The following is a 57,671-nucleotide window of genomic DNA, read 5'->3' as shown; positions in this document are numbered from 1 at the left end:
CTGCGGTGTGCGAACGTGTACTATCTCCTGGTCCTAATTTTAATGACTGACAAGTTAAAACAGATTGGTCAGAAAGTGTAGGCGAACCGTAAGTTTCTCTTCCTAATTCAATTCCGGCTTTTACTAGCTCATGATTACTAGAAATTGAAGACGAATTTAATCTTAAACTTCGTGCTGTAATACTTGTACATGGCGATTTCTGAGTTAAAATATCAGCAATTTGTTGATTGGTGTATTTATCATTCACACGTACATCAACAACTAAATCCACTTCTGCAGGAACCGCATTATGTTGTTTACCAGCATTAATCTGCGTAACGGTCATTTTTACATCGCCTAAAACTGGCGATTTTCTTTCAAATTTATAGTCTTGAAACCATTTTAAAACATCAATAGTGTTATATATTGAATTGTCATTGTTTGGGTGTGCAGCATGGCTAGCAGTTCCTTTTACTTTAGCGTCAAAAACGACTAATCCTTTTTCTGCAACCGCTAAATTCATTAAAGTGGGTTCGCCAACAATAGCCACATCTATTTTTGGAATGATGGACAACATACTATTCAATCCGTTTGGTCCACTGTTTTCTTCTTCGGCAGAAGCTACAATGACTAAATTATAGTTGAGGTCTTTTTTGTTGTAGAAATATGTGAACGTAGCAATTAAAGATACCAAGCATCCACCTGCATCATTACTGCCTAAACCATATAATTTACCATCTTCTACAATGGCTTTTAATGGGTCTTTAGTGTAACCAGAATTTGGTTTTACCGTATCGTGATGCGAGTTTAATAATAGGGTTGGTTTGCTCTCGTCAAAATATTTGTTGGTAGACCAAATGTTGTGGTTGTTTCTTTTGAAAGGCACATTGTGTGTTGTAAACCAGCCTTCAATAAGCAATGCAGTGTTGTCTTCTTCTGCAGAAAATGACTGTGTTTCTATAAGTTCCTTCAGTAAAGCAATAGCTTCTGTTGTTAATTTTTCAATCATTTTGTAATGGTTGTATGTTTGTTGTTGGTATTGAAAAGCATATCTGATTTTCCGATACAAACTTTTTGAACGTTTTTATGTATTGCATGAAAACAGTTGTCTAATTTCGGCAACATGCCTTCAAATATGATATTGTTTTCTTTTAATGTTTTGTAGTTTTCTGTGTTGATGTTTTCAATAACAGAATCATCATTTTCTACATCTTCAAGAACACCATTCTTTTCGAAACAATAATATAATTCTGTATTGAAAATTGATGATAATCCGATGGCTAATTCTGAAGCAATCGTATCTGCATTCGTGTTTAATAATTGTCCATTTTCATCATGAGAGATTGCGCAAAAGACAGGTGTAATATTGTTGTTTAATAAAATCTCTAAAACATTTGTATTTACCTTTTTTACATCGCCAACAAAACCGTAATCCATAGTTTTAATAGGTCGTTTTTCCGAAACAATCGTATTTCCGTCTGCACCAGAAAATCCAATAGCATTGCAATTATTGGCTTGTAACTGAGCGACAATATTTTTGTTGATTTTGCCTGCATAAACCATAGTGATAATATCTAAAGTTTCTGGGTCTGTGATACGTCTGCCATCAGTCATTTTTACAGGAATATTCATTTGTTCGGCCAGTTTTGTTGCCAATTTGCCACCTCCATGAACCAAAACTTTTGGACCAACTATAGTCGCAAAATCTTTGAGAAATGCAGCTAGTGCTTCTTCATTATCGATGATGTTCCCACCTATTTTTATGACTTTTATTGTTTTCATTTTATAGTCTTTTGTCATTCCCTTGAAAACGGGAATCCACATTTATTAGTAATAGATTCCTGCCTGCGCAGGAATGACAATGAATTAAACCTGCTAGGTCTTAAGTTATTTATAAATCCTCTAAAATCTGCTTCAATACAACTTGAGCCGCAAAAGTTCTGTTATTTGCTTGTTGTATAACCACAGATTGCTCACTATCTAAAACAGCATCTTCCACCACAACATTCCGTCTTACAGGTAGGCAATGCATAAATTTAGCATTACCTAATTTTGCTTTAGTCATCATCCAATTGCTATCGTTATTTAGAATTTTTCCATAATCGTTATAGCTACTCCAATTTTTTACGTAAACAAAATCGGCATCTTTAAGGGCCTCTTCTTGATTGTGATTTATTGGCGAGTCTTTAGTTATTTCTGAGTTAAGCTCATAACCTTTAGGATGTGTAATTGTAAAATCTACATCTAAATCTTGCATCATCTCAACAAAAGTATTGGCAACCGCTTGTGGTAAAGCTTTTGGATGTGGTGCCCAAGATAAAACCACTTTAGGCTTCTTTTTCTCTGTTAATTCTGAAATAGTGATTGCATCCGTTAGCGCTTGTAATGGATGGGCTGTACTAGATTCCATATTAACTATTGGAACCGTTGCGTATTTTTTGAAGCTATTTAGTACAAATTCCGATTCATCCTTTGCTTTATCTTGTAATGTCGGAAACGCTCTTACCGCAATAATATCTGCATATTGAGAAATCACTTGTGCGGCTTCTTTTATATGTTCAGACCTGTCCATGTTCATAACTGTGCCATCTTCAAACTCTAAATTCCAAGCGTCATTTACGTTAAGAATCATAACGTCCATACCTAAGTTTTTTGCTGCTTTTTCAGTACTTAATCGTGTACGTAAACTTGAGTTGAAAAACAGCATAATTAAAGTCTTGTTTTTTCCTAGATGCGAATATTCAAAAGGACTCATTTTTAATAAAATGGCTTCTCTTATTGTTTCCGACAGATTAGATATGTCTTTTAACGTGGTATAATTTTTCATGTCGCTATTTTATTTTAGTAAAAGGTACTTTGTTTTCTATGGCATTAATAATAAAATTATCTTCCAAACCATTGACAATCCATGTTTCAATATTAGATTGTTTTGCTAAGGAAATGGCATCCACTTTAGATTGCATTCCACCTGTGCCATGAGACGATTTTGAATCTACCACTTCATTCATCAATACGCTAAAATCGTTGACTTCTTCTATGGTTTTTGGTGCTTTATTTTCCATAGATGCTTTAGTGTATATGCCGTTTGTGTTGGTGGCAATTATAAATAAATCTACATCTAAAAGTGATGCTGTTAATGCACCTAACTTGTCGTTGTCTCCAAATTTAATTTCGTCAGTGGCAACCGTGTCATTTTCGTTAATAATAGGAATGTAATTATTGCTAACCAATACATTAATGGTGTTTACAATATTGGTTTTACTCTCTTGTTTTTCAAAATCTGAATAAGATAATAGACATTGAGATGTCAGTAAACCGAGTTCTCTAAAAATTTCTTGATAAATCCGAATAAGATGTGGTTGGCCAATCGAAGCTAAAGCTTGTTTTACAAAGAGTTCCTTGCGTTTGCTCTCTAATTTTACAAACTGTTTGGCTACAGCAATGGCTCCAGAACTCACAATAATAAACTCATGAGAATCTTGAAGCTTCGCAATTTGATTTGCAATATCTTCAATTTTTCCTCTTGAAATATTATCGGTTTCTTTGGTTAAGGTATTAGAGCCGATTTTGAGTAAAATTCTTTTCTTTTTAGCCATTATTTATCGTGTTTGTCCATTTCCGAAAACGTACCATTTATTAGTGACTAAATGTTGTAATCCTATTGGTCCTCTTTGGTGTAATTTGTCTGTGCTTATGGCTAATTCTCCACCTAAACCTAGTTGTCCTCCATCAGTAAAACGTGTAGATGCATTGTGATAAACAGCTGCTGTATCTACATTTTCCATGAAGAGTTTCGCTGCGTCTTTATTTGTTGTTATAATAGAGGATGAATGACCTCCTGAATATGTATTTATCCAAGCAATAGCATCTTGATTTGATGCAATTTCTCCAATTACAATTTTATAATCCAAGAATTCTTCATGCCAAATAGAATCCGAATTTATCGTTTCTATAGTATCAAATTTTGAAATGTTTTCATCTCCTAAGATTTCAACATTATACGCTTTCAATTTTGAAATTAATGTTTTTATGAATGCTTCTTTATTTGGAAGATTTTTATCAATCAGAACTTTATCTACCGCATTACAAGCCGATATTTTAGCTGTTTTACCGTTGATAATAATATCTAGTGCAATTTTAAGGTCAGCTTCTTTATTCACATAAACAAAATTGTTGCCTCTACCACTGATTATAACAGGACATGTAGCGTGTTCTTTTACAAAAGCGATTAATCGTTCGCCTCCACGAGGTACAATTAAATCGACCTTTTGTGTTGGTTTTTCTAAGAATGCTTGTGTTTCTGTTCTGTTAAATTGCATATATTCTACCCAATCGGTAGAAGCATCGCATGCTATTAATGCTTGATGCCAGAGTTCAACAATTTTTAAGTTCGATTTTAAAGATTCCTTTCCACCTTTTAAAAGTATTTTGTTTCCAGATTTAAATGCAATTCCGGCTGCTTCAACAGTAACATCTGGTCGAGACTCATAAATGATTAAAACCGTTCCAAAAGATGCCGTTTTATTATACACTTGCATGCCATTATCATGCTTAAAACTAAAACGTTCTTTGCCAACAGGATCTTCTTGAGACGCTAGGTGTTTTGCAGCAGCAATCATTTCATCTACCTTAGAATCGTCAACCTTTAGTCTGTCGTACATTGAGATATCGTCGCCATTATAAGCGTCTAAATCTGTTTTATTTATGGCAATTATTTGGGCTCTTTCTTTTTCTAAAAGCGCAGCCATTTTAAGTAAAACTGAATTTCTTTTGTCTATGGATAATAAAGTATTCATAGTTATAGTGTTTTTTTTAAGGCGTCGAAAAATGTATCAACATGTTCCTTTTTTACCGTTAATGGTGGTAGAATTCTTAATAAATTAGGGTTTTTAGCGCTTCCTGTGAAAATATGTTGATCGTGAATTAAAGATTTTCTTAAGTCTGCAATTGGAAATTCAAATTCTAATCCCAACATTAACCCTCTACCTTTTATGTTTTTTATTTGTGGAGTTCCTTGTGCTTGTGCAATGAAGTATTTTGAAATTTCTTTAGCATGTTGCATTAAATTCTCTTTCTCTAATACATCTAAAACCGCTATTGATGCTGCACATGCTAAATGATTGCCACCAAAAGTGGTTCCTAACAAACCATAAGATGCTTTTATATTCGGGTGGATTAAAATGCCTCCAATTGGAAAGCCATTACCCATTCCTTTTGCTATGGAAATAATATCGGGTTCAATACCATGTTTTTGAAAAGCGAAAAAATCTCCGGTTCTTCCAAATCCGCATTGAATTTCATCTGCAATTAAAAGTGTTCCGTGTTGTTTACATGCAGCACTAATTTCTTTATAAAATTCGGTAGAAACTTCATCTAATCCACCAATACCTTGAATAGTTTCTATAATAACAGCACAAACATCTCCTTTTGATACTACTGCATTTAGGCTATCTAAATCGTCTAATTCTAAAAACTCAACCTGTTGTTGTGCATTAATTGGTGCTACTATTTTAGGATTGTCAGTTGCGGCAACTGCAGCAGACGTTCTGCCGTGAAATGAATTTTTAAATGAAACTATTTTACTTTTGTTAGTATGAAAAGAAGCTAATTTCAACGCATTTTCATTGGCTTCTGCTCCAGAGTTACATAAGAACAATTGATAATCTTCGCAACCAGATAATTTTCCTAATTTCTGAGCTAATTCAACTTGTAAAGGATTTTGAATAGAGTTACTATAAAATCCTAATTGATTGACTTGATTGCTAATGCTTTTTACATATTCTGGGTGAGAATGCCCTATGGATATTACAGCATGACCTCCATATAAGTCGAGATATTTTGTGTTATTTTCATCGTAAACATAGACATCTTTCCCTTTTACAGGTGTTATGTTGAACAAAGGATAAACATCAAATAAATTCATAACTGGTCGGTTTTAATACTGTTAATTTTGTCGAATGATGCTATCATTCCCTGAATTAAAGATGAGCTTAATCCTTTATGTTCCATTTCATTTAAGCCTTCAATGGTACAGCCCTTTGGTGTTGTTACTTTGTCTATTTCTTGTTCTGGATGATTGCCAGTTGTAATTAATAAACTTGCAGCTCCTTCGCAAGTATGCATGGCTAATTCTTGGGCTTCTTTGGCTTCAAATCCAAGTTGAATTGCCGCTTGAGTGGTTGCTCTAATTAAGCGCATCCAAAAGGCAATTCCGCTAGCGCAAATTACAGTAGCAGCTTGCATTTTAATTTCCGGAATTACAATAGAAGTCCCTAAATTATTAAATATGGCTTCTGCGACTTTTATTCTGTTTTTTCCATTTCCATTACTACACAGACACGTCATTGATTTACCAACAGCAATAGCTGTATTTGGCATAGCTCTTATTAAAATCTTATCATCTCCCACAATGTTTTCCATTTTTTCAATTGAAAATCCTGTAATGGTAGAAATCAGTACATGGTTTTCATGAAGTAAAGGTTTTATAGCGACCAATATTTTCTCCATGTGCGATGGTTGTACCGCAAAAATTAAGATGTCTGAATTTTTAACGGCTTCAATATTATCTGAAGTTAAGATAACGTCTTTATAGCCTTCAAATTCACTAATAGAATTTAAATTACGTTTGGTTAAATACAAGGATGTAATAGCATTGGTTGTAATCAATCCTTTTGCAATGGCCTTTCCTAAATTTCCGGTTCCTATGATTGCTATTTTCATCTTTATAGTTGTTAGTTTTTAGTTAGTAGTAATTAGTGCTTACTGTTGTCTAAATAATTTATTGATGTTTTGTCATTCCTTCGCAGGCAGGAATCTAATTTTTTTTACGAGTGGATTCCTGCCTGCGCAGGAATGACAGATGTTTAAAAATAATTCGCCTTTAATTGTAATCCTTCTGTTTCTTCATATCCATACATTAAATTCATGTTTTGCACTGCTGCGCCAGAAGCACCTTTTAATAAATTATCGATTGCACTTGTGATTAGTAATTTATTGCCGTGTTTTTCAAGACTAATTATACATTTATTGGTATTTACCACTTGTTTTAAAAATATACTTTCATCAGAAACAACAGTAAATACTGCGTCTTTATAATAGGTTTTGTAGAGTGTTTTAGCATCTTCTAGAGAACCTTCAAACTTTGTGTATGTTGTAGCAAAAATCCCTCTTGAAAAATCGCCTCTATTTGGCATAAAATTGATTTCGGAATTAAAGTTACTCTGTAATTGTTTTACCGTTTGGTTGATTTCTCCTAAATGTTGATGATTAAATGCTTTATAGTGCGAAAAATTGTTGTCTCTCCAAGTAAAATGCGTTGTAGCAGATAATGATGTTCCTGCGCCAGTTGCTCCAGTAACAGCATTAATATGTACGTCATTAGTTAGTAAACCTTTTGCTGCTAAAGGCAAAAGTGCAAGTTGTAAAGCTGTTGCAAAACAACCTGGATTTGCGATGTACTTAGCTGTTTTTATAGCTTCTTTATCTAATTCTGGTAAACCGTAAACAAATTCTTTTCCTTCAAAATTCTTGTCTGCAACTAACCTAAAATCATTACTTAAATCAATAATCTTAGTATCATCAGAAAATTTATTTTTTTCTAAAAATGCTGTTGAATTTCCATGACCTAGGCACAAGAATAATACATCTACATCTGAATTAATTTCACTCGTAAATTCTAAATCCGTAGAGCCAATTAAATCTTGATGCACTTTATATACTTTGTTTCCTGCATTAGATGTGCTGTAAACAAAATTAAGGTTTGTTTTAGGATGGTTAAGTAATAATCTAATCAACTCTCCAGCTGTATAACCTGCTCCTCCAATGATTCCTGTTTCTAATTTTTTCATATCTATTTCCCATGAAAATGGGAATCTTTTTAATTCAACCTGATTTTTAGTTTGAAACCTACAAGGTTTTATAAACCTGCTAGGTCTAGTCTGAATTATTTACCTGTTGATAAATTTTATTTTGGTTTCCAATAATTTTAATAAACCCTTTGGCGTCATCTGCCGTCCAAGCTTTGTTTTCTTCTCCGTAGGTACTAAATGCGCTAGACATTAAGTCGTGATCAGACACAATACCATCTAAAGAAAAATGATACGGTTTTAAAGTCACTACCACATTACCTGACACCATTTTTTGAGAACTTTGTAAAAAAGCTTCAGTATCTCGCATTACTGGATCTAAATACTGACCTTCATGCAAATGCATGCCGTAAAAACTAGATAAGTACTCTTTGTGCTGCAATTGCCATTTAGTCAACGTATGTTTTTCTAATAAATGATGTGCTTTCACTGTAATTAAAGCGGCAGCAGCTTCAAAACCAACGCGTCCTTTTGTGCCAACAATAGTATCTCCAACATGAATATCTCTTCCAATAGCATACGCAGAAGCAATGTTATTTAAGTTTTCAATATTTACTTCTGGTGCATTTTCTTGTCCGTTTAAAGCAACAAACTCTCCATTTTTAAATGTTAGTGTTACTTTTTCTTCTCCTTCTTTTACTAATTGAGATGGATAAGCTTCACTTGGTAAAGGCTTTTCAGATTTTAAAGTTTCTACACCACCAACACTTGTTCCCCAAAGTCCTTTGTTTACTGAATATTTAGATTTCTCCCAATTCATGTCAATTCCTTCAGATTTTAAATAGTCTATTTCTTCTTGTCTGGTTAATTTTTGATCTCTAATTGGTGTTATAATTTTAATACCAGGTGCTAAGGTTTGAAAAATCATGTCAAAACGTACTTGGTCGTTTCCTGCGCCTGTACTGCCGTGAGCAATGTATTCTGCATCAATACTTTTAGCATATTCAATAATTTCTATGGCTTGAATAATACGTTCTGCACTTACAGATAATGGGTATGTTGCATTTTTTAAGACATTCCCGAAAATTAAATACTTGACTACTTTATTGTAAAACGTAGCTACTGCATCAATGTTTTTATAGGTAGAAACACCCATTTTATAAGCATTACTTTCTATGTGATTAATCTCTTCAGTATTGAAGCCACCTGTGTTTACACTTACAGCATGCACATCGTATTCTTTTGATAAACTTACTGCGCAATAAGAGGTGTCTAATCCACCACTATATGCTATTACTAATTTCTTTTTCATTTTTCTACTATATTGTTTTCACTTGTAAAATGAGTTCGCATTTAATTGCTAGGTTCATCTTTTTTATCTTTTTTTAGGAACATAGTTTGTTTTAGATTTTTCAATCTTATCCATGCCTTTTTATCGTAATTGTGTTCTTTTGGTTTTGTTTCTTCAGTTTTTTTAGGGTCGTATAGCATGCCTGTACATAAGCACATCTTTTGTTCTGTTCTTGTTAAAACATCAAAATTCTTGCAGGTTTGGCAACCTTTCCAAAAGGATTGGTCGTCTGTTAATTCTGAAAACGTAACAGGTTTGTAACCTAATTCACTATTCATTTTCATAACTGCTAAACCAGTTGTGATACTAAATACCTTAGAGTCTGGGAATTTTGTTCTAGAATGTTCGAAGATGACTTTTTTAATTTTCTTAGCTAGCCCTTGATTTCTGAAATCTGGATGAACAATTAAGCCAGAATTAGCAACAAATTTGCCGTGTCCCCAAGCTTCTATGTAGCAAAAACCAGCAAATTTGTCGTCATCTAATGCGATAACCGCATTGCCATTTTCCATTTTAGAAATAATATATTCTGGTTTTCGCTTTGCAATACCAGTACCTCTAACTTGAGCAGCATCTGCAATAGTGTTGCATATCGTTTCTGCGTATATGCTATGTGATTTATCAGCAATGACAATTTTCATTGTTATTGAGTTTTAGTATTAAAATTGTAATTTTTTGTTTTGAGATTCCTTTCGTCAGGAATTTGGCTTTATAAGCAGAACTGGACACACCTAAGTTCTATAAATAGAAGTACACCCTAAGGGCGACGTCGAAAATTGCGACGTACTAATACATTGTTATATTTTTCAATAACTGTACCTAAAAAGAAAAATGTATTTGGAAAATGATTCATGATTAATAAATATAAAAACGGATTAACTAATTGGCTTTTGAAGTAATAGCATTAGCGACGTCGTCTGCGTATTGGCAAACTAATGGGTCTTTCGTTTTTATTTGTCGTTGTAATCATTACGTAAAATTATAAATTAATATTGAATAAAGGTCTTAGTGTCTATTGTTATTTGAAAAGAATTAGGAATTTCGCAATATTTTTAAATTAAATTGTGAATATTATATAAATCATTAATTCTTAGTACTATAAATTATAGAATATAATCAGTGCTCACAAAATTTGAAGCTTTTGAATCCATTAAATCTTTTAAAATATCATTATTGTAGTCGTTGTCTTTTGATGCTACAAAAGTTCTAATTGAAAAAGAACGTAAGGCGTCATGAACACTTAAAGTGGCAACTGCTGAATCTTTTCGTCCTGTAAATGGATAAACATCTGGTCCGCGCTGACAAGAACTGTTTAAATTCACTCTACATACTAAATTTACAAGTGTATCAATCAATGGTGCTAAGGTGTTTACATCTTTACCAAATAAACTTACTTGTTGTCCGTAGTTTGACTCTGCCATATCATCTAAAGGTTCTTCAATATCTGAAAATGGTACTATTGGAATAACTGGCCCAAATTGTTCTTCTTGAAACACTCTCATTTCTTTAGTTACAGGATATAAAACGGCAGGAAAAATATAATTTTCTGTAGTTTCTCCTCCTTTGGTGTTAATGACTGAAGCTCCTTTTTCTAAAGCATCATCAATTAAACTTTGAATATATAATGGTTTATCTGGTTCTGGTAATGGTGTTAGTTTAGCGCCATCTTCCCATGGATTTGCAAATTTAAGTGCATCTACTTTTGCTGCAAATCGTTTGTTAAATTCTTCCACAACAGCTTCATGTACGTATAGCACTTTTAAAGCAGTACATCGCTGACCATTAAATGAAGTTGAACCTGCAATACATTCGTCTATGGCTAAATCTAAATCTGCATCTGGTAAGACAATTGCAGGGTTTTTTGCTTCTAAACCTAAAACTAAACGTAACCGATTACTTTTAGGATGCTGATTTTGTAAAGCATTTGCGGATTTGCTATTTCCTATTAAAGCTAAAACATCAACTTTTCCGGATTGCATAATTGGTGCAGCAACGGTTCTTCCGCGTCCATAAATAATATTGACAGCTCCTTTAGGAAAACTATCTCTAAAGGCTTCTAGTAAAGGTGATATTAATAAAACACCATGCTTTGCTGGCTTAAAAACAACTGTGTTTCCCAAAATTAAGGCGGGAATCAATAAAGCAAATGTTTCATTTAATGGGTAATTATAAGGGCCTAAACAAAGTACAACACCTAAAGGCCCTCTTCGGATATGTGCATTTACACCAGAGCTCTTAACAAATTTAGCACTATCACGATCCATTTGTTTATAATCTTCAATGGTGTCGTATATGTACTCCACAGTTCTGTCAAACTCTTTTTCAGAGTCTGGAAGGTTTTTACCAATTTCCCACATTAGTAATTTTACAACTTCAGCGCGCTTGGTTTTCATTTGTTCCACAAACTTCTCCATGCAAACAATGCGGTCTTCAACCTTCATTGTTGGCCATAAACCTTGTCCTTTCTTGTATGCAGATTCTGCAGAATCTAATGCTCTTAAAGCTTCTTTTTTGCCTAGCGTAGGAATTGTACCTAGTAGTGTTGGTGCATAGTCCGTAGTAGAAGATATAGTTGAATACACCTTTGAAGTTTCTCCTCTCCAAGGTATTAAGCCACCTTCAGCTAAATAGGTGTTTTGGTTAATTAAGGATTTAATTTGAAACTCTTCTGGAATATTCATGATTGTTGTTTTAAACTAAGAATTGAAATAAATCGGGTTTATCGTTGAGGTAATCTCCAAAGAACTTATGAAGTTTCATTTTTGATATTAATGGTTCTAAATCTTCGGGCGATTTTAATTGTATACCAACGACTGCAACGTCATTTTCGCGATTTGCTTTTTTTGTGTATTCGAAGTGCGTGATATCATCGTTTGGTCCTAATATATCTACAACAAAATCACGCAAAGCACCTGTACGTTGTGGGAATTTAACAATGAAGTAATGTTTAAGATTAGCGTAGAGTAGTGCACGTTCTTTGATTTCGGCAGTACGTGTAATATCATTGTTACTTCCACTAATAACACAAACGATATTTTTTCCTTTAATCTCGTCTTTAAACTGTTCTAAAGCAGAGAGACTTAATGCACCAGCTGGTTCAGCAACAATGGCATCTTTGTTATATAATTCTAATATCGTTTGGCATATTTTACCTTCATCTACAGTAACAACACGATGTAAATTTTCTTTGCAAATCGCAAAATTTAAATCGCCCACTCGCTTTACAGCTGCTCCATCTACAAAGCTATCTATAGATTCTAATTTAATATTTTTATTAGCTCTAATTGAAGTGAGCATTGCAGCAGCACCTTTTGGTTCTACACTAATAATTTTTGTTTGAGGCGATAATAATTTAAAAACCGAAGATAAACCAGAAGCTAATCCACCACCACCAACAGGAACAAAAACATAATCAATAGGATGCTCTTTTGCTTGGTCAATTATTTCTAAACCAACGGTTGCTTGTCCTTCAATGACTTTTTCATCATCAAAAGGATGAACAAAAGTTTTACTCATCTCTTCGCTTTGCTGCATAGCTGCATGGTAAGCATCGTCAAAAGTGTCGCCAACTAAAACAACATCAATAAATTCTTCGCCAAACATTTTTACTTGTTCAATTTTTTGACCAGGTGTAGGCGACGGCATAAATATGGTACCTTGTATTTTTAGAAGTTTACAAGAAATAGCAACACCTTGTGCATGATTTCCTGCGCTAGCACATACAATTCCGTTTTCTATTTGAGCAGCATCAAGAGAAGAGATTTTATTATAAGCACCTCTAATTTTATAAGATCGGACTTCTTGCAAATCCTCTCGTTTAAAATAAATGTTGGCTCCAAATTTTTTAGAATACCTAGCATTTTTAACTAAAGGTGTTACAGAAGCAATACCTCTAAGTTTTTCTGCTGCAGCCTCAATAGCTTCTAATGTTGGTCTGTATGTGGTTTTTGTTTCTTCCATGTTTTCTTCCCACGAAAGTGGAAATTTTATATTTAAATTACAGTTTCATAATGCTCAACATTAGGGAAAGGATCATAGTAATGATGTAATAATGCCTTCCATTTTAAATAAGCTTCAGAGGTTCTAAATCCTATATTATGATCTTCAATTGTTTCCCAATCTACAAGCAGAATGTATTTGTTTTTTTGCTCAATACATTTTTTTAATGAATGACTTTTGTAGCCTTTAATTGAACTGATATACTGTCCTGCTTTTAAAAAGTCGATTTCAAATTGCTTTTCTAAATTGTCTTTAACGTATAAAATAGCAACTTCTAATATCATGATTCATTTTGCATTTTAGAAAAACACCTGTCAGATTAATTAAACCTGACAGGATGATTATAATTTATGCTAAAACAGAATCACTTGCTTCAACATCAGATTTAATAACTTTCATAGCTGTCATTGCTGAACGTAAACGTTGACCAACAGCTTCAATTGGATGATTTCTAATAGCATCATTAACGGCAATTAATTCTCCGTTATCTACTCCGTTTGAACTAGAAAATGGCTTGCCAATAATACTTGTATCTACTGTTTTCATAAAATCAGTCAATAATGGCTTACAGGCATGGTCGAATAAATAACAACCGTATTCTGCAGTATCAGAAATTACGCGATTCATTTCAAATAATTTCTTTCTTGCAATTGTATTCGCTATTAATGGTAACTCATGTAACGATTCGTAATAAGCAGAATCTTCAATAATACCTGCGCTTGTCATGGCTTCAAAAGCTAATTCTACTCCAGATTTTACAAAAGCTACTAATAATACGCCATTGTCAAAATATTCTTGTTCTGAGATATGATCTGTAGTTAATGCTGTTTTTTCAAAAGCAGTTTCTCCAGTTGCAGCTCTCCATGATAATAAGTTAACATCATCATTTGCCCAATCTTCCATCATTGTTTTAGAGAAATGACCTGAGATAATATCGTCCATATGCTTTTCAAATAAAGGACGCATAATATCTTTTAATTCTTCTGATAATTGGTGCGCTTTAATTTTAGCTGGATTAGATAAACGATCCATCATGTTGGTAATTCCACCATGTTTTAAAGCTTCAGTGATGGTTTCCCAACCAAACTGAATTAATTTCCCAGCATAACCTGGTTCAATTCCTTCTTCAACCATTTTATCAAAAGATAAAATTGCGCCTGTTTGTAATAGTCCACAAAGAATAGTTTGCTCTCCCATTAAATCAGATTTAACTTCAGCAACAAACGACGATTCTAAAACACCAGCTCTGTGTCCACCTGTAGCAACAGCATAGGCTTTTGCTTGTGCCCAACCTTTTCCTTCTGGATCATTTTCTGGGTGTACAGCGGTAAGCGTTGGTACACCAAATCCACGCTTGTACTCTTCACGAACTTCACTACCAGGACATTTTGGTGCGACCATAATTACGGTTAAATCCTCACGGATTTGTGTACCTTCTTCAACAATATTAAAACCATGAGAATAACTTAAAGTTGCACCTTTTTTCATTAAAGGCATTACTGTATTTACTACATTGGTATGCTGTTTATCTGGCGTTAAGTTTAACACTAAATCTGCAGTTGGTATTAACTCTTCGTAAGTACCAACAGTGAAACCATTTGATGTTGCGTTTTTGTAAGATTCACGTTGCTGATCAATTGCAGCCTGACGTAATGCATAAGAAATATCTAAGCCAGAATCTCTCATATTTAAACCTTGGTTTAGACCTTGCGCGCCACAACCTACGATTACGATTTTCTTTCCTTTTAAAGCGTTCACACCATCTTCAAATTCTGAAGCGTCCATAAAACGACACTTTCCTAATTGCTCTAATTGTTCTCTTAATGGTAATGTGTTAAAATAATTTGACATTGTTTCTAGTTGTTTTTAAACCTATTTTAGTCTATTAATTTGTATTAATGTTGAAATGTTTCTAGTAATGTTGAGATTTTCATTTCGTCTTTAGTAACAGCTACTCGTCCAGAGCGCGTAAATTGCATAATTCCGAAAACATTTAATTCTCGGTAGAGTAAATCAATTTCTTCTTTTCTTCCTGATTTTTCAAGAACAAAGAATTGTTTGTTTACAGTGACAATTCTGGCATTACTTTCTTTTATAATATTTTGAATTTGACGTTCATCAAATAATAATTCTGATTTTATTTTAAATAAACACGATTCTTGATAAATGATTTCATCGTCGGTATGATAAAAAGCTTTGATGACTTCAACCTGCTTTTCAATTTGGCCAATGATTTTTTTCATTTGAGACTCTGTAATATTCACAACAATTGTAAATCTTGAAACACTCTCAATCTCTGAAGGCGATGTGTTAAGACTTTCAATATTCATGTGTCTTCTTTGAAATATTGCAGAAATTCTATTTAGTAATCCTATATTGTTTTCCGTATATATTGAAACGGTATATTGTTTGTTTTCCATAATTAAGATAATCTGATGTCTGAAACGCTTGCACCTGTTGGTATCATTGGGAATACATTGCCTTCCTTTTCAACTCTTACTTCTAAGAAATATGGACCATCACAATCTATCATTTCTTTTACAGCCGCTTTTAAATCTTGTCTTTCTGAAACTTTCTTTGCATCTATGTGATAACCTTTAGCAATAGCAACAAAATCTGGATTTACCATTTCTGTTGACGCATAGCGCTTGTCAAAAAATAATTGTTGCCACTGACGTACCATACCAAGGAATTCGTTATTCAATACCACAATTTTAACGGGTACTTTTTGCTGAAAAATGGTTCCTAATTCTTGAATATTCATTTGGTAACCACCATCTCCAGCAATCATTACAACCTCACGGTCTGGTGCTGCCATTTTTGCTCCAATCGCAGCAGGTAAAGCAAATCCCATTGTTCCTAGGCCACCAGAAGTAATGTTGCTTTTTGAAATATTAAATTCGGCATAACGACAAGCAATCATTTGGTGTTGACCAACATCACTGACAATAGCGGCTTTTCCTTCTGTTTGAATGTTGATTTCTTTCAACACTTCTCCCATCGTTAATCCTTCTTTTGTAGGATGTAAGTCATTTTTAATAACCTTATCGTATTCAATTTGGTATAAATCTTTAAACTCTTGATGCCAATCTGTATGTGAATTAGTATTCAATAGTGGCAAAAGCTTTTTTAAGCTGTCTTTAGAGTTACCAAGAACAGCAATATCAGTTTTTACGTTTTTATCTATTTCAGCAGGATCTATTTCAAAATGAACGATTTTAGCCTGCTTTGCATAAGTTGCTAAATTACCAGTAACACGATCATCAAATCGCATTCCGATAGCAATCAAAACATCGCACTGGTTTGTTAAAACATTTGGCGCGTAATTTCCATGCATACCAACCATTCCAACATTTAGTGGATGAGACGTTGGTATTGCAGAAGCTCCCAAAATAGTCCATGCAGAAGGAATTCCCGCTTTTTCAATAACCGCTTTAAATTCTTCTTCGGCTTTACCTAAAATGACACCTTGTCCCCAAACTATTAATGGCTTTTTTGCGCTATTAATCAGTTCTGCTGCAGCTTTTAATGCAGTTTCATCAGTTTTTGGTACAGGTTTGTAACTTCTAACACCTTTACATTTTTCGTATTTAAAATCGAACTCTTCAAACTGAGCATCTTTAGTAATGTCTATTAAAACTGGTCCTGGTCTTCCGCTTCTTGCAATGTAAAATGCTTTTGCTATCGCTCCAGGAATTTGAGATGCTTTTGTAATTTGACAATTCCATTTTGTAACTGGTGTTGAAATACCTACAATGTCAGTTTCTTGAAAAGCGTCACTTCCTAATAAATGAGATCCTACTTGACCAGTAATGCAGACTAAAGGAGTAGAGTCAATTTGAGCATCTGCAATACCGGTTATTAAATTTGTAGCTCCTGGTCCTGAAGTTGCCATTGCGACACCAACTTTTCCAGAAATTCGTGCATAACCTTGGGCAGCGTGAGTAGCACCTTGTTCATGACGTGTTAAAACATGATGAATTTGATCTTGATATTTATATAATTCATCATAAACAGGCATTATCGCTCCTCCTGGATACCCATAAAGCGTTGTAACACCTTCTGCTAATAGACACTTAATAACTGCTTCACTGCCAGAAATTCTTTCGGTAGTTTCAGTGTCTTTAGAATTGTTGTTCATAGTTTGAGTTTCTTTCATCTCATTTATTTTTGATATCCATTAATTAATCTTATTTGTAACAAGATCTAAATAAGGATTACTTTTTGTAATAATTGTTCTTTGTCTAAAACTCATCAGTTACACATCCTTTCGATGCTGATGAGACTGTTTTAGCATATTTGTATAAAACACCACGTTCAAATTTTAATTCTGGTGCTTTCCATTTTGCACGTCTTTTTTGTAATTCAACTTCAGAGACTTCTAATGAAATTGAATTTGTTTCGGCATCAATAGTAATAATATCTCCATCTTTTACGACAGCTATTGTTCCTCCTTCTTGTGCTTCTGGTGTAATGTGTCCTACAACAAAACCATGCGTTCCACCTGAAAATCTTCCATCAGTAATTAAAGCAACGTCTTTACCTAAACCTGCGCCCATAATTGCAGCAGTTGGTTTTAGCATTTCTGGCATTCCAGGTCCACCTTTAGGGCCTTCATACCTAATGACGACGACATCTCCTTTTTCGACTAGGCCATCTCTAATGCCATCGTTTGCTGCATATTCGCCTTCAAAAACCTTTGCCTTTCCTCTAAAACAAAGTCCTTCTTTGCCAGTAATTTTGGCAACACTACCTTCAGTGGCTAAATTTCCATACAACATTCTTAAATGTCCAGAAATCTTAATGGGTTCTTCAATTGGTTTTATAACATCTTGACCTTCTTTTAAGTCTGGAACGTCCAATAGATTTTCTGCAATTGTTTTTCCAGTAACGGTTAAACAGTCACCATGAATTAATCCTTTCTTTAATAAATATTTCAATACAGCAGGAATTCCGCCTACGGCATGTACATCTTCCATTAAATATTGTCCACTTGGTTTTAAATCTGCCAAAAATGGTGTATTGTCACTTATATCTTGAAAATCTTTTAAAGTAAAATCGATTTGAGCAGCTCGAGCAATAGCTAAAAAGTGTAATACAGCATTAGTAGAACCACCTAGAATTGTGACTAGTCTAACGGCATTTTCAAGAGATTTTCTTGTTATTATATCTGAAGGTTTAATATCTTTTTCTAATAATAGGCGTAAAGCTTCACCAGCTTTTACTGATTCTTCTTTTTTGGCATCACTTAGTGCGGGATTAGACGAGTTAAAAGGCAAAGTCATTCCAAGAGCTTCAATAGCAGATGCCATTGTGTTTGCGGTGTACATTCCACCACAAGCTCCAGCGCCAGGACATGCTTTTTCAACTATATTTTGGTATTCACCTTCATCCATAGTTCCAGCAACTTTGCTTCCCCAAGCTTCAAAGGCAGAGACAACATCTAATTTTTTACCGTTATGGCAACCAGAATCAATAGTACCACCATAAACTAGAATTGAAGGTCTGTTTAAACGAATCATTGCCATTAATGCGCCAGGCATATTCTTATCGCAACCGACTACTGTTACTAATCCATCATAGCTCATGGCTTGAACTACAGTTTCCATAGAATCTGCAATGATATCTCGAGAAGGTAATGAATAACGCATTCCTGGTGTTCCCATAGAAATGCCATCACTAACACCAATAGTATTGAAAATTAAACCGACGACATCTTCATTTTTTGTGCCCTCTTTAACCAATTTAGCTAAATCATTGAGGTGCATGTTACATGGATTGCCTTCGTAACCTGTACTTGCAATACCAACGATGGGTTTAAAGAAATCTTCTTTTGTTAAACCAATTGCATGAAGCATTGCTTGTGCTGCAGGTTGCGTAGGATCTTGGGTTACTGTTTTGCTGTATTTATTTAGTTGACTCATAGTTTTATTTAGGCAAAATTGATTTGCAGAAACTAAATTAATTGATAAACGTTGGTTGTGGAATTAACTTCATTATTTTTTTCTAAATTCAGTTGTTGTAGGCTGGTAGTTAAAATGTTGATATTCAAATTTTTAGACTCAAATTAATATGATGTTCAAAATGAATTAAATTTTTAGTTAACGTTTTAATCTAGCACTGATGAATACATTGATTAATGATTTTTAAAAATATGATTTTAATAAAAATATAATTTAAATGTTTAATTGAGGTATAAAACCAAAAAACCCGATTCGTTTGAATCGGGTTTTTGATGGTGGTGCCTCCAGTACCACTTTTTGGTTTATTGTATGTTATCTTATTTTAACTGATATTATTTGTATGCCTTATTATAACTGGTTTTTTAAGGTTTTTTAAATAATTTACTTACTTTTGATATAACAGTAGTTAAAGCGTATGTTGTCCCTTTTGTTGTCCCCTTTTTTAATATATCATAATTTATGAGTAAAGCTATTCATTCCACCTCTGGAACTATTAAGTATCGATTAAAAGATGTTAAATCTAAGACGGAAACTTCTATAATTTTAGATTATAGTTTTGGAAGAAATAATCGTTTAAAGTTTGCTACAGGATATAAGGTTGCTCCAAAAAACTGGGATAAGTCTAATCAAAGAATAAGAGCTGTATCTACTTTGAAGAATAGAGAAACCGTGAATAATGACTTATTGAGGTATTCTTCTGATTTTGCCTATCAGGTTTCAAAATTGACTGAATTAGAAAAACAAAATAGAAATGTATTAAAAGGTTTATTAGAAAAAATTATTAGAGACTCTGATGAAGTTAAAAAGCCCATAGCATCATTTTTTGAATATGCTGATGATTTTATAGAATCTAAAGAGAATCAAGCTAAAAATATTGGTGCTGTTAAATTGAGTCCTATAACGGTAAGGTCATACAAACAGACAGTTAATAGATTGAAAGAATTCAATAAAAAGATGAAATATAATTTGGATTTTGACTCAATAGATCTAAAATTTTATTATACTTTTTTGCAATATTTAGAAGAGAATAATTACTCAATAAATACTATTGGTAAACATATAAAAAACTTGATTACTATTTTAAATAGAGCTTCTGAAGATGGTCTCAATACTAACTTTAAATTTAGGCATAACGAGTTTAAAGCGGTGTCAGAAGAAGCGGTTTCAATATATCTTACTGAAACTGAGATTGATTCCCTTTATGATGCAAATTTGTCAAAAACAAAAGATTGGGAACTGGCTCGAGATATATTTTTGATTGGGTATTATACTGGTCAGAGAGTTTCAGATTATAACGGCATTACAGAAGACCAATTGAAGACATTTGGAGGTAAATATGTTTTTGAGTTCAAACAAAAAAAGACATCAAAAAAAGTTTATGTTCCAATTCATCCTCGGATTAAATCGATATTAGACAAAAGATATGGGGGTGGACTCCCCAGAAAATTTAATGCCCCAGATATAAATGAATATATAAAAGAAGCAGGCAGAATTGCAGGAATTAATGAGCCAGTTTCAGTTCAAAGGACTAAAGGAGGTAGGAAAATAACGGAGACCATCCCGAAGTATAGTTTAATTGTGTCCCATACTGCCAGACGCTCGTTTTGTACCAATGCATACTTGTCTAAAATGCCGACAATCGATATTATGGCAATAAGTGGTCATTCAACGGAACGCGAATTTTATAAATATATTAAAGTTACACCACAAGAGCGTGCAGTAAAAATTGCTGATAGTGCTTTCTTCAAAAACTAAAAATTACTTTACTTAATGAATTACAAAGATGTATTTGCAATTGATAGTATTGCTTATAATAAGAGAGAAACAAAAAGAAACAAAGATGAGGCTATTTATCAACTCAACAATTATAACTATTATGAACCTAAACTAGATGATGATTTTTATTTAAAATATTTTACTCATCAATTATTGCTGGTTACAGATATAATGGAATTAGAGGAGTTTCTTGAGTATCATTATAATAATTGTAATCATAATGAAAATTATGTTCAACTACTTGATCTTAAGGTTTTGCCTAAGATTGAAGAATTAATCGAGAATGCTCAGGTTAATCTTGGCGGCAGAGGTTATTTTGAAGAAAATATTCTTGATGATGGTTTTGTTGAGACTGAAGGGGTTATTAAAAATTGGAATTATGATTACCCTTACATGTTACATTATGTTGCTGCTATGAATTTACAAAAGGACTTAGTTAAACGGTTTAGTATTATTTTGGGTTTTTTAAAGGATTTAGATAGTAGTTCTGAGAAGCAGAGCGGATTAATTTGGAAGGGTAAACCTTCTCATTTGGCTTTTTTTATAGCTCAATTTATTCAAGAAGGTTATATTGACCCTCCTAGAAAGCGCGATGGGGATATTAATAATCAAGAACTTTCGAAAATTATACTTAACTCCTTTAAAGTAGAGCCTATGAGGCCATCTATTGAAACTTTGAAAAAATATTGTAACACGGATTCTGAGAGATATGTTAAACTAAAGGAAAGGTTCAGTAAAAGTGAATTTCACTTACCTAATTCGAAAATAATGGAGTAGGTACTTGTACGTTGCGGTACGTAAAAAAATAATCTTTGAGAGTAGTTTTGTTATAGAAACGTATCAAATATTATTAAATGAAGTCAACACAACTACATTTTTTTCAAACAACTCCAGAGGAGCTTACAGACAATATCTTGATAGGTGTTGATAGTAAGTTAAAAGAGTTTTTTAACAAATACAATCCATCTTCAAAAGACGAAACTGAACTTTTAACTGTTGAGGAAACAATAGAGTTTTTAAAATGCTCCAAACAAGCACTTTGGAACTGGCGAAAAAATGGTATTCTCCCAAGCTATCGCCTAGGTAATCGCGTCTATTATAAAAAGTCGGATATATTATCAAAACTAGTAAAACAATAACGTTATGACTGGATTTGTATTAATGCACCGAGATATATTAGAATGGGAGTGGTATCAATCTCCAAATGTTGCTAGGCTTTATATCCATTTATTGCTAAAAGCAAACTTTAAGGATAAAAGGTGGCAAGGACATAGAGTTAGACGAGGTCAATTGATTTGTTCATCTAATCGATTAGCTACTGAATTAATGATTTCAATTCAATCAGTTAGAACAGCTCTTTCTAAATTGAAAGAAAGTGGCTATATAAATGTTTCATCAACAAACAAATTTACCCTTATAACTATCGTAAATTATGATAAAACTCAATCATCTGATTCTAATTCTAACAAATCAAGCAACATTCTAATAACAAACCAAAAACAATTGAGTAACACTCGAATAACAACAACTAAAGAAAGTAATAAGGATTATAAGATTAATAAAGAAACAATAGAGGTTAGAAGTATTAGTTTCAAAAAACAAGTTTTTGAACACTCTAATTATGATATTCAATTATTAAATAGTTTTTATGAATATTGGAGTGAGCAGAATAAGAGTAAGTCTAAAATGAGATTTGAAAAAGATGAGTTCTTTAATATTAAAAAACGACTAGCAAAATGGGAGGCTAACGAAAAACCTAAATTTATAAATGATAAGAAGGAGTCGAATTTATTAACAAATAGGTAAATAATGAGAACAAATAAGACATCGCAAATAGGAGATTTTTTACAACAACAAAATTATCTAAATAAGGAGTTTGATTTTCAAGCGGGATTTAGACAGACTGAACATGATAATCCTTTAAGTGGATTTACAAAATCTGAATTATGGAATATGTTTAAAAACACATTTTATTCTATGTATGGTAAATCACTTCAGTATGATGATACTATAATTGAGAATTTAAAAATACTTTTTTTCTATTTTTTAAGAGATAATAAATTTTTTGAATGTGAAAATTTATTCAGTGATAGTTCAAAACCATCTTTTAAAAAAGGATTGCTTATTGTAGGAGGTTTTGGATTAGGTAAAACAGATTATTTCAAAGTATTTGAGTCGGTTTTTAGACACCATCCAGTATTCAAATTCAAATTTTATTCGTCAATGGAATTAGTTAGGAATTTTGAAAAATGTGTAAATCAAAATGATAAATTAGAATTTTATAAATGTGTTAAAAGAAAACTAATTTTTATTGACGATGTAAATTCTGAACGTGAAGGTAGTAATTATGGTAAAGTTGAAGTAATCCCCGAAATATTATCAATTAGATATGATAATAAGTTGAAAACCTATATGACTGCTAATTATACTAATGCTGAAAATTGTGTAAATCAAACTTTAATAGATTTGGGGAAACGTTATGGGTCTAGAATCTATGATAGATTTTTTGAAATGTTCAATATTATAGAGTTTAAAGGAAAAAGTTTTAGAATATAGAAAACGTTAAATAACAATTTATTTAACGGATTATAAATTAAAAAAGAAGGAAAACATGCCTAAAACAAGAATTTGCAAGCATTGTGGACTACAATTCGAGTCACGAAGAAGTAATCATTTATACTGTGAACCTAGTTGCAGAACTAAAGCTAGTTATAAAAGAAATAACTACAAATATGTTCCTGGACATTATCAGAAAGGAGATACTAAAGATGAAGTACAATTAAATAATAAATCCTTAGTTTCAAAAAGAAATCATAGTTTTAACTCGGCTTCCATCACTAATGTGGCAATTGGCACTGCGGCTGCTGATACCGCTGTGTTTGCGGCTAAGAAAATATTTGCTCCTAATATGCTTCCAGCTACTAAAGGAGACATAAAATCATTAAGAGAATTAATACTTGGTAAATATCTTTTAATCAAAAATTTACCTCAAAACAGAAATGGTGAATTTCCGTATTTTGATATTGAAAATAAAAAAATAGTTTATTTAAAATAAGAATGAATATATATAGTTTTAACCAAAACTCTTTAATAAAACACCGGCCTGTAAATAAAACTTCCCAGTCTTATAATTCTTCAGTTTTTTAAAATTAAGATTAATGATTTCACCAAACTTAGTATTTTGTTCTAACTGGTTAATAAGGGTAATTATAGCATTATAGTCTCCTTCTAAAGTAAATTGGTAAGTGTTTATTGTTAAATCGTTTTTAGCAATTTTATGAGGCTCTACAAAATCAACTACCTTTAATTTGTTGGCTTTTGCATAGGTGTTAATAGTTTTGAGCATGCTATTTTGCATAGAGCTTTCACCCAATTGATATTTTGTTAATAAAGAATCGTAGTATTTTTCACGTTGTTTCAGTGATGAGAGTTGTTGAGGCATATTATCAAAAACTACAGCTTCTTGTTTAAGCGTTTTGTATTCACTTTTCAATTGAATGGTGTTAGCAATAGCATATTTATAGGCTATAATTACTGTAAACAAAAAGCCTACAATGAGGATTATATTTTTAGTCTTCTGTGTCATCTCGCATATTGAGTTTTATAGTAAAGGTAGATGATGATTTTGTATGGTCTTCAAAACTTAATATTTCAACGGATTGTATCCATTTAATATCTTCGAGCTGAGAGATCCATTGTGAAAATTCAATACTATTATTGGATTGACCAGAAATGAGGATTTGATTTTTGTGGTTTTCAATAGCTTTGTGCGCTTTGATTTTTTTGAGTAAGGGTTGGTAGTTTAACTCTTTTAATAAAAGAGATTCAGGTAAGGTGTTAATTATAACATCGACAAAGAAAGAACTTTTAGAGGCGTTGCTCTTTAAAACATCATCGACCATCTTCTCCATTTTTTGTACTTTTTCATTAAGACTTACCATATTAGCTTTAGAAGATTCTAATATTTGTTCAGTTTCACGCAAGGCGTTGACTTCATTGTAATAATGATTAAAAAAAAGAAAGTTTAAAAGCAAAATGATGAATAAACTACTCAAACCGATTTTTAGAAATTGACTAGTAAATTGTTTCTGTTTAAAAGCTTCGTTTAATTGAGTTTTAGTAGCGCTAAAATTGGTTTGAATTTGTTCTCCTTTTAGAACCAAATTTATTACAGCTGCGAAGCCTAAAACATTATTATTCTTAATGTCGAGACCATTAATGTTGTAAGTTGTTTCTTTTGCTTCACGTACTAATGATATATCCGCAATTTGGGAATTTTGAATAGAAATTAAACTATTTGAGGTGTTTATCTCATCATTAGCAACGAAACCAAGGATAGAAGAACAGATTAAACTTCCTAAAGTAAAGTCTATAACTGTAATTTGTTTAGAAGCGTAGTCTTTTAATAATTCATCCACGTAAGATTTTCTACAAATAGAAACAAAATGATTTGTGTCTTGACTTACGCTTTCAAAATAGAAATCTTCAATTTTAATATTTGGGAACGCTAAATGTGCCAATTTTGAGGCGTCATATGTCTTACCTTGAATTTTCTTTGTTAATACAGAATCTGTATTAATGACTAGAATAATAGGTTTTCCTTTTGGAATATTTGTTTTGAGTGTTTTAAAATCAGAAGTTTCAAAGCTCCTTTCAATATCTAGTAGCTTTTTTTTCTTTTTTAAAACAATGCCATAGTATTTGTTTTCACCATTTACTTGTGTCTGTTCAACACTATAAAAGCGATTCCCATATTTTAAAAATGAATTTAAATCTTGAGTCATTAATAGATGACGGTTGGTTTAATAAATACAGTTAGTTTAGACTTGCTACCTTCTCTTACACGTTGACTGAATAGCCATTTAATAATTGGTATTCTTGCTAAAAATGGAACTCCTGAACCAGAATTACTAGTATAGTTTTCTTCTAAACCACCTAGAACAGCTATATCTTGGTCTTTCATTCTAACTACAGATGAAAAATCACGAGAGTTTATGTCTGGTGGTGCATCTTCCGCAATTCTTTGTCCAAAATTAGACTGAATAACATTTATGTTTAGAATTACTTCTTTGTTTCCTGTTACAAATGGTTTAATTTCTAATCCTAATTTAGCTTCAATAGGGAAGTAATTTCTAGTTTCAGTGGTTAGTGGGTTATCCGAGCCAATTGTATTTGTTTGTACAATGGCATAATATGAGGTTTGTCCATTAGAAAAGGATGCTCTATGGCCATTTAAAGTGGCCAATTTAGGTGTTGATTTTATTTTTAAATCTCCATTAGTTTCCATGGCTTTAACTGTTGCAAAAAAATTGGGTACCACTTTACCGAAATTAAAAACGGATGCACTGCTAAATCCACTAATAATATTATTTATTGTTTCTGAGCCAAGTGTTAAGTCAGTACTCGGGAATAAATTGCCTTGCGTAGTTGTCGGTTCATTACCTAATCCCCAAGCAACACCAGCTTCTATGGTATTCGATGTTTGTGCTTCCACTATCATAACCTCAATAAGGATTACTGGGATTGCTTTATCTATGCTTTTTATAAATTTTTTAAAAAGTTCTATTTCTGTACCTGTACCTGTAGCATAAATGCTATTTAATTCTACATCTATTTTAAAGTCTATATTACCTATAATCTCTTGAGGGACTAAATCCATAATGGTTTTAGAGCTCTCGCTTCTATCATAGGAAGACGAATTCGTTTGTCTTTGATTATTATAATTATTAGAGCCTAAATTATTATTGTTGAATGCGTTATTGTTTGAGTAGGTCTGTGCAGCTGTTTGATAGTTATTAACCATATCATTCCCAGCCGATGTAAGGTTAGAGTCAGCCATCATATTTACTGACCTATGTTCAAGAGTGATAATTTCTACTTTCCTAACACTAAGTTGTTTTTCCGTTCCGAAAAAGTAAATATTATCCTCTTTCTTAAAGGTGTATTTGTCAATTATAGCATTTTTACTTGTCCTTTGGTTATGATTAGATGTAGTTGTGTGATTGGAAGTATTTGAGTCTTGTGGCTCAAATATTTTAATAAGTAAATCGTCAAAACTAATCGAATCTGTTTTTATGGTAACATTACCTGCATTATCTAACGGAGAAGCCATAAACATGTTAACATCTAGAGCGTTACCAATATCTGTTACAATTTTTTTAATAGAGGTATTTTTAAAATTTACCTCAAGTTGCTGATTAATGGAATCTATAACAATGAAATTTAGATTAGAGTTTAAACGATTACTCAATCTATTATTTTGTTCGTTAGATTTGTTGGAAATCACTTTATCAAAAACGTAAAAATTATCTTTCGTCTTAGTTAATACTAAATTATTTGTCAAAGCCATTTTATCCATGGCATTATCGAAATTAGTGGGTTTTATATAAGCGGTTAGTTCTAAGTTTTCCATTCCAGGAGCATACAAAAGATTTTTTGCAGTTTTATCCATAATCTCTATAAAAACATCGTAAAGTCTACTTTTGTTAATGTCAATTGATACAATTTCATTGGTTGGGTTGTAATCAATTTGAATTGGATAAACATCAGGTACCATAATTTCTTCATATGGTTTTATAGATAAAATGTTCTTAGTAAACTCAATAGTAAGACTGTATTCTTTGCATAAGAACAATAACATGTCTGATACAATTACATTTGAGAAATTATTTTTAATTTTAATAGTAGAAAGTTCAGGAGAAATATTAATATTCACTTTATGTATATCAGAAACGGCTAGTAAAAAATTAGGCAAAGAGACATCATTTAAAGCAATAGTCGCATCAATATATTCTGAAAACCCCTTGTTTTCTGATGATATTAATTCTATTTGATTTTCAATTACAGATAAACGCTGATTATTTTGCGCATAGCCACAAGCCGTGAATAATATAATCAGTAATAATTTTAATAATAACTTCATCTATTTTGTTTAATTGTTATTGAATCAGGAGAGGATAAACCTCCTCAACTGATGTGATACCATTTTTAACTAGAGCAATGGCATTTGATTTTAAACTTGCAATTTCTTCTTCTATCAAGTAGGTATCTATTTCAAGTTGGTTGTTTTTAATATAATTTACCAGCGTTTTTGTAATTGGTATAATTTCATAAATGGCTTTTCGTCCTATGTATCCAGTATGGTAACAGGTATTACAGCCAACCGCTACAAATTGCGAATTTAAGCTTTCAGGAATTTCAAATTGTTCTGGAAAATCAAAGCTATTTATTGGTTGTTCTGTTTTGCAATTTGAACATAGTTTTCTAACTAATCGTTGGGCAACACTAACATTTAAGGTATTCGCAATTAAAAAAGGTGGAATATCCATATCAATTAACCTAGAAATAGTTGCCCATGCTGAATTCGTGTGAATTGTAGATAAAACCAAATGACCAGTTAAGGCAGCTCTGATGGCCATATTAGCCGTTTTAGCATCTCTAATCTCACCAACCATAATCACATCAGGATCTTGTCTTAAAAATGTACGTAAAGTGCTAGAGAAATCTAGACCAATATTTTCTTTAAGTTGTACTTGGTTAATGCCTTCTAAGGTATATTCTATTGGGTCTTCTATAGTAAGGATGTTGGTTTTTTCATCATTCAAAAGTTTTAAAGTCGCATAGAGTGTGGTTGTTTTTCCTGAACCAGTTGGTCCTGAAATAAGGACTATCCCATTCGGTTTTTTTATAGATTCCTTATACGCATGTAGTTCTTTTTCTGTAAATCCTAAATCGCTTATTTCAATATGGTCAGTATCTTTACTTAGAATTCGTAATACCATTTTTTCTCCATGTAAGGTGGGTAAAGACGACACTCTAATATCAAATTCTTCTGTCGTCGTTTTTATAGTAATGCGGCCATCTTGAGGTAAACGTTTCTCTGAAATATCTAAACCAGCCTTAATCTTTAGCTTGTTTATTATAATCGGATACTGGTCTTGCTCTACGATAAAATACTCTTTTAACTTACCATCAAGTCTTAATCTTACACGACATTTTTCTTCATAAATTTCAAAATGAATATCACTACTACCTATGTGCTTGGCAGTAGATAATAGCTTTTCTAAAAAATCATTTGAATAATTAAAATGTTCTGAATGGCTTTGATTTCTTTTTCTATAATTTGAAGCAAGGTATTGTCTAATATTCTCTTCAGATTCTGGAATTAAATTTATTTGTTTACCTAGTATTATTTGTAATTCTTGCTTTAGGTCTAAAGAGGTGTCAAAAGACTTAAAAGAATAAATTTCTTTTGCGTCATCGATAGGTATAATACCATACTGATACGCCTGCTCACTACTTATAAGTTGGGATAAATGAACTGGTATTTTAAAATCTTCTTTTATCATATTTAAATCGCGTATAAAGAAGATGTGATACCTGTCCAAGAAGATAAGTAAACAAAGGCGAAAAACAAGCTAATGTAACCAGCTAGTGGAACGGTTTTAAGCTTTGAAAATTGTTTTATTAATAAGTGTGTAGTCAAGGAGAATATTAAAGCAAAAACAAATATGATTAAAAACGAAACCGTTGAAAACGAAAAAATAAGACAAATAAAAAGTAAGACATCACCTAGGCCAAATACTTCACGAAACTTTGATTTTAATTTAAGTTTAGCGTATAAAAATAAAGTGAACAGTAATATGAGAATGAATATAAAATTCATACTCACCGAAGTGAAAAATAATACTGGCATTGTTTCTGAATAGAACAAAATTCCGCTGCATGCTCCAAGCATTGGAAATAGAAACCAATATACTTGACGTTCCATTATATCTTGATTAAAAATCAAGATTAGAATTCCTATTAATATAATTTTAAGTAAGAGCATCAATCTTTTATAATTTGTTTAGGTGTTCCGTTTTCATTTATTTCCCAAACATTATAAATTCCATCGCCATCAAAATCTGTTATGGCCGCAGCTCTAGCAATAAAATTAGTACTGCCGGCGCTTAGTATTTCATAGGTATAATTACTGGTTCCATTTTCTTTAATGGTTTTTGGAGCTTCAAAGTCTAGTTCGTATAGGTCAGTAGTATATTTAGAATATAAGTATCGATGAGATGTTTGGCTATTGTAAATGTATTTCAGTTGCATTTGGGCTTCAATACTTTTAGCTTTTACAACAAGTGGCATTAAATTGGGTAATGCTATGAGCATAAAAACACCAATAATAAGAAGAACGATGAGAACTTCTTGTAAGCTAAAGGCTTCTGTTTTTAATCTATTGTTTGTTTTCATAATGTTATTATATAAATCCAAGTTGTTCGGCTTTTATAAGTAAATGCATGTCGTCTCCATTTTCAACATTAAACAGTTCTTTTAAGTTTCTTTTTCTTAATTCTATTGCGCTTTTAGAAAGCGGAATAATATCAAACAAATGTTTCATTTTTGCGCCTTTAGATAATTGATATAGTAATTGACGGTCTATTTTATCTAACGTGAAGTCGTTAATCACGTGTCTACGCATTAACTTTATAACTGCCTTACTATAATATGGAATTTCTATAAGTACAGATTTAAAAGCTTCTATTAATATTGAAAAGTCGATTTCACTTTTTATTAAAAACCCGTCAGGATTAATAGCTTTCAAAATACTGTTTAGTCTGTAATTATTATTGTGAGAAGTAATAACCATAATTTTGACTTTAGGGAAAGTGTTTATAAGCTCAATTCCTAAATCTTCACCACACAAGATTTTTTTGTCTTTAGATGCAGGTATGTTAATATCTAAAAGGACTAGGTCAAAGGGTGTTTTGTTAATGGCTTTATTAATTTCTATTAAAGCACTATCACTATTATTGACCGATTTGATTCTAAAATCGAATTGTCCATTATTCTCGCTTATGTAATTAAATGCAGCTATAAACATTGTAATTGTCAAAGGCTCATCTTCAATTATAAGGATATTAATAGGTTTGTTCATATAAAATACGCTTAAGTGTTTTGGGTTATTCTTAAGACTTTTTTTAATTCTCCTAAGGTAATTTGTAATGAGAATGTTCGGCTGGGTAAAATCCTTAGTTTTTCAAAGCAAAAACCTTAGTTGTGTCAGTTAAATGTCCTTTAAATTTATTCACAATAATTTTGACTATCAAAACATTAACTCAAATTATTTGTGGGATTTAGACCACGTGCATCTAATTTCTTTTATTGGTATTGGTTTGTTAAAATCGTCGATAAAGTGTTAATCCATTAAACCTCTCTTTCAATGAAAAATCGTTTGACTGTTTTTTTTATTTTTCTAATAGCTCTGAACTTGCAGGCGCAGGAGCTTCCTAATGTTATTCCTCCGTCTCCAGAGGCTTCTTCATTAATATCGTATTCCCAAACTCAAGTATCTCCATATACTGGGTTGCCAAGTATTCAAATTCCATTTCATTCTATTAATTATAAAGGTGTCTCGATCCCTATAAGTTTAACATATAATTCTGGCGGAGTTAAAGTGGAAGATATTGCTTCTTGGGTAGGTTTAGGATGGAATCTTAATGCAGGAGGTTTGGTCTCCAGAACTATAAATTGGCTGCCAGATAATTCTCCAAATGGATATATGAATACAACGTATACTTTAGAACATTTCGCTGATAATCCTGATACAACCGAATATTGTTGTAATTCAAATGAACAAACTGCTCAACTGTTATCATATATATCTGATCAAAGGGATTACGAGCCAGACGAGTTTAATTATTCTATACCTGGGTATTCAGGTACGTTTTATTATGATCAAACGGATGATAAATTTATACAAGTGCCATATACCAATGTTAATATTGAAATGATTGAGCAAAATGGCAGAATAAATGGGTTTATAATTAATACGCCAGATGGTATAAGATACCATTTTGGCGGTTCAGCAGCCTATAGAGAGAAAACACAGAGTGTTAAAAGTATGACGCATACTCAAAACGGAATATTTGAAAATACGGCGAGCCTGTATGCGTCAAATAATCCCTATAACCAAAGTTGGCTGTTGCATCATATTGAGTTCCCTTCATCTAGCGAGACAATAGATTTTATATACGGTGTGGAGGCTGATGTAAAAACAATAGTGCGACAAGATGAAGAATTGATTTTAAATTTGGGGTCAGGCTGTCCTGAAGAATATAATATTAATTATGCCGAAAGAAAATTTACTCAACCAAGACTTCAAGAAATTATTTTTCCCTCAGGAAGGGTTCTATTTGTAAAAGGAACTACTGAGAGAACGGACTTGAAGAACTCATATCCTTTGGATAAAATTGTTTTGTATGATAATAATGACGCTTATGTCAAAGGGATTAATTTACATCATTCTCAATCTCTTTGTTCATCAGGGAGTACTTATAATATGCCATTTTTTGCGTTATCAGATAATACAGAGGCGGAATACCGCTTAAAATTAGATGCTGTGTCCCTTGTAGACGAAAATGATAATGAAGAGGCTAGATATACTTTAGAGTATAATACTCAGAAATTACCACAACGTTATTCAAGGTCCATAGACTATTTTGGTTATTACAATGGGCAACAGAATGCGGATTTAATTCCTAAGGCTAGACATAGACCTTCTGTGCCAACGGGATTGATAGGGAATGCTAATAGGATGGTGCAACCTAATTTTACTCAAGCAGAAACCCTTACCAAAATAATATTGCCTACAGGAGGGTCAGAAGAGTTTGTTTGGGAGAATAATAGTGCAAGCTTATTTGAAAATAATATTCCAACATTTCAGGATTATCAGGAGGAAACAGCTTTTTTTCTTCAAAACTCTTCCTTGTTCGCAGATTCTGATGTGAATGTCGATTATTCCAAAACGTTTACAGTAGATCCAAATAGCGATGGATGGGTTAGTTTTCTAATTAATATGTCAGGGTGTAATGGACCTAATTTAAGTGATACAAATTGCGATTTTACTCTTAAGCTAGTTGGAATATCGACTCAATTGAATGAGCCAATTCTACAAAATTCATTTAATAAACAGCTTTTACCTGGGCAAACTTATAAAATTACAGCAAAATCTGTCAATGGTTCTAATTGCGATCCTTTTACAGACCCAAGTTGTTCTGCAATGCAAGGGTTACTGGATGTAATTTGTAAATATAATGTAGATCCTACTCCTGGAGAATATCTGTTTGGAGGCTTGCGAATTGCAGAAATAAATGCTTACGATTATTTAGCCACAATACCAGCATCGTCTCGTAGTTTTGATTATACCTTTCACGACGACCATGCGTCACCAAATCAAACTAGTGGAATGGTTATTAGTTTGCCTATTAATTCTATAGATAATTATAAGGCAGTTTGCAGTGGTAATGTTAGCAATGGAACAATTAAGATAAATTCTAACGCTCCATTATTTAAGATAAATGGTAGTAGTTACATAGGGTATACTAATGTTACAGAAATTACAGCATCAGGGGTAAATACTAATGGTTATAAAGAATATGAGTATTCAAATGAATTTTTAAGTAATATTTACCCATATAGTAATACTTATTATAATTCACCTTTTCCCTCTGTAAACAATAAATCTATTTTGCCTAATTGGAGAAATGGTAACCTATTAAAATTAAGTCACTATGATAAAGTGGGTTCAAAAGTTAAGGAACAGTTATATGAATACGAGGTAGCGAATACATTTCATAAACCTTCTACAGAGTTTGCTATTCAGGTTTATAGAATGCCAGATAACGGTTTAGGAAATAATCTTTACGTAAGGTATTATGGTTATACTACAGAGTGGCAGCGTATAAAACATCAAACTACCACAGATTATCTAAGTAATGGTGATGTAACCACTTCGGTTGATTATTTTTATGATAATAATCCACTTTTAGCATCTGAAGTAAATAGTCATAATAGTAATGAAACATTGACTAATGTTCTTACTTATTACCCAGAAGATGTAACAAGTCTCTCTTCGTTAGGTGAGTCATTGACCACTCAAGAAAAATCGGCTATAGATTTATTAAAAACTCCCACACTATCAAATACTAATGGACAGCATCGTATAGCTATGCCATTACAAACAAAAACAACAGTTAAGGATCTCAACGGAACAGTTTTGTCACAAAACACAACGAGAACAAACTACAAAGATTGGGGAGCAGGAGTTATAGAGCCAGAATTCATTCAAACTTCAAAAGCAGATAATCTGTTGGAAAATAGAATTGAATTTAAGGATTATGACTCAGACGGTAATATTCTACAAGTAAAAAAGTCAGATGGCATGGATATAACTTATATCTATGGTTATGGTAACAGTCTGCCAGTTGCAAAGATAGAAAATGCAACGTATTCACAAGTTTCAGGTCATGTAGCAAATATTCAATCCAAATCAAATTTAGACAATGATCATTGTCAAGACTCAGGTAGTTGTAATGAGAAAAATTTGCGAACAGCATTAAATGCGTTGAGGTCATCATTACCTGATGCTATGATAAGTACCTATACATATGATCCTTTAATAGGTGTTACCAGTATGACCGATCCTAATGGGAACATTGCATACTATGAATATGATGAGTTTAACCGATTAGTAAGAGTTAAAGACAAAGATGGTTATATACTGAACGAGAACAAATACCATTATTTTTTAAATAATTAAAAAACAAGAATCATATGAAAACTATATCACTATATAAATTAAATCTAATAACCTTTTGTTTTTTACTAGGTACTCTATTTTCATTTTCACAGAATGAGCATATAGACTGGTCAGCTCAAAGTTATTTAGTCGGTGTAAATGGAACAGAAGTAGAACTAAATAATAATTTAACCAAGCAAGGCACAAACTTTACTTGGGTGCAAAATGGGTATAATAACACCTCGGAAACTAGCAGTTTTAATATTTCACTGGTTACAGGAAACTGGAATACTTCAGATAACACAGGAGAAATTCAATATGATTTAACGACGGAAGATTCAACAGCAAGCTTAATAATCAATGGCAATGCAGAAGGCATTATTGTGGTTCTATCCATTAATGACGTAAATGAAATTGCAGCTGAGAGTTATACTTTTTACATTGAGTCACTTACTAATCTCTAAAACTAAAAGTTATGATAAATAATAAAAAGAAATATTTTTCAAAAATTAGCTTGGTATTGTTAGTACTTTTAGCATTTAGTTCATTAGGCTTTGCTCAAAACCTTACAGGCTCTGTTAGTGTTTTACCAAATTCAACAGAGACTTATACTTTTAACAATGGTATGTTTTATTCCTATGATGGATGGAATATCACAGGAGGATCTCTAGTTTCAAATACTGAATCTGGTACGTCTTACAGTGTCGTTGTTTCATGGGGTAGTTCAGGTTCGGGTTCAGTAGCATTTAAAGAAAAGAACGTTATAAAGGAAACCTTAGTGGTAACTATAGAGGATAATGCGCCAAGTTTAATTACCGAGCGAAACTATGTTCATAATACATCTCCTAGAACGCCAACAACAGATATAGATAATTTATTAGTAACAGAAAAGGTTGAAGCTATTAGTTATTTTGATGGCTTAGGAAGACCTGTGCAACAAGTGGCCATAAGAGCAGGAGGAAACCGTGAGGATATAATAACACACGTCGGTTATGATGAATTTGGTAGACAGGTAAAAGATTATTTACCTTATAGTTCTTCAACAGATATAGGGTCTTACAGACCAGATGGACTAACAGCAACTCATACGTATTACGATGCTCCAAAATATGAAGCAGATTTCCCGTCTATTTCGGCAGTAGATATAAATCCGTATTCAGAAAAAGAGTTTGATAACTCGCCACTGAATAGAGTGATGAAGCAAGCAGCACCAGGCGAAGATTGGAAACTAGGCAATAACCATGAAATAGAAATAGATTATTTAACTAATACCGCAACAGATGTGCGTTATTATAGTGTGAATTTAACGAAAAGTACAGATAGTACTGTTGTTACTTATAATCCAAGCCTAAATATGAGTGGTTATTATGGTGCTAACCAACTTTACAAAACTATAACTAAGGATGAAAATCACGATGGTACACCAACTAAAGATCACACCACTGAAGAGTTTAAAAACAAGCAAGGGCAAGTAATTTTAAAAAGAACTTATAATAATGAAACAAAGCACGATACGTATTACGTCTATGATGATTATGGAAATCTAACCTATGTTTTACCACCAAAATCAGAACCACACTCAGCTATGCCAGATGCCACAGAGCTTAGTGAACTTTGTTACCAATACAAATATGATAAACTAAACCGATTGGTAGAGAAGAAAATACCAGGCAAAGGATGGGAGTTTATAGTTTACAATAAATTAGATCAACCTATCTTAACCCAAGATGCCAATTTAGATAGTCAGAACAAATGGTTGTTTACTAAATACGATGTTTTTGGTAGAGTAGCATACACAGGTTTTATTACTAGCGGTAGTTCTAGAAGTTCATTACAAGCGGCAGCAAATGCAGTAAGTAATACACATGTTACTAAACAAAATACAAGTACTAACTTAGCAGGTACAACAATATATTATAATAATACAGGTTATCCAACCACAAATATTACTGAATTATACACCATCAATTACTATGATAATTATACCTTCGATAAGGTAGCTGGTAACTCAGAAACAGCCTATGGTATTACACCAACAACTGCTGTCACTGGTTTAGCGACAGGTAGTAAGGTGAGAGTTTTAGGTACAGATAGTTGGATTACTACAGTAAGCTATTATGACGATAATTCTAGACCTATCTACGTCTATAATAGAAACCTTTATTTAAATACCACAGACAAGGTTAAGAGTCAATTATTATGGGATGGAAGAGTAGTAGAAACGACAACAAGCCATACAAAATACGACATAAATAAAGTGACTTCTGTAACCACTATAGATAAATTTGAATACGACCATGCCAATAGGTTAGTCTCGCATAAGCAAAAGATTAATAATGCAGCCCTTGATGAAGTTATAATATCTAATATCTATGATGATTTAGGTCAATTAGAAGCGAAAGGCGTTGGAGGTAAAGAAAATGCTAAACGTTTGCAAGAAGTAGATTATAGCTATAATGTCAGAGGTTGGTTAAAAACAATAAATGATCCGTCAATAATAGGGAATGATCTCTTTGCATTTAAGCTTAATTATAATACAAAAGACCATGGTGGTAATGAGTTATATAATGGTAATATCTCAGAAACTGAATGGAAAACTAAGAACGATAATGTATTGAGATGGTATAAATACGATTATGATGACCTCAATAGAATTACCAGTGGTATAGCTAGTAATAATGACTATAGTTTAACCTCGGTTGGTTATGATAAAAACGGTAATATTACCGATTTAGCTAGACGAGGCCATACCGATGAAGCCGCAACAAGCTTTGATGTAATGGATGATTTAGTCTATACCTACGAAAACAAAAGTAATAGGTTAAAAAAAGTAATAGACAATGAAAATGGCACTTATGGTTTTAAAGATGGCTCTAACATTGCTACAGAGTACACCTATGATAGTAATGGCAATATGTTACGAGATTATAATAAAGGTATATCAACGGATATATTATACAACCATTTAAATTTACCAACTCAAGTTACATTGCCAGACGGAAGAATTGATTATATTTACGATGCCACAGGTGTAAAACAGAAGAAAATAGTGGAATCTGAAGCAGGTGAAATAATAACGACGTATGCTAGTAACTTAATCTATGAGAATGGAAGTTTAAAATTCATGTCTCATTCAGAGGGTTATGCGGAGCCTATTGAAGAACGGATACGTTCCTCAAGATCAAATAGTAATTCATTTAATAATAATACAACGGTAACAGTAACACCTAATTTTAAATATGTCTATCAATATAAAGACCACCTTTCAAATGTAAGACTTTCCTACTCAGATAGTAATAATGATGGCTCTGTAGATAGTTCTGAAATCATAGAAGAGAAAAACTACTATCCATTTGGGCTTGAACACAAAGGGTACAACAACATCGTGAGTGCCAATAGCAATAGTGCAGCACAGAAGTATAAGTACAATGGCAAGGAACTTAATGATGAGCTTGGGTTGGATTGGTATGACTATGGAGCAAGAAATTATGATGCAGCACTTGGTAGATGGTTTGTAATTGACCCAAAAGCTGGTAAATTTGATGATTTCAGTCCTTACCATTATGCCTACAATAGACCGACTTCGGTAATAGACCCAGATGGTCAAGAGAATATAGTCATAAGTGGTGGCGAATATGATAGTGACAGTAGATATAAATATAATTTTATAGAATCAGCTCTCAATCAATTAACAAGTTATGCTAAACAAGACGAGGCAACAACTTGGTTATTAGTAACTACAGGTTATTCTAAAAAAGACATCAAAAAGTTTAAAAAAGCAGCTAAAAAACTTGGAGTAAGTTTTGTGGGCGTTGATTCAAAAGAAGGGATATCTAACTACTTAAATTCGAAAAGTACTAGTGACGGTGACTTATCGGATGCAAGGACAGATGATAAGATAACAGATATTTCAGCCTTTGGACATGGATTAACAGGAAGTATGGAGTTTGGCTACGGACAAGAAGGAGCAGGCGTTCAAGATGGTTTAAGTTTTGGCATTAGTGATATTGCTGGATTAAATGCAGGAGCCTTTGATAATGCAACTATTTGCTTATTTACATGTAATGCAGCAACACCAACAGAAGGAGATGCTAGTAATACTGATGCTACCAATCCTGGTCTTTGGAGTTCTTTCGCAGGTCAGCTTGCTACACAAACAAACTCTAGTGTTTATGGGTATCAAGGAAGGTCTGATTATGCTAAAATGAATCAAGGAGAATCAACTTCTGCGAAAATAAATAGAAATTGGAACGGATTTAATACTGCAGGTAGTTACTCTTTGCCAACAGGAGGAACTCAAAGTAATGGAAAGCCATCAAAACTATGGCATTTTAACAAAAAGAAGAAGTCAGTAAAAGAATAAGAAATGAAGACAATAAAATTAATTATATGTATCGTGTTACTAAATACTCTTTTTGGTTGTAATAATAGAAATGATGGAATAGAAATTTCTGATTATTATAAAATATTTGAAAGCAGAGATAATTTTTATAAGAAAAAGGAAAAAGAGTTTGAAGGGTTCAAAGTAAATAATTCGTCAATTTCTAGTTTGATTAAATGCAATATGCCTTTTAGCTCTGCAAACAAATACGAACTAGCAATTCTATTTAATAATAAACTCGTTTATTTAGAAAGTGAAAGCGATAATATAAGAGTTCCAGAATCATTAAAAGAAGGAGATATAATTAATGTTAGCGTTTTATTTATAAGTGATGAATCTGTGTATAAATTGATTAATAAATATACTTTTTCATTGAAGAAAGATATTAAGTATTACTACTTAACATTTTTACCAGATGGGAGTACAGACCAATTTATTATGATTCCATCAAGCGAGTACATTTCTTAAATTGATTACTTAATTTAAAACAAAGAGAAGCCACCTTTGACAAGGTGGTTTTTTATTGCGCCAGTTTTTGCACTTTACGGAGCAACATCTATTTAAAACTACAACAAAACTACGCCAATGTTTGCGCATTGGAGTTAATAGATATTAAGGCTTCTATTTTTAGATAAATAGAAGCCATTTCTATAATATTTGAGTTTCATTTCAAATAGAAAGTCGGTAATTTTTATGTTTTTAAAATATTAATTTAAAATAAGCTGGGAACGATATTTTTAAACATAGTTATCCTATAAATGCACATTTGTTAAACGCTTTATTGGTAATAACTCTATTGGCTTTGGCTTCTGCAATTTGGTTTTTAAAGTAGTCCTTGTCAGGTAATTTTCCGTTTATAACTTCCATAGGATATAAGCCATATAAATCTGCAGGATGTCGCTCAAAATTATAATATTGAACAAATCGTTCAAGACTATCCAAATGGTTTTTAACGGTTCTTGAAATCTGTCCTTTTAAAAATTCAGTTTTATAAATACTATGCGTGCTTTCTGCCATAGAATTAGATAGGGGGAAATCGTTAGTTCTAGCAGTAATTTTAGAAACCACAGGAGGCGCATTAAAATGGTTTACCCAAGTGGTAAAGTGGCCTTTGTTTTCAGACCCTCCATCAGTTAAAATATTGATGGGTTTATTTGTGTTACATAAATCATATTTTTCAAAAGCTTCTTTAAAGAGTTTTGTTATAAACTTACTATCCGCTTTTTTAGAAACAGATGCATAATGTAGAATAGCTTTCGAAAAATTATCTTTGACAAAAGCTACTTTTTGCATGCCATCTTCTAAGGTTGGTACTAAAGTAATATCTACATGTAACCACTCAAAAACACGGGTAGCTCTAAGTCCTTTTCTTGGTGGTATTTTGGTTTTTTTAGATTTTCTATAGCCTAAAGCTTTGGCATATTTGCTAAAGGTAGATTTTCCGCAAGACACTAATTCATTGCGCAAAGCATGATAATATAAGGTTACTTTAGTTTTACCAAAGTGCTTTGGGTCTTTAATAAGTTGTTCAATAGCATTAGTTTCTTCAAAGCTTAACTGATTAGGATGCTTTTTAAAACATTTATTGAAAATGTTTAGCGAACAATTAATTTTTCGTTTTTCACGATAGTACCAGTCACTAGATACACCATAAAATTTGCAAGCTCGTTGTGTTTTTATTTTGGTTAAATTAATGATACTGTCTATTGAGTTAACAACGTAACTCGCATTCTGTTTTTGTAGTTGTTTGTTTTTGCCAACAGTTTTAAGAATTTGATGATAGCCGTCGCTTACTCTAATCATTAATCTAATTGCTTTTTTTAATTGCTGTCGTTCAATCGTTTTTTTGATGTCTTCTATATCATTTGTAAATGGGAGTACCCAATGATCAAAATCGTAATGCTTGTTTTTGTTCTTTTTCCAATGTTGTAAGGTGCGTTTAGGTATTTTATCTAGTTGCTGTTTACTTAATAATCCTTTGGTGTAAAAAAGAGGAATTAAAGGATGGTAATTACGTTTGTAAAGGTTTTCTATCATGTGAAGTGTTAACCTATAGATAAAATGGTTTTTAGGATTAAGGTTTTTGCTTAGTTTGTCTAAGCTAAAACCTTAGTTTTTTAAATAGCATAAGGTGTAACTTTAATGAATAAATACGCTGTTAAATTTTTTTGTTATGTCTAAAAAGTTACTTGTTTTTTTTGTTTTAACTATTCTGTTTAGTTGTGAAGAGCTCATAGAAGTAGAAGATATTTCTAATGAAGTAGTTGATGTATTAGCACCTGTAGATAATGTATCAGTAGAAGATACAACTGTAAATTTTACATGGGAGGCTTTAGATTTTGCAGAAACATATCAGTTACAAATAGCTAACCCTAGTTTTATTGAGGCAGAAGGAATTTTAGAAGACACATTAATAAGTGCTACTAACTTTACCAAAACACTGTCTATCGGTACTTATCAATGGCGAATAAAAGCTATTAATTCTGGCTACCAAACACTTTACTCAACTCAAAATTTAATAATTGAAGACTAAAAAGAAAACATACCTATTGTTGGTGCTTGTAGCAGCTGTATGGGCAACTATCGGTTTTAAGATTATTTCGGCTTTAAATCCAGAATTACCAGAAGTTAAGCAACAAGATTTTATAGCTAAATTAGATTATAAAGTTAATACCGCAATAGACACCTTTTCTATTGCAACCCAAAACAGAGATCCTTTTTTAGGAGCGTTATTTAAAAATGAACCCAAGAAAACGGCTATTAAAAAGAGAAGAGATGTTGAGTGGAAAAATATTACCTATCAAGGTATAATAAAGAGCGGTAAATCTAAACATCAGATATTTATTGTTAACATAGACGATGTTCAATATTTACTTAAAAAAGGACAAATTAAAGATAGTGTCACTCTGGTTTATGGCAACAGCAGGTATGTTAAAGTGCGTTATAAAAATCAATCAAAGAGATATAAATTAAAAAAATAGTGATGATAAAGCTTAAAGCAGGTTCGTTGCAGTTAGTTACATTTATTGTGGTAATTATTGCATTGCTATTATCTTCTTTTATTATTTTAATTCATGTTTATAAGCAATTTAGAATAAAAACAGATCATGCAATAGAATCTGTTGGGTTGGCAGATAGAGGTATTTCTCACTTACTTCAAAATGAGAGTCGGGTTTATGATACTATTTCAATACAACTTAATACCGATGATTATAAATCGGTAAAAGTACATAAGAGCTATTGGGGAACTTTTGAGAAAGTAATCTCTAAAGCGAAAATTAAAAGTTTGGAAGTAGAAAAAATCGCCCTCGTTGGGGCTAAAAGAGGAAAATTAAATGTGACAGCATTAATGCTTGTTGATAACAATAAGCCTATGGTTTTAGTTGGTAACACTAAAATAGAAGGTAGAGCTTTATTACCAAAGCGAGGAGTGAAACCAGGAAACATAGCAGGAGTATCCTATTATAATGGAAATTATATCTATGGAAATAGTTCTACTATTACGTCGTTTCCTAAAATAGATATGGATTTTTTAAGTTATTTAACAGCTATTAGTACAAGTAGTATTTTTAACAATAATAGTATTGAATATATTAATTTAAATGCTTCTAAAAAACATATAAATTCTTTTAGAAAGCCCCTAAAACTAATTTATAATAACTCAGAAATTGTACTTTCTGAAATAAGCATTGTTGGGCAAATTATAATTCAATCAGAATCTAAAATAACGGTAACCGAAACAGCAAAATTAACTGATATTATTTTAATTGCACCCAGGATTGTGGTTAAAAACAATGTTGTTGGGAGTTTTCAGGCATTTGCATCAGAGCATATTAACATAGAAAAAAATGTAAGATTAGAATATCCTTCTTCTCTCGTTTTGCACAATGATAATATAGAAGACGAGCCAAAGGATGCAAATTGGATTTTTATAGATGATTATTCCGAAATAAAAGGTAATGTTTTGGCCTTAGGAAAAAATACGTCTACAAACTACGATTCACAAATAAGAGTGAACCCTAATGCTATTATTAGAGGTGTTGTTTATTGTGAACAAAACCTAGAATTAAGAGGTACTGTTTTTGGGACGGTCTACACTGATAATTTTATTATAAAAGAAAAAGGATCTATATACCAAAACCATCTTTATAATGCCAGAATTAGTAGTTATGAGCTAGAATCGGAATTTGTGAGTTTTCCATTAGAAAAGTCAACTAAAGGAATTGCTAAATGGTTATACTGAGAAAAGTCAAGGCATCGACGTTAATAGAGACACTGGTTGCTACAGTATTGATTATGGTTATTTTTATGGTAGCAAGTATGATTTTAAATAATTTATTTTCTAGCAGCATTAAAAACAGTACAAGAGCTATAAATGCCAAATTAAATGAAACCGAATATTTGTATAAAAGTGCTAAAATAGAATTACCATTTTATGAGAATTATGAGAATTGGATTATTGTTGTTGAGTCTATTTCTAATTCGAGCTTCTATAGTATAACAGCTACTAATGAAACTACTAAAAAAGTTTTAGAAAAAGAAATTTATAAAAATGAAAACTAAGCTTAAAGCATTTACATTAAATGAAATGGTAATAGTGATGATTATTTCTACTATAGTTATTGGTCTAGCCTTTACTGTTTTGTCTATGGTACAAAGGCATATGTCGTCAATTCAAAAAAACTTTAGTTTAAAAACTGAATTTAATCATTTGGAACAAGCCTTATGGGTGGATTTTAATAAGTATAATTCAATAAGGTTTAATGAAAAAGAAAATGAGATAAAATTAAAAAACGAAATTGATTCTACTTTATATAGAATTACGCCAGACTTTGTCTTAAAAGATGAAGATACATTAAATATAAAGATAGATCAAACCTTGTTTTTTTTTAATGGTATTGAAGTGAGTAGAGGAAAGGTTGATGCGGTCAAAATAACATTATCAGAGCAGTTTAAAGATCAAAAAATATTTGTTTTTAAACGAAATGATGCATTCCAATTTATTAATTAGTGGCATTTCGGCTAGAAAATATAAATAAGCAAGATGTTGCCGTTAAAGGGCAAAAAAGTTCTCTATCTTTTTTAGAGAAAGAGGTTATTGTTTTTAAAAAACCGTTTTCTAATAAAATAAAAGAAGATTTTTATACCGAATTAAGTGTATTGCTTAATGCAGGTATTAGCCTAAAACAAGCATTAGACCTAATAAAGACATCTTATAAGAATAAAAAAAACAATTCAGAATTGCAATCTGTGATTGATGGTATTGTTGCTGGTCAAAGTTTGTCCAGTTCTATTAAAGATAGAAATAGGTTTTCGGACTACGAATATTATTCATTAAAAATAGGTGAAGAAACGGGAACCTTATCTAAAATCACTGAACAGTTAGGGGAATTTTACAATAGAAAAAATGAACAGCGAAAACACCTTATCAATGCTTTGACCTATCCGATAATTATCTTAACTACTGCGATTTTGGTAGTGGTTTTTATGCTGCAATTTGTGGTGCCTATGTTTGAAGATATTTTCAAGCAGCAAAATGTAGAGCTACCAGCTATTACAGTTTTTGTGGTTAATATATCAAGTTTTATTAATACTTATGGTTGGTTAATCTTAGTATTTTTTATGATAATGCTTTTGGCTAAAATGGTATTGAGTAAAAAAAAATGGTTCAAAAAATTAATGGACTCTATAGTTGCTAAGATTCCATTTGTTGGTAATTTCGTTGAAACGGTTTATTTGTCTCAATTTTCTCAAGCAATTTCTTTGTTGGCAGCATCAAAAGTCCCAATTGTTAAGAGCATAACTTTAGTTAAGCAAATGATTGATTTTTATCCATTGTCATATGCTTTAGAAAAAGTTGAGCAACAATTATTAATTGGAGATGCTTTAAGTGATTGTCTAGATCAACATAAGTTGTTTGACGCTAAAATGGTTGCTTTAGTTAAAGTGGCTGAGGAGACTAATCAGACAGAATTGATGTTCGAAAGGTTAAATATGCAATATAATTCTAAAGTTCAACAACGCTCAAAATTGTTATCTACAGTTATGGAGCCAATAATTATTTTATTTGTAGGCTTATTTGTAGGTTTTATTTTAATTGCAATGTATTTACCAATGTTTAAGCTAAGTAGTATTCTCGGTTAACCAGCACTTGAAATTATTTTCTTAATCTGATATATTAGAATTAAGTTGTCCCTAATGTTGTATCTCTTAAAACCAAAAAACCTGCAACATTCTAATAAATAGATAGTTACAGGTTTAGGTGGTGGTGCCTCCAGGAATCGAACCAGGGACACAAGGATTTTCAGTCCTTTGCTCTACCAACTGAGCTAAGGCACCAATTGCTTAATTAAGCGGGTGCAAATATAAATGCATTTTTATTATTCACAAAAAGAATTTACTAAAATTTCATTTTATAAATTTGTAAAATATAAAATACATATGAATCTTATTGTAGATGTGGGAAATACGTACGTTAAGTTTGCTGTTTTTAATAGCAAAAATTTAATGTGTAAACTGAGTTTTGAGCTGAATGAGTTCAAAAAACAATATAAAAAGCTCAAAAAAAGTTACCCAAAAGTAGATAATGCCATTATTTCATCGGTTGGTTTTTTGTCAAAAACTGATATTGAAGTTATAAAAACTGATATGCCAGTTATTGAACTTAGCTCAAGGACAAAAATGCCATATAAGAATAGGTATGCTACACCTCAAACTTTAGGTGTAGATCGTATGGCTTTGGCTAGTGCTTCTGCAGATCAGTTTCCTAATAATAATGTTTTAATTATAGATGCTGGTACATGCATAACTTACGATTTTGTAAATACAGATAATGAATATTTGGGTGGTGCAATTTCTCCAGGAATAAGGTTGCGTTATAAAACTTTAAATAATTTAACAGCAAACCTTCCATTGTTAGATTCTAAAATGCCAGAAAATATTATTGGTGACTCCACAGAATCATCAATTCATTCTGGTGTCATTTTCGGAGTAATTAAGGAAATAGATGGAATAATTGATCAATATATGGCTGATTATTCGGATTTAACAGTTATTTTAACAGGAGGAGATACCAAATTTTTGTCAAACCAATTAAAAAATACCATATTTGCGAATTCAAATTTTCTTTTGGAAGGTTTGGATTTTATACTCGAATATAATTCAAAATAATGATAAAACGATTCATTGTAATTTGTATTACAATTATTAGTTCTTCTGTTTTTTCTCAACAAGGAACAGGTTCTCCATATTCATTTTATGGAATTGGGAGTTTAAAGTTTAGAGGTACAGTTGAAAACCGAAGCATGGGAGAAATGGGAGTTTACTTGGATAGTATTCATTTGAATTTAAGAAATCCTGCTTCTTACGCTGGCAAAAATATTGACGCTAATCCCTTCAACGGAGAAAGTAGACCAATTAAATTTTCTGTAGCTGGTACGGCCTCTAATAGTACTTTAAATAGCGATTCTGAAAAAGCTAAAACAAACAGTACAATTTTTGATTATCTAGCTCTATCTATTCCAATAGGTAAGTTTGGTGTTGGGTTTGGTATATTGCCTTATACATCTGTAGGTTACAGATTAAATGATGTTGATGATGATGGTGATGTATTAAATCGTTATAATGGTGAAGGCGGAATTAATAAGGTTTTTGGAGGCTTAGGGTATCAGGTAACGGATAAACTAAGTATTGGTGTGGATTTTAACTATAATTTTGGTAATATTCAGAATACGGCAGTAGAAATAGCATATACGAACGAAGGAACTATTGCTCAGTATCAAACTAGAGAATTCAATAGATCGGATTTACGAGGATTAAACTTAAATTTTGGTTTAGCTTATAAAACCATGATTACGGATAAATTAGAATTGTCTACAACAGCAACATACGCTCCAGGGAGTGAGTTGCAATCTGAAAATGAAAGAACGTTTTCAACAGTGACCTTAGATACCGAATATAATGTCACTAGGATTTCGAATGTTATTGAAGCTGATTTAGAAGCTGAGAATCTTAAAAATACAGAGCTTACCTTACCTTCTCGTTTTACGTTTGGAGCAGGAGTTGGTCAACCAAAATCTTGGTTTGTAGGAGCAGAATATACATTTTTAAATACTAGTGAATTTTCTAATCCCGTTTTTTCTGATACATCAACAACCTATCAAGATGGTTCTCAATTTTCACTTGGAGGATTCTATATTCCTAAGTATAATGCTTTCTCGGGTTATTTTAATCGTGTAGTTTATAGAGCAGGAGTTAAATTTGAAAACACAGGTTTAGTTATAAAAGATGAGCCAATAAATGAGTTTGGCATATCTTTTGGACTAGGTTTACCAGTTGGAGCTCGAAATTTGTTTTCTAATGCTAATTTAGGTTTAGAATTTGGAAGAAGAGGAACAACAGAGAAAAATTTAATCTTAGAGAATTTTGTAAACTTTAATGTTAGTTTATCTTTAAACTCTAGATGGTTTCAACAAAAAAAGTATTACTAATAAAATTAACTTAAAAATGAAAACGAGAATTACAATACTGGTATTAGCCCTTTTTATGAGTGTTAACTTGAGCTTTGCTCAAGATGATAGCCAGGAAGAATGCATGACGAATCTTTCGCTTTTTGACGGTTACGTAAAAAGTAAAAAATATGATGATGCCTATGGTCCTTGGAAAATAGTAAGAGAAATGTGCCCTAAATTTAATAGAGCGATTTATGCACATGGAGAAAAAATCTTAACACATAAAATTAAAAACTCTACAGGTGAAGAGCAAGTGGCTCATATCAATGATTTAATGTTATTACACGATCAAAGTAGAGAGCATTTTGAGTCTAAATATGATCTTGCAGACGTTTTGGTTGATAAGGCGAATTTAGCTTATAAGTACAAGAAAGAATTGAATAAGACTGATGAGCAAGTATATGCTATGTTTGATGAAGCTTACACAAAGGATGCTAAAAACTTTAGTGACGCTAAAGGATTATATTCTTACTTTTCATTAGCAGTAGATTTATATGATACACAAAAACTTACAGCGCAGCAGATGTTTGATAAGTATGATGATGTAAACGAAATTATTGAAGGAATTATTGAGTCTAATACAGTTAAGTTAAATAAGTATGCGGCTAAAGAAGAAGCAGGAGGAACACTAACTAAAAAAGAGGCTAATCGTAAAGCAAGTTACGAATCTTACATTAATGCTTTTGAAACTAAAATTCTACCAAGTATGGATCAAAAACTTGGTGAAAGAGCAACATGTGAAGTTTTAATACCTTTATATGAAAAGGATTTTGAAGAAAATAAAGAGAATGGGGTTTGGTTACAACGTGCAATGAATAGAATGTATGCTAAAGGATGTAAAGAAGATCCATTATTCTTAAAATTAGTACAACAGAAAAATACTATTGAGCCTAGTGCAGATACGGCATATTACTTATATGTATTAACTGGTGAGCAAAAATACGTAGATCAAACAATTGCTTTATCTACAGATCCTTTAAAAAAGGCAAAATTATATAAAGGTTTAGCACAACAATTAAAGGCTAAGGGAAGTTATAGTAGAGCAAGACAGTATTACATGGAGGCTTTAAAATTAAATCCTTCGGATGGATCACCTTATTTGGCTATAGCAGCAATGTATGCTAAAAGTGCAAATAACTGTGGAGATACCAACTTTAATAAAAGAGCTGTATTTTGGTTAGCAGCTAATGAAGCTGAAAAAGCTGGTAGAGTTGATGGTAGATTAAGATCTGCAGCAGCTAAAACAGCAGCAAGTTATAGAGCAAGTGCGCCATCTAAATCAGATATATTTTCTTGTAGCTGTTCAGGTACTGTAATTAAAATAGGATGTTGGATAGGTCGCTCAGTAACGGTTCCAAAAGTTTAATGACAAAACAAAAATTACATATTATTAAAAACTTAGTCACAGCAATTGTTGTGACTTTGTTTTTTTCGTGTACCAACGACTTTAACGAGGTTCAAAAGGTTGGTGTACACCAAAATCAACCTGTTGGTAAAGCGAATAATATAGATTTAAAATACACGAAATTTGTTGATGATACCGTTAAGTTGATAGCCAATTTGTTAAGTCCTAAAATGTTAGATTACTCCAATAGAGCGTTTGGTTTTTCAGAATTTCCTGAAGGTATAGAATTAAGAACTTATGATGACGACGGTAATCGTACAACTATAACCTCTAATTACGCCATACACTATCCAGATACTAATATCATCGATTTACAAGGTGATGTAAGGATTGTAACATCCGAAAAAGACACTTTGTTTACAGAACAGCTATACTATAATCAGAAGTTAGAGTGGTTGTTTACAAATGAACCATGGAAATACGGAACATTACATGGTATAGGATTTGATTCTGATAAAAATTTCGAGAATTTTCAAATGTTAGAAATGGGTGGCGAGTTTGAGCTTGATAATTAACTATCTTTGATTAATAAATATTTTGAATAATTAATAAATGAAAATTCTAAAATTTTTTCAATACGCTTATATTGTTTTAGCAGTGCTTTTTCTATGGGATGCTGTATCTAACTGGTCAGTAGCTAGAAATAGATCTTATACATCATTGTTTTTTGTGGTGTTAATATTATTTGTCTTTTTTTTTAGAAGACGCTTTAGTAAAAAGATTGAAGACCGAAATAAAAAGTAATATATGACTCTAGATATAGTCATTATTATATCAACACTTATTCTTTCAGCCTTCTTTTCGGGTATGGAAATTGCTTATGTGTCTGCTAATAAAATTCATATTGAATTAGAGAAAAAACAAGGCGATTTTTTAGGTAAAATTTTAGGGAAACTTACAGCAAGACCATCAAAGTATATTGCCACAATGCTTATCGGTAATAACATTGCATTGGTAATCTATGGTTTTAAAATGGGGGAAGTTTTGGTGCATTGGTTTGAGTCCTTGTTACCATCAGATAATACAGCAGTAACCTATTTATTAACAGATTTACAGCTGCTAACCCAAACTATAATTTCTACTATTGTAATTTTGGTAACAGCAGAGTTTTTACCCAAAGTGTTTTTTCAGATTTATTCTAATTCATTATTGAAGGTATTGGCACTTCCAACGTACATATTTTATATATTGTTTTCTTGGATTTCTGATTTCGTAATATGGATTTCAGATGCAGTTTTAAAATATATCTTTAAAACCGAAGGAGAAGATGTGGTATTGGCAATGACCAAAGTAGAACTTGGTAACTACATTAGTGAGCAAATGGAATCGGTAGAAGATCATGATGACGTAGATAGTGAGATTCAAATTTTTCAGAATGCCTTAGAATTTTCGGATGTAAAAGCGAGAGAGGTCATGGTGCCGCGTACAGAGATAACCGCTGTTGATATCTCAGAGTCTTTAGAAAACTTAAGACAATTGTTTATTGACACAGGTAGAACCAAAATTATTGTTTATAAAGACAATATAGATGATATTTTAGGATATGTACATTCCTTTGAATTGTTTAAAAAACCTAAATCTATCAAGTCCATTATTATACCTGTAGGATTTGTACCAGAAACTATTTTTATAAAAGATGTTCTAAATATTTTAAATAAGAAACGTAAAAGTATGGCGGTAGTCATTGATGAGTATGGCGGAACATCTGGTATAATGACAGTTGAGGATATTATTGAAGAGCTATTTGGTGAAATTGAAGATGAGCACGATACTATTGAGATGATTGAAGAACAAATAGATGAATCTACCTATAAATTTTCAGCAAGGCTTGAAGTAGATTACATTAATGAAACCTATAAATTAAATCTGCCAGAAAGTGAAAACTATGAAACTTTAGGCGGTTTAATAGTTAATGCAACGGAAGAAATACCACAAGAAAAAGACGATGTTCAAATCGGTAATTTTAAATTCACAATTACAGAAGTTTCGTCAACCAAGATAGATGAGGTTGAGCTAAAAGTGCTCGATGTAGATTAATAGATTAGTAACACTTATAAAAACTACGTTACTCCTTTTATTATTTACAAGAATATACTATTTTCGCAGACTTATTTACACCAAAATAAACTATATATAAAAGACTATGGCAGTTTTAAATAAAATTAGACAACGATCATTGATATTAATATTTGTAATTGCAATGGCATTATTTGCTTTTGTAATTGGAGATTTATTCAAAAATTCAAGTGCATTTTCTGGAGGATCACAAGACGTGGTTGCAACTATTAATGGGCAAGACATTAATCGTTTAGATTTTCAGCAGAAGGTAAAGAACTATCAAGATGGTTCAGGAGGAAGACAAACATCTACTCAAGCAATGAATACAATTTACAGTCAAGAACTTCGTAAAATTGTATTACAATCTGAATTTGATAAATTAGGATTGTCCGTAGAAAAAGATGAAATGAGAGATTTATTGAAGAATAGCTTTTCTTCTTATCCAGAATTTCAGGATGAAAACGGAAGTTTTGATGTTAATCGTCTAAATGCTTTTATTTCAAACTTACAAGACTTAAACGGAGGAGCTGCACCATTAGGTAACTTTATGGTAAACTTTGATAGTTGGGTAAACAATGAGCAATCTATCGCTGCAAACTCAATACAACAATCATATTATAATATGATTAAAGCAGGAATAAGCACTACAATTTCTGAAGCTGAAAATGATTATTTTGGTGATGCAAAAACTGTAGATGTACGTTACGTACAAATTCCTTATACAACTATTGCAGATAGTTTAGTGCAGGTTTCTAAAAGTGATATTCAAGCTTACATAAATGAACATAAAGATACTTACGAAACAGAAGCAACAAGAGAAGTTGTTTACGTAGAGTTTAAGGAAGAAGCTTCAAAAGCAGATGAAGATGCTATTAAAGCTGGTTTATTAGAATTAAAGGCTGATAAGATTGAATACAACGAGAGTAGTAAAAATGAAGAAACTATTCAAGGATTTGATAATGCTAGTAATATTGAAGAGTTTGTAAATACAAATTCAGATATTAAATATAATGATTCATTTTTGAGAGCAGCAGAATTACCTTCTGTAGCAAAGGATACGTTATTAAAATTAAACGTAGGTGATTATTACGGACCATATAAAGATGGTGAGTATTATAAATTATCTAAGATTGTTGCTAAACAAGAATTACCAGATTCAGTTAAAGTACGTCATATCTTAATTCCAAATATTGGAGGTCAAAGAGCAGATGCGTCAGTGACAAAAACTCCAGAAGAGGCTAAGAAAACAGCAGATAGTATATTAGCAGCGATTAAAGGAGGAACGAAGTTTATGGATTTATTAGAATTATCTTCTGATAAAGTAAGTAATGAGCAAGATGGAGAAATAGAATTTGATTACAGAGCAGGAATGGCTCCAGAATTTAAGGCGTATGCTTTTGATAATAAAGTTGGTGATATTGATGTAGTGCAAACGTCATTTGGATATCACATTATTGAAGTATTAGAACAAAAGAGTTATAATAACACCTTAAAGATAGCGACTATTGCAGATAAAATTGAACCATCTGACGAAACGTTACAAGCTGTGTTTAACAAAATGTCTAAGTTTGAGATTGCAGCAAAAGATGGCGATTTTAATGAATTAGCTAAAGAAAAAGAATTAACAGTTAAGCCTATTTCTTTTAAAGCTTTAGATGAGAATATTCCAGGTTTAGGAAGTCAAAGAGAAGTTGTGCGTTGGGCGTTTAATGAAGATACAGAGACTGGAGATTATAAGAATTTTGCAATTTCTAATTTCGGATTTATAGTGGCTAAAGTTGTTGAGAAAAAAGACAAAGGCTTAATGAGTACTGAAGATGCATCAATCACTGCGTTACCTATTATTAGAAATGAGAAAAAAGCGAAATTGATTCGTGATAAAATAACAGGAACATCAGTTGCAGACATTGCAAAAAATCAAGGATTAAGCCCTAAAAGTGCAGCGGCAATCACATTAAAAAACACTACGCTTTCAGGAGCAGGTGTTGAGCCTAAAGTTGTAGGTGCTGCTTTTGGATTAGAGCAAGGTGCAACATCTAAGCCAATTGATGGAGAAAAGGGTGTTTACGTTGTAGAAGTAACAAAAATTACAGAAGCTACCAAGTTGGATAACTATTCTGCAATAATGAATAGATTAAATAACGAGCGTCGTGCAGCAGCACAAACTTCAGTTTATAAAGCATTAGAAAATGCTGCAGAAATTGAAGATAATAGAGCAAAGACGGTTTATTAACCTGAATATTTTTTATATATCAAAAGGCTTTACAGAAATGTAAAGCCTTTTTTTATGAAAATGATTTTGAAATCTACAGATTTTAATTTTTATAAAATCATATGGTCATACGGAATGACAATGTCTAATCCCTTAGATTTAAAATAAGGCGTTGGATCTTGCGCTGAAGTAACCAATACAAAATCGCCTCCCCAAGCACCTAAACTCTTAATAGCACCATTAAAATCCCTAAATAACCTTAACTTAATAGGTTCTTGCTGTATGAGGCTAGAGATAATTGTTTCGTGTAGTTCAATTAAACTGTTAAACTCAGAAAGTGATTCTGAAGAAATCAACTTTTTGGTAATAGTATTGATTTTTATAATTATTTCAGGATTAAGGTTTCCTAATTTTTTATAAGCAGCAATGCCATCTCTACTATTTTGTTTCTGATTGAGATACACAAAATAAAGATGTTGTTTAAACTGCGGTTGAAAATCTACGGTTTCTACTATTGGTGTTTTATCTTTTTGAAGTTGAAATGTAATGGCACTGTTATTTTGCGCACAAGCGATATCATAACCACTACCTCCAAATGTTTTTTCTAATAGTTTATAGGCGTCAACATTTCCCCAATCAGCCATATTATTAATTAAGGTTGAAGAAGTGCCTAAACCCCATAGTCTATTAAAATCTTGGTGCGTTTTAACATCGTATCCTTGATCTAAATGCAAAAATTCAGGATTCAAACTCATAATAGAATGTAGAATCTGTATTAAGCGTTCTGATATTTCGTTATTAGTTTTGGCTCTAATAATTAGTGCGTCTAATGAATTTTCAATTAAAAATTCGTCCTCATACCAAATGGTATTTAGTTCATTATAGCTTTTCCATGTAATTATATTAGAATCATTAGGCGTAATTTCTAAATTCTGCCCGTATTTTGTGGGAATCGCTAAACTGTTTGCACCATCTAAAACAGCATACTCTCCAGTAATGAGTAATTTGCCGTTGCTTTGATATATTTTGGTTTCCTTACTCAATTTATTTTCTTAACGTCTCAATGGCCTCAACTACCAAACTATGTGTGACTACGTTTGTTTTAAAATGCTCTATAAGCTTTGTTTTTTCGGCTTCTGTAGCTTCAAATTGGTTTAAGATGTTCATTAAGTGCATTTTCATATGTCCTTCTTGAATGCCTGTTGTGGTAAGCGATTTTACCGCGCCAAAGTTCTGAGCTAATCCAGCAACCGCAACAATTTGCATTAAGTCTCTAGCAGACGGTTTTTGTAACATTTCTAAAGCAAACTTAACTAAGGGATGTATGCTGGTTAAACCACCAACGGTTCCCAATGCTAAGGGAATTTCAATCCAGAACCTAAAAACTCCATTTTCAATGGTACAATGTGTTAAGCTAGAATATGTTCCTTCTTTTGCGGCATAAGCATGCACACCAGCTTCTACAGCTCTAAAATCATTGCCTGTAGCTAAAACCACGGCATCGATACCATTCATTATACCTTTATTGTGTGTCACAGCTCTATAAGGCTCAATTTCAGCAATGCTAACAGCTTGTTTGAATTTTTGAGCAAACTCTTCAGGGTGAGGTATATCTTTACTTTTTAATTCTTCAATCTTACAAGAGACTTCTGCGCGCACTAAACATTGAGGAACGTAGTTAGAAAGGATACTCATTATAACGGTAATATCTTTTTCCTTGGCATCGAATGCTTCGTAAGTCGAAGCTTCGTATTTCAGTGTAGTAGCAAATTGTTCTAAACAGGTATTGATGAAATTTGCTCCCATGGCATCCATGGTTTCAAAGGTAGCATGCAGTTGATAGTAATTTGGAACATCCTCAGATTTATCTCGTAATTCAATATCTAAGATTCCACCACCTCGTCGTTCCATACTCTTTGTTATGGTAGCCGTTTCGCTTATTAATTTAGGTTTTACATAATTAAAAAAGATTTGAAGTTTTTTAAAGTCACCTAAAAACATAAAATGTACCTGCCCAATTTTTTCAGTAGATAATACCTCTGCTTTAAAACCGCCTCGCTCTAACCAAAACTTCGCTGCTTTGCTAGCTGCTGCAACAACCGAACTTTCTTCAATTGCCATTGGAATGGTGTAATGACTCCCATTAATTAGAAAATTAGGAGCTACACCTAATGGTAAATAATAATTGGTAATGGTGTTTTCAATAAACTCATCGTGAAGCTTTTGTAGTTTATCATCTGTATTCCAATAACCTTTAACAAGCGCTCTTGCGTTGGTTTTATCTTTAAAATACGTGTCTAACAGCCATTCAATCTTATCGGATTTAGACAGCTTTGAAAAGCCAGAAATTGTATTTGGCATCTTAGTTTTTAGTTTAGTAAAAACAAAGATACTAGGATTGGTATAAAATGTGTGCATAATAGGCTGTAAATGCCGATTTACTGTTAATAATAGCGATTTTTTGCATAATTTTTAGTAAACTTGACATTGCTTTATTGAAATAAGAATTTTATGAAACTTACATGCTAAAAATAGAATTTCGAGGTCGTGTTATTGACAACCTCAAGCCTGTAATTTTTTAAATATAATTAAACACAAATCCATGATTTTTAGACGTTTTGCTGTAGTTTTTACATTTTTTATCACTGCTTTAGTTTTCTGCCAAGAAAAACAAATTACACTCGAGGAAATTTGGGGAGGAAAATTTAGAACTTCAGGAATGCAAGCTCTGCATTCAATGGCTAACGGAAATCAGTATTCGGTTTTAGATTTTAATAGAGTTAGTAGAACGACTACTATTGATATTTATGACTATGAAACATTAGAAAAAGTGAGCACTTTAGTGTCTTCATCTGATATTGCAGAGATTCAATATTTTATTGATTATAAGTTTACTAAGGATGAGTCTAAAATAATTCTTACTACAAAGTCACAACCTGTTTTTAGACATTCCACGCTAGGAGAATACTACATTTATGACGTAGCTTCAAAAAAAGTTACTAAAGTATCTGATGATTTAGTGCAAGAACCAACGTTGTCTCCAGATGGTACAAAAGTAGCTTATGGCTATGATAACAATCTTTACGTTAAAGATTTAGAATCGGGTAAAATATCACAGATAACTACAGATGGCGAAAAAAATAAAATCATCAATGGTATAACGGATTGGGTTTATGAAGAGGAATTTGCTTTTGTTAGAGCCTTTGACTGGAATGCTGACAGTAATAAAATTGCATTTATAAGATTTGATGAAACTGACGTGCCAGAATTTTCTATGGACGTTTACGGTTCAGATTTATACCAGACTCAACATGTTTTTAAATATCCAAAAGCAGGTGAAGCTAATTCTAAAGTATCACTGCATTTATATGACTTAGGATCAGCAAAACTACAAGAGATAAAGGTTGATAAGGCTTATAAAGATTTTTATATACCTAGAATTAAATGGACTAATGAATCAAACGTGCTAAGTGCGCAATTTATGAATCGTCATCAAAATGAATTAGACCTTTGGATGATAGATACAAAATCAATGACATCTAAAATTATTTTAGCTGAAAAGGATGATGCTTATGTCGATGTTACGGATAACCTAACCTTTTTAGATGACCATAGTTTTATTTGGACGAGTGAAGACGATGGGTTTAATCATATTTATCATTATGCCAAAACGGGTAAATTAATAAATCAGGTGACTCAAGGAAATTGGGAAGTAACAAATTATTATGGTTTTAATGATAAAGCAAACACTATCTATTTTCAATCTACCGAAAACGGATCGATTAATAGAGATGTTTATTCAATAAAATTAAATGGAAAAAGTAAAAAACGTTTAACTGAAAAAGATGGTACTAATGCTGGTTCATTTAGTGCAGATTTTACGTATTTCATCAATACATTTTCTAGCGCTACAACGCCTCAAGAATACACGTTGTATAATTCAAAATCAGGAAAAATTGTAAAAAACATTAAGGATAATAGTGGATTAGCCAAGACATTAGATGGTTATGTAATGTCTAAAAAAGAGTTTAGTACCATTTCAGTGAACGGAAATGATTTAAACATATGGACCATCAAACCTAAAAACTTTGATGCTACCAAACAGTATCCTTTGTTTATGTATCAATATTCAGGTCCAGGTTCTCAACAAGTAGCTAATCGTTGGAATGGTGCAAATGATTACTGGTATCAAATGTTAGCGCAACAAGGCTATATTGTAGTTTGTATAGATGGTAGAGGAACTGGTTTTAAAGGTTCGGAATTTAAAAAAGTTACTCAAAACGAATTAGGGAAGTATGAAGTAGAAGACCAAATAGAAGCAGCAAAACAACTAAGTAAATTAGATTATATTGATGCTTCGAGAATAGGAATTTGGGGCTGGAGTTATGGTGGCTTTATGAGTAGTAATGCTCTTTTTAAAGGAAATGATGTCTTTAAAATGGCGATTGCTGTTGCACCTGTTACAAGTTGGAGATTTTATGATACAATTTATACAGAACGTTACATGACAACGCCTCAAGAAAACCCAAGTGGTTATGATGAAAATTCGCCAATTAATCATGTAGACAAACTTAATGGCGATTTCTTACTGATTCACGGATCTGGAGATGATAACGTACATGTACAGAATACTATGCGAATGGTAGAAGCTTTAATTCAAGCAGA

50 protein-coding genes and 1 tRNA gene (2 of these 51 running past the window's edge) are annotated in these 57,671 nt (G+C 32.2%); 24 read left to right on the top strand and 27 right to left on the bottom strand.

What is annotated here, in order from left to right; translation table 11 throughout:
- The 17 genes from Q0891_RS12315 to ilvD all read right to left on the bottom strand — a co-directional run.
- Window positions 1-988 carry the 5' portion of a M20 family metallo-hydrolase gene (locus Q0891_RS12315; protein ID WP_299102021.1) on the bottom strand. 74 nt of this gene lie to the left of the window's left edge, so the window shows 988 of its 1,062 coding nt (coding positions 1-988); it begins with the start codon at window positions 986-988; its stop codon lies off the left edge, out of view.
- Window positions 985-1,761 carry an acetylglutamate kinase gene (argB, locus tag Q0891_RS12310; RefSeq protein ID WP_299102020.1) on the bottom strand — a complete coding sequence of 259 codons (777 nt, stop codon included), beginning with the start codon at window positions 1,759-1,761 and terminating at the stop codon, window positions 985-987. Before argB ends, Q0891_RS12315 begins: the two co-directional genes overlap by 4 nt.
- A gap of 109 nt (window positions 1,762-1,870) precedes the next feature.
- Window positions 1,871-2,806 carry an acetylornithine carbamoyltransferase gene (locus Q0891_RS12305; protein WP_299102018.1) on the bottom strand — a complete coding sequence of 312 codons (936 nt, stop codon included), beginning with the start codon at window positions 2,804-2,806 and terminating at the stop codon, window positions 1,871-1,873.
- A 4-nt stretch (window positions 2,807-2,810) separates the two neighbouring features.
- Window positions 2,811-3,575, bottom strand: a complete 765-nt coding sequence (gene proB / locus Q0891_RS12300) for a glutamate 5-kinase (RefSeq protein WP_299102016.1) — start codon at window positions 3,573-3,575, stop codon at window positions 2,811-2,813.
- Between the two features lie 3 nt (window positions 3,576-3,578).
- Entirely contained in the window at window positions 3,579-4,775 is a 1,197-nt protein-coding gene (locus tag Q0891_RS12295) for a glutamate-5-semialdehyde dehydrogenase (protein ID WP_299102014.1), read from the bottom strand.
- 2 nt (window positions 4,776-4,777) lie between these two features.
- On the bottom strand, window positions 4,778-5,902 hold the full coding sequence (locus Q0891_RS12290; RefSeq protein WP_299102012.1) for an aminotransferase class III-fold pyridoxal phosphate-dependent enzyme: 1,125 nt from the start codon (window positions 5,900-5,902) through the stop codon (window positions 4,778-4,780).
- Window positions 5,899-6,699: a pyrroline-5-carboxylate reductase gene (gene proC, locus Q0891_RS12285; RefSeq protein WP_299102010.1), complete on the bottom strand. Its 801-nt coding sequence runs from the start codon at window positions 6,697-6,699 to the stop codon at window positions 5,899-5,901. Before proC ends, Q0891_RS12290 begins: the two co-directional genes overlap by 4 nt.
- 143 nt (window positions 6,700-6,842) lie before the next feature.
- Entirely contained in the window at window positions 6,843-7,826 is a 984-nt protein-coding gene (argC, locus tag Q0891_RS12280; RefSeq protein WP_299102007.1) for an N-acetyl-gamma-glutamyl-phosphate reductase, read from the bottom strand.
- Window positions 7,827-7,911: 85 nt separating this feature from the next.
- Entirely contained in the window at window positions 7,912-9,096 is a 1,185-nt protein-coding gene (locus Q0891_RS12275; protein ID WP_299102004.1) for an argininosuccinate synthase domain-containing protein, read from the bottom strand.
- A gap of 41 nt (window positions 9,097-9,137) precedes the next feature.
- Window positions 9,138-9,776, bottom strand: a complete 639-nt coding sequence (locus Q0891_RS12270) for a GNAT family N-acetyltransferase (protein WP_299102002.1) — start codon at window positions 9,774-9,776, stop codon at window positions 9,138-9,140.
- Between the two features lie 462 nt (window positions 9,777-10,238).
- Window positions 10,239-11,816, bottom strand: coding sequence for an NADP-dependent glyceraldehyde-3-phosphate dehydrogenase (locus Q0891_RS12265; protein WP_299102000.1), 1,578 nt, complete (start codon window positions 11,814-11,816; stop codon window positions 10,239-10,241).
- A 10-nt stretch (window positions 11,817-11,826) separates the two neighbouring features.
- Window positions 11,827-13,095: a threonine ammonia-lyase IlvA gene (gene ilvA / locus Q0891_RS12260; RefSeq protein ID WP_299101998.1), complete on the bottom strand. Its 1,269-nt coding sequence runs from the start codon at window positions 13,093-13,095 to the stop codon at window positions 11,827-11,829.
- A 32-nt stretch (window positions 13,096-13,127) separates the two neighbouring features.
- Window positions 13,128-13,418, bottom strand: a complete 291-nt coding sequence (locus Q0891_RS12255) for an antibiotic biosynthesis monooxygenase (RefSeq protein WP_299101996.1) — start codon at window positions 13,416-13,418, stop codon at window positions 13,128-13,130.
- Between the two features lie 64 nt (window positions 13,419-13,482).
- Window positions 13,483-14,985, bottom strand: coding sequence for a ketol-acid reductoisomerase (ilvC, locus tag Q0891_RS12250; RefSeq protein WP_299101994.1), 1,503 nt, complete (start codon window positions 14,983-14,985; stop codon window positions 13,483-13,485).
- Window positions 14,986-15,029: 44 nt separating this feature from the next.
- Window positions 15,030-15,554 (bottom strand): acetolactate synthase small subunit, encoded by a 525-nt coding sequence (gene ilvN, locus Q0891_RS12245; protein ID WP_299101992.1) that lies wholly within the window; start codon window positions 15,552-15,554, stop codon window positions 15,030-15,032.
- A gap of 2 nt (window positions 15,555-15,556) precedes the next feature.
- A complete protein-coding gene (ilvB, locus tag Q0891_RS12240; protein ID WP_299101990.1) occupies window positions 15,557-17,293 on the bottom strand; it encodes a biosynthetic-type acetolactate synthase large subunit in 1,737 nt (578 codons plus the stop codon).
- A gap of 85 nt (window positions 17,294-17,378) precedes the next feature.
- The gene (ilvD, locus tag Q0891_RS12235) at window positions 17,379-19,058 is read right to left on the bottom strand and encodes a dihydroxy-acid dehydratase (protein ID WP_299101988.1); all 1,680 of its coding nucleotides are present in this window, start codon (window positions 19,056-19,058) and stop codon (window positions 17,379-17,381) included.
- 498 nt (window positions 19,059-19,556) lie between these two features.
- Between ilvD and Q0891_RS12230 the strand changes: the two genes are divergently transcribed.
- The 6 genes from Q0891_RS12230 to Q0891_RS12205 all read left to right on the top strand — a co-directional run bounded on the left by Q0891_RS12230 (window position 19,557) and on the right by Q0891_RS12205 (window position 23,928).
- Window positions 19,557-20,852, top strand: a complete 1,296-nt coding sequence (locus Q0891_RS12230) for a site-specific integrase (RefSeq protein ID WP_299101986.1) — start codon at window positions 19,557-19,559, stop codon at window positions 20,850-20,852.
- A gap of 15 nt (window positions 20,853-20,867) precedes the next feature.
- The gene (locus Q0891_RS12225) at window positions 20,868-21,650 is read left to right on the top strand and encodes a hypothetical protein (protein ID WP_299101984.1); all 783 of its coding nucleotides are present in this window, start codon (window positions 20,868-20,870) and stop codon (window positions 21,648-21,650) included.
- A gap of 77 nt (window positions 21,651-21,727) precedes the next feature.
- Window positions 21,728-22,012 (top strand): helix-turn-helix domain-containing protein, encoded by a 285-nt coding sequence (locus Q0891_RS12220; protein WP_299101982.1) that lies wholly within the window; start codon window positions 21,728-21,730, stop codon window positions 22,010-22,012.
- A 4-nt stretch (window positions 22,013-22,016) separates the two neighbouring features.
- Window positions 22,017-22,679, top strand: coding sequence for a hypothetical protein (locus Q0891_RS12215; RefSeq protein WP_299101980.1), 663 nt, complete (start codon window positions 22,017-22,019; stop codon window positions 22,677-22,679).
- A 3-nt stretch (window positions 22,680-22,682) separates the two neighbouring features.
- Complete coding sequence (locus tag Q0891_RS12210; RefSeq protein ID WP_299101978.1) at window positions 22,683-23,429, top strand: hypothetical protein; 747 nt, start codon at window positions 22,683-22,685, stop codon at window positions 23,427-23,429.
- Window positions 23,430-23,484: 55 nt separating this feature from the next.
- Entirely contained in the window at window positions 23,485-23,928 is a 444-nt protein-coding gene (locus Q0891_RS12205) for a hypothetical protein (RefSeq protein WP_299101976.1), read from the top strand.
- Window positions 23,929-23,946: 18 nt separating this feature from the next.
- Here Q0891_RS12205 and pilO read toward each other — a convergent pair whose 3' ends face one another.
- The 6 genes from pilO to Q0891_RS12175 all read right to left on the bottom strand — a co-directional run bounded on the left by pilO (window position 23,947) and on the right by Q0891_RS12175 (window position 30,798).
- On the bottom strand, window positions 23,947-24,459 hold the full coding sequence (pilO, locus tag Q0891_RS12200; protein WP_299101974.1) for a type 4a pilus biogenesis protein PilO: 513 nt from the start codon (window positions 24,457-24,459) through the stop codon (window positions 23,947-23,949).
- Window positions 24,443-25,657: a hypothetical protein gene (locus Q0891_RS12195; protein ID WP_299101972.1), complete on the bottom strand. Its 1,215-nt coding sequence runs from the start codon at window positions 25,655-25,657 to the stop codon at window positions 24,443-24,445. The genes pilO and Q0891_RS12195 overlap by 17 nt, the downstream gene beginning before the upstream one ends.
- Window positions 25,657-27,795: a general secretion pathway protein GspD gene (locus Q0891_RS12190; RefSeq protein WP_299101969.1), complete on the bottom strand. Its 2,139-nt coding sequence runs from the start codon at window positions 27,793-27,795 to the stop codon at window positions 25,657-25,659. The genes Q0891_RS12195 and Q0891_RS12190 overlap by 1 nt, the downstream gene beginning before the upstream one ends.
- Window positions 27,796-27,811: 16 nt before the next feature.
- Entirely contained in the window at window positions 27,812-29,221 is a 1,410-nt protein-coding gene (locus Q0891_RS12185; RefSeq protein WP_299101967.1) for a GspE/PulE family protein, read from the bottom strand.
- 481 nt (window positions 29,222-29,702) lie between these two features.
- Window positions 29,703-30,113: a type IV pilin protein gene (locus Q0891_RS12180; RefSeq protein ID WP_299101964.1), complete on the bottom strand. Its 411-nt coding sequence runs from the start codon at window positions 30,111-30,113 to the stop codon at window positions 29,703-29,705.
- A gap of 7 nt (window positions 30,114-30,120) precedes the next feature.
- A complete protein-coding gene (locus Q0891_RS12175) occupies window positions 30,121-30,798 on the bottom strand; it encodes a DNA-binding response regulator (RefSeq protein ID WP_299101962.1) in 678 nt (225 codons plus the stop codon).
- 285 nt (window positions 30,799-31,083) lie between these two features.
- Here Q0891_RS12175 and Q0891_RS12170 point away from each other — a divergent pair, with 285 nt between their 5' ends.
- Genes Q0891_RS12170 through Q0891_RS12155 form a run of 4 tightly spaced genes read left to right on the top strand, consistent with a single transcriptional unit; the run spans window position 31,084 to window position 39,289 of the window.
- Window positions 31,084-34,461 carry an RHS repeat domain-containing protein gene (locus tag Q0891_RS12170; RefSeq protein ID WP_299101960.1) on the top strand — a complete coding sequence of 1,126 codons (3,378 nt, stop codon included), beginning with the start codon at window positions 31,084-31,086 and terminating at the stop codon, window positions 34,459-34,461.
- 14 nt (window positions 34,462-34,475) lie between these two features.
- Window positions 34,476-34,904, top strand: coding sequence for a hypothetical protein (locus tag Q0891_RS12165; protein WP_299101958.1), 429 nt, complete (start codon window positions 34,476-34,478; stop codon window positions 34,902-34,904).
- Between the two features lie 11 nt (window positions 34,905-34,915).
- Window positions 34,916-38,803, top strand: coding sequence for a DUF6443 domain-containing protein (locus Q0891_RS12160; protein ID WP_299101956.1), 3,888 nt, complete (start codon window positions 34,916-34,918; stop codon window positions 38,801-38,803).
- Between the two features lie 3 nt (window positions 38,804-38,806).
- Window positions 38,807-39,289, top strand: a complete 483-nt coding sequence (locus Q0891_RS12155; protein ID WP_299101954.1) for a hypothetical protein — start codon at window positions 38,807-38,809, stop codon at window positions 39,287-39,289.
- A 279-nt stretch (window positions 39,290-39,568) separates the two neighbouring features.
- On the opposite strand, the gene Q0891_RS12150 is transcribed toward Q0891_RS12155, so the two are convergent.
- A complete protein-coding gene (locus Q0891_RS12150) occupies window positions 39,569-40,858 on the bottom strand; it encodes a hypothetical protein (protein ID WP_299101952.1) in 1,290 nt (429 codons plus the stop codon).
- Between the two features lie 136 nt (window positions 40,859-40,994).
- Between Q0891_RS12150 and Q0891_RS12145 the strand changes: the two genes are divergently transcribed.
- The 6 genes from Q0891_RS12145 to Q0891_RS12120 all read left to right on the top strand — a co-directional run bounded on the left by Q0891_RS12145 (window position 40,995) and on the right by Q0891_RS12120 (window position 44,965).
- Window positions 40,995-41,354, top strand: coding sequence for a hypothetical protein (locus Q0891_RS12145; RefSeq protein ID WP_299101950.1), 360 nt, complete (start codon window positions 40,995-40,997; stop codon window positions 41,352-41,354).
- A complete protein-coding gene (locus Q0891_RS12140; RefSeq protein WP_299101949.1) occupies window positions 41,344-41,802 on the top strand; it encodes a hypothetical protein in 459 nt (152 codons plus the stop codon). Before Q0891_RS12145 ends, Q0891_RS12140 begins: the two co-directional genes overlap by 11 nt.
- A gap of 2 nt (window positions 41,803-41,804) precedes the next feature.
- The gene (locus Q0891_RS12135; RefSeq protein WP_299101947.1) at window positions 41,805-43,064 is read left to right on the top strand and encodes a hypothetical protein; all 1,260 of its coding nucleotides are present in this window, start codon (window positions 41,805-41,807) and stop codon (window positions 43,062-43,064) included.
- Window positions 43,065-43,141: 77 nt separating this feature from the next.
- Entirely contained in the window at window positions 43,142-43,384 is a 243-nt protein-coding gene (locus tag Q0891_RS12130) for a hypothetical protein (protein WP_299101945.1), read from the top strand.
- Window positions 43,374-43,832, top strand: coding sequence for a hypothetical protein (locus Q0891_RS12125; protein ID WP_299101943.1), 459 nt, complete (start codon window positions 43,374-43,376; stop codon window positions 43,830-43,832). The genes Q0891_RS12130 and Q0891_RS12125 overlap by 11 nt, the downstream gene beginning before the upstream one ends.
- Window positions 43,832-44,965 carry a type II secretion system F family protein gene (locus tag Q0891_RS12120; RefSeq protein WP_299101941.1) on the top strand — a complete coding sequence of 378 codons (1,134 nt, stop codon included), beginning with the start codon at window positions 43,832-43,834 and terminating at the stop codon, window positions 44,963-44,965. Before Q0891_RS12125 ends, Q0891_RS12120 begins: the two co-directional genes overlap by 1 nt.
- Before the next feature lie 119 nt (window positions 44,966-45,084).
- Here the strand turns inward: Q0891_RS12120 and Q0891_RS12115 are convergent.
- Window positions 45,085-45,160, bottom strand: a tRNA-Phe gene (locus Q0891_RS12115).
- Between the two features lie 102 nt (window positions 45,161-45,262).
- Between Q0891_RS12115 and Q0891_RS12110 the strand changes: the two genes are divergently transcribed.
- The 7 genes from Q0891_RS12110 to Q0891_RS12080 all read left to right on the top strand — a co-directional run bounded on the left by Q0891_RS12110 (window position 45,263) and on the right by Q0891_RS12080 (window position 53,027).
- Complete coding sequence (locus tag Q0891_RS12110; protein WP_299101939.1) at window positions 45,263-45,991, top strand: type III pantothenate kinase; 729 nt, start codon at window positions 45,263-45,265, stop codon at window positions 45,989-45,991.
- Complete coding sequence (locus Q0891_RS12105; RefSeq protein ID WP_299101938.1) at window positions 45,991-47,310, top strand: hypothetical protein; 1,320 nt, start codon at window positions 45,991-45,993, stop codon at window positions 47,308-47,310. The genes Q0891_RS12110 and Q0891_RS12105 overlap by 1 nt, the downstream gene beginning before the upstream one ends.
- 16 nt (window positions 47,311-47,326) lie before the next feature.
- Window positions 47,327-48,697 (top strand): tetratricopeptide repeat protein, encoded by a 1,371-nt coding sequence (locus Q0891_RS12100; protein WP_299101936.1) that lies wholly within the window; start codon window positions 47,327-47,329, stop codon window positions 48,695-48,697.
- On the top strand, window positions 48,697-49,251 hold the full coding sequence (gene lptC, locus Q0891_RS12095; protein WP_299101934.1) for an LPS export ABC transporter periplasmic protein LptC: 555 nt from the start codon (window positions 48,697-48,699) through the stop codon (window positions 49,249-49,251). The genes Q0891_RS12100 and lptC overlap by 1 nt, the downstream gene beginning before the upstream one ends.
- A gap of 37 nt (window positions 49,252-49,288) precedes the next feature.
- Window positions 49,289-49,480 (top strand): hypothetical protein, encoded by a 192-nt coding sequence (locus Q0891_RS12090; protein WP_299101933.1) that lies wholly within the window; start codon window positions 49,289-49,291, stop codon window positions 49,478-49,480.
- Between the two features lie 3 nt (window positions 49,481-49,483).
- Window positions 49,484-50,773, top strand: a complete 1,290-nt coding sequence (locus tag Q0891_RS12085) for a hemolysin family protein (RefSeq protein WP_299101931.1) — start codon at window positions 49,484-49,486, stop codon at window positions 50,771-50,773.
- A 106-nt stretch (window positions 50,774-50,879) separates the two neighbouring features.
- Window positions 50,880-53,027 carry a SurA N-terminal domain-containing protein gene (locus tag Q0891_RS12080; protein ID WP_299101928.1) on the top strand — a complete coding sequence of 716 codons (2,148 nt, stop codon included), beginning with the start codon at window positions 50,880-50,882 and terminating at the stop codon, window positions 53,025-53,027.
- 89 nt (window positions 53,028-53,116) lie between these two features.
- Here Q0891_RS12080 and Q0891_RS12075 read toward each other — a convergent pair whose 3' ends face one another.
- Both Q0891_RS12075 and Q0891_RS12070 read right to left on the bottom strand, forming a co-directional pair.
- Complete coding sequence (locus tag Q0891_RS12075; RefSeq protein ID WP_299101926.1) at window positions 53,117-54,049, bottom strand: GYDIA family GHMP kinase; 933 nt, start codon at window positions 54,047-54,049, stop codon at window positions 53,117-53,119.
- Between the two features lies 1 nt (window position 54,050).
- Entirely contained in the window at window positions 54,051-55,367 is a 1,317-nt protein-coding gene (locus Q0891_RS12070; protein WP_299101924.1) for a hydroxymethylglutaryl-CoA reductase, degradative, read from the bottom strand.
- Between the two features lie 241 nt (window positions 55,368-55,608).
- Here Q0891_RS12070 and Q0891_RS12065 point away from each other — a divergent pair, with 241 nt between their 5' ends.
- Window positions 55,609-57,671: the 5' portion of a S9 family peptidase gene (locus Q0891_RS12065; protein ID WP_299101922.1), read on the top strand. Its footprint extends 139 nt past the window's final position; 2,063 of the gene's 2,202 nt are visible here — the first part of the coding sequence; the start codon lies at window positions 55,609-55,611; the stop codon falls past the right edge of the window.

It is taken from the genome of uncultured Winogradskyella sp. (assembly GCF_947498005.1).
GTDB lineage: Bacteria > Bacteroidota > Bacteroidia > Flavobacteriales > Flavobacteriaceae > Winogradskyella.
Note: the sequence above shows the minus strand (reverse complement) of the source record. Positions and strands in the feature narration are given on the sequence as shown.

Excerpts from the sequence above, each read along its gene's own strand:
- Q0891_RS12205 (WP_299101976.1), top strand. The coding sequence starts at position 23,485 with ATGCCTAAAACAAGAATTTGCAAGCATTGTGGACTACAATTCGAGTCA.
- argB (WP_299102020.1), bottom strand. The coding sequence starts at position 1,761 with ATGAAAACAATAAAAGTCATAAAAATAGGTGGGAACATCATCGATAAT.
- ilvC (WP_299101994.1), bottom strand. The coding sequence starts at position 14,985 with ATGTCAAATTATTTTAACACATTACCATTAAGAGAACAATTAGAGCAA.
- Q0891_RS12105 (WP_299101938.1), top strand. The coding sequence starts at position 45,991 with ATGATAAAACGATTCATTGTAATTTGTATTACAATTATTAGTTCTTCT.
- Q0891_RS12180 (WP_299101964.1), bottom strand. The coding sequence starts at position 30,113 with ATGAAAACAAACAATAGATTAAAAACAGAAGCCTTTAGCTTACAAGAA.
- Q0891_RS12085 (WP_299101931.1), top strand. The coding sequence starts at position 49,484 with ATGACTCTAGATATAGTCATTATTATATCAACACTTATTCTTTCAGCC.
- Q0891_RS12070 (WP_299101924.1), bottom strand. The coding sequence starts at position 55,367 with ATGCCAAATACAATTTCTGGCTTTTCAAAGCTGTCTAAATCCGATAAG.
- Q0891_RS12265 (WP_299102000.1), bottom strand. The coding sequence starts at position 11,816 with ATGAATATTCCAGAAGAGTTTCAAATTAAATCCTTAATTAACCAAAAC.
- Q0891_RS12225 (WP_299101984.1), top strand. The coding sequence starts at position 20,868 with ATGAATTACAAAGATGTATTTGCAATTGATAGTATTGCTTATAATAAG.
- Q0891_RS12135 (WP_299101947.1), top strand. The coding sequence starts at position 41,805 with ATGATAAAGCTTAAAGCAGGTTCGTTGCAGTTAGTTACATTTATTGTG.
- Q0891_RS12080 (WP_299101928.1), top strand. The coding sequence starts at position 50,880 with ATGGCAGTTTTAAATAAAATTAGACAACGATCATTGATATTAATATTT.
- Q0891_RS12175 (WP_299101962.1), bottom strand. The coding sequence starts at position 30,798 with ATGAACAAACCTATTAATATCCTTATAATTGAAGATGAGCCTTTGACA.
- Q0891_RS12270 (WP_299102002.1), bottom strand. The coding sequence starts at position 9,776 with ATGAAAATTGTCATTGCTGATAAATCACATAGCATATACGCAGAAACG.
- Q0891_RS12160 (WP_299101956.1), top strand. The coding sequence starts at position 34,916 with ATGATAAATAATAAAAAGAAATATTTTTCAAAAATTAGCTTGGTATTG.
- Q0891_RS12150 (WP_299101952.1), bottom strand. The coding sequence starts at position 40,858 with ATGATAGAAAACCTTTACAAACGTAATTACCATCCTTTAATTCCTCTT.
- Q0891_RS12145 (WP_299101950.1), top strand. The coding sequence starts at position 40,995 with ATGTCTAAAAAGTTACTTGTTTTTTTTGTTTTAACTATTCTGTTTAGT.
- Q0891_RS12215 (WP_299101980.1), top strand. The coding sequence starts at position 22,017 with ATGACTGGATTTGTATTAATGCACCGAGATATATTAGAATGGGAGTGG.
- Q0891_RS12090 (WP_299101933.1), top strand. The coding sequence starts at position 49,289 with ATGAAAATTCTAAAATTTTTTCAATACGCTTATATTGTTTTAGCAGTG.
- Q0891_RS12165 (WP_299101958.1), top strand. The coding sequence starts at position 34,476 with ATGAAAACTATATCACTATATAAATTAAATCTAATAACCTTTTGTTTT.
- Q0891_RS12220 (WP_299101982.1), top strand. The coding sequence starts at position 21,728 with ATGAAGTCAACACAACTACATTTTTTTCAAACAACTCCAGAGGAGCTT.
- Q0891_RS12210 (WP_299101978.1), top strand. The coding sequence starts at position 22,683 with ATGAGAACAAATAAGACATCGCAAATAGGAGATTTTTTACAACAACAA.
- ilvB (WP_299101990.1), bottom strand. The coding sequence starts at position 17,293 with ATGAAAGAAACTCAAACTATGAACAACAATTCTAAAGACACTGAAACT.
- Q0891_RS12185 (WP_299101967.1), bottom strand. The coding sequence starts at position 29,221 with ATGATAAAAGAAGATTTTAAAATACCAGTTCATTTATCCCAACTTATA.
- Q0891_RS12295 (WP_299102014.1), bottom strand. The coding sequence starts at position 4,775 with ATGAATACTTTATTATCCATAGACAAAAGAAATTCAGTTTTACTTAAA.
- Q0891_RS12190 (WP_299101969.1), bottom strand. The coding sequence starts at position 27,795 with ATGAAGTTATTATTAAAATTATTACTGATTATATTATTCACGGCTTGT.
- Q0891_RS12290 (WP_299102012.1), bottom strand. The coding sequence starts at position 5,902 with ATGAATTTATTTGATGTTTATCCTTTGTTCAACATAACACCTGTAAAA.
- Q0891_RS12230 (WP_299101986.1), top strand. The coding sequence starts at position 19,557 with ATGAGTAAAGCTATTCATTCCACCTCTGGAACTATTAAGTATCGATTA.
- ilvA (WP_299101998.1), bottom strand. The coding sequence starts at position 13,095 with ATGGAAGAAACAAAAACCACATACAGACCAACATTAGAAGCTATTGAG.
- pilO (WP_299101974.1), bottom strand. The coding sequence starts at position 24,459 with ATGACACAGAAGACTAAAAATATAATCCTCATTGTAGGCTTTTTGTTT.
- Q0891_RS12195 (WP_299101972.1), bottom strand. The coding sequence starts at position 25,657 with ATGACTCAAGATTTAAATTCATTTTTAAAATATGGGAATCGCTTTTAT.
- ilvD (WP_299101988.1), bottom strand. The coding sequence starts at position 19,058 with ATGAGTCAACTAAATAAATACAGCAAAACAGTAACCCAAGATCCTACG.
- lptC (WP_299101934.1), top strand. The coding sequence starts at position 48,697 with ATGACAAAACAAAAATTACATATTATTAAAAACTTAGTCACAGCAATT.
- Q0891_RS12100 (WP_299101936.1), top strand. The coding sequence starts at position 47,327 with ATGAAAACGAGAATTACAATACTGGTATTAGCCCTTTTTATGAGTGTT.
- Q0891_RS12110 (WP_299101939.1), top strand. The coding sequence starts at position 45,263 with ATGAATCTTATTGTAGATGTGGGAAATACGTACGTTAAGTTTGCTGTT.
- proB (WP_299102016.1), bottom strand. The coding sequence starts at position 3,575 with ATGGCTAAAAAGAAAAGAATTTTACTCAAAATCGGCTCTAATACCTTA.
- proC (WP_299102010.1), bottom strand. The coding sequence starts at position 6,699 with ATGAAAATAGCAATCATAGGAACCGGAAATTTAGGAAAGGCCATTGCA.
- ilvN (WP_299101992.1), bottom strand. The coding sequence starts at position 15,554 with ATGGAAAACAAACAATATACCGTTTCAATATATACGGAAAACAATATA.
- Q0891_RS12170 (WP_299101960.1), top strand. The coding sequence starts at position 31,084 with ATGAAAAATCGTTTGACTGTTTTTTTTATTTTTCTAATAGCTCTGAAC.
- Q0891_RS12155 (WP_299101954.1), top strand. The coding sequence starts at position 38,807 with ATGAAGACAATAAAATTAATTATATGTATCGTGTTACTAAATACTCTT.
- Q0891_RS12130 (WP_299101945.1), top strand. The coding sequence starts at position 43,142 with ATGATTTTAAATAATTTATTTTCTAGCAGCATTAAAAACAGTACAAGA.
- Q0891_RS12275 (WP_299102004.1), bottom strand. The coding sequence starts at position 9,096 with ATGAAAAAGAAATTAGTAATAGCATATAGTGGTGGATTAGACACCTCT.
- Q0891_RS12305 (WP_299102018.1), bottom strand. The coding sequence starts at position 2,806 with ATGAAAAATTATACCACGTTAAAAGACATATCTAATCTGTCGGAAACA.
- argC (WP_299102007.1), bottom strand. The coding sequence starts at position 7,826 with ATGAAAAAATTAGAAACAGGAATCATTGGAGGAGCAGGTTATACAGCT.
- Q0891_RS12125 (WP_299101943.1), top strand. The coding sequence starts at position 43,374 with ATGAAAACTAAGCTTAAAGCATTTACATTAAATGAAATGGTAATAGTG.
- Q0891_RS12255 (WP_299101996.1), bottom strand. The coding sequence starts at position 13,418 with ATGATATTAGAAGTTGCTATTTTATACGTTAAAGACAATTTAGAAAAG.